Below are 56,577 nucleotides of genomic sequence, written 5' to 3'. Positions count from 1 at the left end.
TTTTTCGGCACCTCCGGCCGATACCCATGTGGATAACCGTCGGGATAACTCTCATTTGGACACGGATTCGTGAGAATTTGCGACAGATATCGGTGATACCGTTTACCAAGACACAGGATATAGTGCACCCACCTGTGGACAAAAACGTCCCACAATTTCCCAAAAAAAGTTCCTTATTGCCCAAATGCGCCCCACCCTCCCCCTTCGGACACACCCCGAAGAGACAAATTTTCGATTCGAATCTGAGAGTTTAGCGGTGAGTCTTCATCAAAATGCCCGAGTCAGCCCAACTCGGCCCATAATTTCCCAAAACGAGACAACAGGACCTGGAAGACGTCCCATAAAATCCCACTACGGGCGGCAAATGCCGGACAAATATGGAACAAAGCCTGAAAACCCCACGCAAGGCGGAGGCGATCTCGACCAATCAGACCGTTCGTTGCGCGAAACTGCGAACGAAACGTTAACAGATGCGAACGCCCTATCACGCGACGCGATAGATTGGGACCGTGTGGGAATGCCCGGCCCTCCGGCCGCAAAAATGGCTCGCAGAGCAGCATCAACCGCAAGGCCTGACGACGCGTTCCGGCCGCGCCCATATATGCCCTATATATAGAGGGCCCAATTTTCCCGCTTACCCGTTACTCACGCGCCATCAGAGTACACCCACGAGCACACCCAAATGATGCAACTGCAGCATTCCGGGCGGCCAGAAGGTAAGGAAAACCGGAATTTAACTCAACGAAGGCAAAGATTTCTGCGCTGCGGCGGCGATTTTCGCGTCACAACCAGAGATAGCTATGCGCTGAACACATACTATCACCCGATGTTCAAAGCACTTTGAGAGCCACATATAACTATTTTGCTGCATTTTTAGGCATAGCGCAAACCGGATGACATATGCGCCAAGCGCATAGCAGCATTGAACCAAAGGCGGATTGTGCATTCGCAGCATTTGCGTACATTTGATCTCAACAGGGCACACCTTTCGGGGGCCCGATGATACGAATGAAGGTTGTAACGATGGCATACGCTACCGATATCCACGCCAACGGCGTTTCGCACAGCTCGCTTGGTCTGATCGAAGGCCTGAAGCAGCGCTTTGCGCACTACCGTCTTGTGCGCCGCACCTACAACGAACTGAACGCGCTGTCGAACCGCGAACTGGCAGACATGGGTCTGCACCGCTCGCAGATCACCAGCCTGGCGATCGAAGCGGCAAACGAGCACTTCAGCGCGAAGTAAGTTCCCGAATTCAGAGAGCTTCTCCTCCCTTTGCTCTCTGGAATCCGGCGATGGTGCTTCTCCTCCTCCCTAGTGCCATCGCCACCCCAATTCGGAATTCAGGGATCTCTCTCCTCCTCCCTGAGATGACTGAATTCCGCGACGATCCGCTCCTCCCTTGGATCGTCGCACCCCAACAACGAGATCAGACGGCTCTCTCCTCCTCCCTGAGCCTTCTGTGATCTGGCGGTGATGCTCTCCTCCTCCCTGCATCACCGCCTCCTAATTCAGAGATCAGACGGTCCTCTCCTCCTCCCTGGACCTTCTGTATTTTAGCGGTGGCACCTCTCCTCCTCCCTGGTGTCACCGCTTTTTCATTTCCGGAACATGCAGACGAAAAAGCCGCCCCTGAGGGCGGCTTTGTTTGAGTATTTATGCAATAAAGAAGCGGGCTTTTTAGAACGGGATATCGTCCGGCGCGGTCACAAAGCGCGCGACAACCTTTTTGGTGCCGGCCTTCTCAAACTCGATTTCCAGTTTGTCGCCTTCAATCGCGATCACCAATCCGTAGCCGAATTTCTGGTGGAACACCCGATCCCCAACCGTGTGGGAACTGATCGCCTGCGCGTCGATTGTCGGTGCGCGGGATTCGCGGGGCTGGGTGGTGGGACGCTGACTGCCTCGCTCTTGCAGGCGGCGCCAACCGGGCGAATTGTAGACATTCGCGCTGGCCGCCGCATTATCAAGACGCGAGGCACCATAATCGCCACCGCCATAGAGGCCGGGCGGCGTCAGAACCTCCACATGATCTTCGGGCAATTCATCAATGAAGCGGGACGGCATCTGGCTTTGCCATTGGCCATAGACCCGCCGGTTACCCGCAAAACTGATCGTCGCCAGTTCTTCGGCGCGGGTGATGCCCACATAGGCCAATCGGCGCTCTTCTTCGAGGCCCTTGAGACCCGTTTCATCCATCGCGCGCTGGGATGGGAAAAGGCCATCCTCCCAGCCGGGCAGGAAGACCACCGGAAACTCCAGCCCTTTGGCCGCGTGCAGGGTCATGATCGAGACCTTTTCCCCTTCGGCGTCGGAATCATTGTCCATCACGAGACTGACGTGTTCGAGGAATCCCTGCAGGTTCTCAAAGGATTCCAGCGCCTTGACCAGTTCTTTGAGGTTTTCCAACCGGCCGGGCGCTTCGGGCGTTTTGTCGTTCTGCCACATGGTTGTGTAGCCGGATTCGTCCAGAATGACTTCGGCCAGTTCGATGTGGGACAACGCGCGCTCTGGCAGGGATTCGTCGATGATCACGTCATCTTCGTCGGCCACATAGCTGGCCGAGGTATGGCTACGGGCGATTTCCGACCAGCGGGCGATGCTATCAACCAGAGTGCGCAGCTCTTTCGCACCTTTGCCGCCGATTCCCTTTTCGTCCAGCAGGATACGCGCGCCTTCCAGCAGCGAAACCCCATGACGGCGGGCCGCGTTCTGGATGTTCTGCTGCGCCTTGTCCCCAAGGCCGCGTTTGGGCGTGTTCACGATCCGCTCAAAGGCCAGATCATCGTCGTTCGAGCAGACCACACGGAAATAGGCCATCGCATCGCGAATCTCGAGCCGCTCATAGAAGCGCGGCCCGCCGATCACGCGGTAGGGCAAGCCAATGGTCAGGAAACGGTCTTCAAAGCCACGCATCTGGTGCGAGGCGCGCACCAGAATCGCCATATCATCCAGCGAATAGGGGCGCAGGCCACGGGTGCCGCGCTGAAGGGATTCGACCTCTTCTCCGATCCAGCGAGCCTCTTCCTCGCCATCCCAATGGCCGATCAGACGGACCTTTTCGCCTTCGTCCTTGGCGGTCCAGAGTTCTTTGCCCAAACGCGCCTCATTCCCGCGGATCACGTTCGAGGCAGCGGCCAGGATATGAGGGGTCGAGCGGTAGTTCTGCTCAAGGCGCACCACATGGGCGCCTTCAAAGTCCTTTTCGAACCGCAGGATGTTGCCCACTTCGGCGCCGCGCCAGCCGTAGATCGACTGGTCGTCATCGCCCACGCAGCAGATATTCCTGTGACCCTGCGCCAGAAGGCGCAACCATAGATATTGGGCGACGTTGGTATCCTGATATTCGTCCACAAGCACGTATTTGAACCAACGCTGGTACTGTTGCAGCACATCCGGATGGCGCTGGAAGATCACCACCATGTGCAGCAAGAGGTCATCGAAATCGACCGCGTTCAATTCGCGCAGGCGGTTCTGATAGGCCGCGTATAGTTCGACCCCGCGATTATTGAAGGCCGCAGCCTCGCCCCCCGGCACCTGATCAGGCGTCCAGCAGCGGTTCTTCCAGTTACCGATAATCCCCGACAGTTGCCGCGCGGGCCAGCGCTTGTCGTCAATATTATAGGCTTGCAGCAATTGCTTCAGCAGGCGGATCTGATCGTCCGTGTCCAAAATGGTGAAGTTCGATTTCAGGTCCACCAGTTCCGCATGACGACGCAGCAGCTTGACGCAGATCGAGTGGAAGGTCCCAAGCCACGGCATCCCCTCAACCGCCTGCCCCATCAAACGGCCCACGCGCTCTTTCATCTCGCGCGCGGCTTTGTTGGTGAACGTCACGGCCAGAATCTCATTCGGTCGTGCACGACCAGTATTCAGCAGATGGGCAATCCGGCAGGTCAGCGCCTTGGTCTTGCCCGTCCCTGCCCCCGCCAGCATCAGCACAGGACCATCCATCGCCTCAACCGCTTCGCGCTGCGCGGGGTTGAGATCGTCCAAATAAGGCGTTGGCCGCGCGGCCATCGCACGGGCGGACAGGGAAGCGCCTTCGAAGGCGTCGAATTCGTCAAAGCTGCTCATGGGGGAAATCTAGCGGGGGTACCACAAAAGGGAAAGAGGTGTTCTCATATTGTTCACGCGACTTTTCGAAGAAAAACCAAAGTTTGCAAATTATCTTTTACATTGCTGTGATCCGCAGAAAACACGCAAATTTGCAAATTTTTCAACTTTAAGAATTTGATATGTATGAGTTTTTGGACAAGTTAGTTAACCAATACGTTATCGCAACCAGCCTTCCACGGGCAAAAGTGTGTGAAATTTCGCACTTGCGAACGGCTGTAAAATCCTCACGCTGCAAGCGCAGCAACTTGCTTGCACTCTGAAATACAACGATTGTTAACGCTATCAGGGGAGATTGGCGTTAGCGATTTCATGTCGTACGTCAATCGTACGCATAACCAGTGGGACTGTCGGGAACCAACTATGACCGAGTTTAAGAAAATTCTCATCGCAAACCGGGGTGAAATCGCCATCCGTGTCATGCGTGCCGCAAACGAGATGGGCAAGAAAACCGTCGCCGTTTACGCGGAAGAAGACAAACTGAGCTTGCACCGTTTCAAGGCGGACGAGGCCTATCGCATCGGCGAAGGCATGGGCCCTGTGGCCGCCTATCTCTCCATCTCCGAAATCATCCGCGTGGCCAAGGAATGTGGCGCGGACGCGATTCACCCGGGCTATGGCCTGCTGTCGGAGAACCCCGATTTCGTTGAGGCCTGCGCCAAGAACGGGATCACCTTTATCGGCCCGAAGGCCGAGACCATGCGCGCCCTTGGTGACAAAGCCAGTGCCCGCCGCGTCGCGATTGAGGCAGGGGTTCCCGTCATTCCCGCGACCGAGGTCCTTGGCACCGACATGGAGGCCATCAAGAAAGAGGCTGCCGAGATCGGCTATCCCCTGATGCTGAAAGCATCGTGGGGCGGCGGTGGTCGCGGCATGCGCCCCATTGAAGCGGAATCGGAACTGGCCACCAAGGTCAGCGAAGGTCGCCGTGAAGCCGAAGCCGCATTCGGCAACGGCGAAGGTTATCTGGAAAAGATGATCATCCGCGCCCGCCACGTCGAGGTACAGATCCTTGGCGACAAGCACGGTGGCATCTATCACCTGTGGGAGCGGGACTGCTCGGTCCAGCGCCGCAACCAGAAGGTCGTGGAACGGGCCCCTGCCCCCTACCTGACCGAAGAACAGCGCACTGAACTGTGTGAACTGGGCAAAAAGATCTGCGCCCATGTGAACTATGAATGTGCCGGTACCGTCGAATTCCTGATGGATATGGAATCGGGCAACTTCTACTTCATCGAGGTGAACCCCCGCGTTCAGGTGGAACACACCGTCACCGAGGAAGTCACTGGCATCGATATTGTCCGCGCGCAGATTCTGATCGCGGAAGGCAAGACGCTGGAAGAGGCAACCGGCAAGGTTTCGCAGGACGATATCCAACTGAACGGTCACGCCCTTCAGTGCCGCGTAACCACCGAAGACCCGCAGAACAATTTTATCCCCGACTACGGCCGCATCACCACCTATCGCTCGGCGACCGGTATGGGCATCCGTCTGGATGGCGGCACGGCGTATTCCGGCGCGGTCATCACCCGCTACTACGATTCGCTGCTGACCAAAGTGACCGCTTGGGCCCCGACCCCCGAAGCGGCCATCGCCCGTATGGACCGTGCCCTGCGTGAATTCCGTATCCGCGGCGTCAGCACCAACATCGCCTTCGTCGAGAACCTGCTGAAGCACCCGACTTTCCTGTCGAACAAGTACACCACCAAGTTCATCGACACGACGCCCGAGCTGTTTGACTTTACCGCCCGCCGTGACCGCGGCACCAAGGTTCTGACCTATCTTGCGGACATCAGTGTCAACGGCCACCCCGAGACCGCAGGCCGTGTCAAACCCCGCATGGACATTCATCCCCGTGCGCCCCAGTTGATGGCCGATGCGCCTGCTGCGGGCAGCAAGACCCTGCTGGATGAAAAAGGTCCGCAGGCGGTGGCAGACTGGATGGCGGCGCAAAAGCAGCTTCTGCTGACCGACACCACCATGCGCGATGGGCATCAGTCGCTGCTGGCGACCCGTATGCGCTCGATCGACATGATCCGCGTGGCGCCTGCCTATGCCCATAACCTGCCGCAGCTGTTCAGCGTTGAATGCTGGGGCGGCGCGACGTTCGATGTGGCCTATCGCTTCTTGCAGGAATGCCCGTGGCAGCGTCTGCGCGATCTGCGCACCCGTATGCCCAACCTGCTGACCCAGATGCTGCTGCGCGGGGCCAATGGTGTGGGCTACACCAACTACCCCGACAACGTGGTCAAGTTCTTCGTCAAACAGGCGGCTGAAACCGGCGTGGATATCTTCCGCGTCTTCGACAGCCTCAACTGGGTCGAGAACATGCGCGTCGCGATGGATGCGGTTCTTGAGACCAACAAGATCCTCGAAGGCACCGTCTGCTACACCGGCGATATCCTGAACCCCGACCGCGCCAAGTACGACCTGAAATACTACGTCGGCATGGCGCAGGAACTGAAGGCGGCTGGCGCCCATATCCTTGGCCTCAAGGACATGGCTGGCCTTCTGAAGCCCGGCGCGGCCCGCGTGCTGGTCAAAGCCCTGAAAGAAGAGGTCGGCCTGCCCGTCCACTTCCATACCCATGACACCAGCGGCATCGCAGGGGCGACCATTCTGGCCGCAGCCGAGGCGGGCGTGGATGCAATTGATGTCGCCATGGATGCCTTCTCGGGTGGCACTTCACAAGCGGCTCTGGGCTCGATCGTCGAGGCTCTGCGCCATTCGGATCGTGACACCGGACTGGACGTAGAAGCCGTGCGCCAGATCAGCGATTACTGGGAACAAGTCCGCGCGCAATATGCAGCGTTCGAAAGCGGCCTCGCGTCGCCCTCGTCCGAGGTCTACCTGCACGAGATGCCCGGCGGCCAGTTCACCAACCTCAAGGCACAGGCCCGCAGCCTTGGCCTTGAAGAAAAGTGGCACGAAGTGGCGCACGCCTATGCGGACGTGAACCAGATGTTCGGCGACATTGTCAAAGTGACCCCCTCATCGAAGGTGGTCGGTGACATGGCCCTGATGATGGTCAGCCAAGGCCTGACCCGCGCCGATGTTGAGGACCCGAACCGCGATATCGCCTTCCCCGACTCGGTCGTGGATATGATGCGCGGCAATCTGGGCCAGCCTCCGGGCGGCTTCCCCGAAGGCATCATCAACAAGGTGCTGAAAGGCGAAAAGCCCAACACCGAGCGTCCGGGCCTGCACGCCAAGCCCATCGACATCGAAGAAACCCGTCTGGCCGCCACCAAAGAGCTGGATTTGGACGAGCCTCTGGATGACGAGGACCTGAACGGCTACCTGATGTACCCCAAGGTCTTCAGCGACTACGTGGCCCGTCACAAGACCTACGGCCCCGTACGGACCCTGCCCACCGGCAGCTTCTTCTACGGGATGGAGCCGGGTGACGAAATCAGCGTCGAGATTGACCCGGGCAAGACCCTTGAAATCCGTATGCAAGCTATGGGCGAAGCAGATGACAAGGGCGAGGTAAAGGTCTTCTTCGAACTGAACGGCCAGCCCCGTGTAATCCGTGTGCCGGATCGCAAGATCAAGGCAACCACCGCCATTCGTCCCAAGGCCGAGGCAGGCAATGCCAGCCACATCGGCGCGCCCATGCCGGGCGTCGTGGCGACGATTAGCGTCTCTGCGGGCCAGAAGGTCAACGAAGGCGATCTGATCCTGACGATCGAAGCCATGAAGATGGAAACCGGCCTGCACGCCGAAAAAGGTGGCGTTGTCAAAGCGGTACACGTCAAGCCGGGCGACCAGATCGACGCGAAAGACCTTTTGGTCGAACTGGAATAACCTGTTCCCGACACCTAAACGAAAAGGCGCATCTTCGGGTGCGCCTTTTTTATTTCGCCCCTCTTCCCACGGCGAATGAGACCCACCATCTAGCAATCTGGCACCTCTTGCGTCCTTGGGAACAATTAATGATCGATCTGCTTTTCGACCCCGCAGCATGGGCGTCCCTTTTGACACTCACCGTGTTGGAGATCATTCTTGGCGTGGACAACGTCATCTTTATCTCTATCGCCACCTCCAAACTGCCAAAAGAACAACGCCCACGGGCGCGGATGATCGGCCTCAGCGGCGCTTTGATCTTGCGGATCGCGCTACTGGCATCGATTGCATGGATTGTCAGCCTGACCGAACCTTTCGCCACGTTCTACGGCTTTGATCTGTCTTGGCGGGATCTTTTGCTACTGGCGGGCGGGATCTTCCTGATCTGGAAAGCCTCGAACGAAATTTTTGCCGAGGTCGAAGGCGCCGGTGCCCCGCCCCATGAAAGCACCACCGCCCTGAAAAGCGCCTGTGGCGCTGTCATCGTCCAGATCATGATTCTGGACATCGTGTTCAGCTTTGACAGCGTGTTGACCGCCGTCGGCATCGCAGATCACCTGCCCGTCATGATCACCGCCGTCGTCATCGCTATTCTGGTGATGATGGTCGCTGCCAACCCCATCGGCCAATTCGTCGAAGATCACCCCAGCACCAAGATGCTGGCACTGGCCTTTCTGGTGATGGTCGGCGTTGCGCTGGTGGCTGACGGGCTGCATCACCACTTCGAACGGTCGATCATTTACGCCGCCATGGCCTTTTCCGGAGCCGTCGAGGCGCTCAACCTATGGCGGAGCAAACGGGCCAGCCGCCACCTGCCCCCCGCAGACAGCCTTTAAAACAAGGCCATTCCGCCCCGCAGAAAATTTCCTGCAAAAAGTCGGGTTTTTCCTCTTGCAGCCTCAGCGGGACGGGATTAAACAGCGCCTCACCTTCAACGGTGCGGGCGTAGCTCAGGGGTAGAGCATAACCTTGCCAAGGTTAGGGTCGGGCGTTCGAATCGCCTCGCCCGCTCCAGAAGAAGGTGCATAGGGATCGGTTTTCCCAAGGAAGCGGGCGTAGCTCAGGGGTAGAGCATAACCTTGCCAAGGTTAGGGTCGGGCGTTCGAATCGCCTCGCCCGCTCCAGAAAACCGATGACTGTATGAGAGTGCGGGCGTAGCTCAGGGGTAGAGCATAACCTTGCCAAGGTTAGGGTCGGGCGTTCGAATCGCCTCGCCCGCTCCATACAGACAGCAATCCAAGACATCGCGAACAGCAAGTTGGCCGCTTGGCCTTCCCGTTTTGCCGCGCTAAAAGCAGCCCGAGTTCTAACGGAGGGCCCCATGCGACGCGCCGAAATCACACGCAACACCACCGAAACCAAGATCAGCGTCAGCGTCGATCTGGACGGCACCGGCAAATACGACGTCAAAACCGGCGTGGGCTTTTTCGATCACATGATGGAGCAGCTGGCCCGCCACTCGATGATCGACATCACCGCCCGTGCAGACGGCGATCTGCACATCGATGACCACCACACTGTGGAAGACACCGGCATCGCGCTGGGTCAGGCGATCAAGCAGGCGGTGGGCGACAAAAAGGGCATCAACCGCTACGGCAGCTGCCTGCTGCCCATGGACGACACGCTGGTGCGTGCGGCGCTCGACCTGTCGAACCGCCCCTTCCTGCACTTCGACGTGGACTTCCCAAGCGAGAAAATCGGCACCTTCGACACCGAACTGGTGCGCGAATTCTTTCAGGCCCTCAGCACCCACGGCGGCATCACCCTGAACATCGCGCGCCTCAGCGGTTTTAACAGCCACCACATCGCCGAAGCCGCGTTCAAAGCGGTCGCCCGTTCGCTCCGCCAAGCGGTCGAGCCCGATCCCCGCGCCGCAGGCGCCCTGCCCTCGACCAAGGGTGCGCTTTGATGACCACGGTGATCGTCGACTACGAAAGCGGCAACCTGCACTCGGCGGAAAAAGCCTTCCAACGGATGGCGCAGGAACAGGGCCATGGCCCTGTTCTGGTCACCGCCGATCCCGATGTGGTGCGCAAAGCTGATCGTGTAGTCCTACCCGGTGATGGGGCTTTCCCCGCCTGCCAACAGGCCCTCTTCGAACACTCGGGCCTCTTCGAGGCAATCGAGGAAGTGGCCATCAAACAGGCCAAACCCTTCCTAGGGATCTGCATCGGCATGCAAATGCTGGCAACCCGCGGTCTGGAGTATACCGAAACCAAAGGCTTTGACTGGATCAAAGGCACGGTGGACAAAATCCGCCCGACCGACAGCAGCCTGAAGGTCCCGCATATGGGCTGGAACGATCTGGTGATCGACACCCCCCACGCGGTCTTTGACGGCATCGAAACCGGCGATCACACCTACTTCGTCCACTCCTACCACTTCACCGTCGACAACGCCGCCGAACGTCTGGCCCATGTGGATTACGGCACCGACGTGACTGCCGTGGTCGGCCGCGACAACCTTCTCGGCTTCCAGTTCCACCCTGAGAAAAGCCAGGACATCGGCCTGCGTCTGATCGCAAACTTCCTGAACTGGAAACCCTAAAGCGATACGCAGGGCTTCTTCTTGATCCAAATACTCACGGCGCGCCCCCAACCAACCGCGCGCCGTTCAAGAGAAAAGCCACCAACTTCTTTATTGCTCAAATACTCACAAAAAACCCCGCCGCGGCAAACACCACGGCGAGGCTCTCTCATTCCGGCAAGCCTCGTGTCAGTTCACGCGGGCCCAATTCTGAGACCGGCAAATCACCCCGCCAAGCACACAGCCCGACACCTTCAGGCCATTGCCCTCCAGCGACATCTTGCTCTTGTAGGTCTTGTCCGTATCCGGCGCCCAGATCTGGCCACCGCCAAAAGCACCGCCGCCCTGATCCGACATATCCCAAATGATGTTCTTTCCGGTGATGCTCTCATCACCGTTCACCACCTTGGCGATCACGCCACACACCTTGTCGCCGCAAGGTCCGATATCCACGTGCAGATATGCACCCTTGTCACTGGTCTCGGTCTGCCATGTGCCATTCACGCCTTCCGCATGCGCAGCACCCGCTGCCAAAGCCAGAGCGGCACCAAGAATAAACTGTTTCATAACCCATCTCCTCCGTCTGAGTTTCCCGCAGCCTGCGGCCAGTCCTTTTACGAATCAAGCCTGACGTGAGGTCCGTTGCATTTGCGGCCCCATCGTGCAATTTGCCCCTGAACAAGACACCAGTGACCGGAGCTGAAGCCATGATCCTTTACCCCGCCATCGACCTCAAAGACGGACAGGCCGTGCGCCTTCTGCGTGGTGACATGGACAAGGCCACCGTGTTCTCGGACAGCCCTGCCACTCAGGCCAAAGCGTTTGAGGATGCGGGCTGCGAATGGCTGCATCTGGTCGATCTGAACGGTGCCTTCGCAGGCGAGCCGGTGAACGGCGCTGCGGTTGAGGCGATCCTTGCCGCAACCAATGTTCCCGCACAGCTTGGCGGCGGCATCCGCGACATGAAAACCATCGCGACTTGGATCGAAAAAGGTCTAGCCCGCGTGATCCTTGGCACTGTCGCCGTGGAAAACCCCGATCTGGTCCGCGAAGCGGCCAAAGAATTCCCCGGCAAGGTCGCGGTGGGCATTGATGCCCGTAATGGCAAAGTCGCCACCAAAGGTTGGGCCGAGGAAACCGACGTGATGGTCACCGATCTGGCGAAATCTTTTGAAGATGCAGGCGTTGCGGCCATCATCTACACAGACATCAACCGTGACGGCGCCATGCAGGGCCCGAACGTTGAGGCGACCGAGGCGCTGGCCCGCGCAGTGAACATCCCTGTGATCGCTTCGGGCGGGGTCTCCAGCCTGACCGACCTGATCAATCTTCGTGACACCGGCGTCATCTCGGGCGCGATTTCGGGCCGTGCGCTGTATGACGGGGCACTGGACCTGAAAGAAGCCATCGCCGCACTCAAATAACAACAAGGGCCGCCCAAGCGCGGCCCTTTTCGCGTCCCGCGCTTGCCGCCCCGTGGCGGACCTCCTAAGAGAAACCCATGCTCAAGACACGTATCATCCCCTGCCTGGACGTTGCTGATGGCCGAGTGGTCAAAGGCGTGAACTTTGTCGATCTGGTTGACGCCGGTGACCCCGTTGAGGCCGCCCGTGCCTATGACGCCGCCGGCGCGGACGAGGTTTGCTTTCTAGACATCCATGCCACCCACGAAAACCGTGGCACCATGTATGATCTGGTGACCCGTACCGCCGAACAGTGCTTTGTTCCACTAACTGTAGGCGGCGGTGTGCGCACCAACGCGGATGTACGCGCCCTGCTGTTGGCGGGTGCGGATAAGGTCAGCTTTAACTCGGCCGCTGTGGCAGATCCCGATGTGATCGCCCGCGCCGCTGACCAGTTTGGCAGCCAGTGCATCATTTGCGCGATTGACGCCAAAACCGTCGAGCCCGGCCGGTGGGAAATTTTCACCCACGGCGGCCGCAAACCCACGGGAATCGATGCGGTGGAATTTGCCCGACTGGTGGCCAAGAAAGGCGCAGGTGAGATCCTGCTGACCTCGATGGACCGTGACGGCACCCGCGCAGGTTTCAACCTGCCCCTGACCCGCGCAATTGCCGATGCAGTGGACATTCCCGTGATCGCATCGGGCGGTGTGGGCAATCTGGATCACCTTGTCGAAGGGGTCACCGAAGGCCACGCCAGCGCCGTGCTGGCCGCCTCGATCTTCCATTTCGGTATCCACACCATCCGCGAGGCCAAAGAACACATGGCCGCCGCAGGCATCCCCATGAGGCTGACATGAGCACGCTACAGCGACTGAATGACACCATCGCCGCCCGTGCTGGCGACAGTCCCGACGCCAGCTGGACCGCCAAGCTGCTGGCCAAAGGTCCCGAAAAATGCGCCGAGAAATTCGGTGAAGAAGCGGTTGAAGCGATCATTGAAGCGGTCAAGAACGACCGTGAAAAGCTGATCGGCGAGGCCGCGGACGTGCTGTATCACATGCTGGTCATGCTGCGCGCCCGCGACATCGACCTCAGCGATGTCGAGGCCGAGCTTGAGCGCCGTGAAGGCACCTCTGGCATCACAGAAAAGGCCAGCCGCAAGTAAGGGGCCTCTCACAGCCCCAAACGCGCGATCTCAATCTTCGGACAGTGGTTTTCAACCACATCAAGGCCCGCCGCGCGGGCCTTTTTTGCGGCCTCTTCATGGGCCACGCCAAGCTGCATCCAGATCGTCTGCACGCCGTCCAGCTTTAGTGCCGCATCCACGATCGCAGGCACCGCGTCAGAGCTGCGGAAAATGTCCACCATATCAATGGGCCCCGCAACGTCTGACAATTCTGCAACTACGGTCTCGCCAAACATCACCTGCCCCGCAAGGCCCGGATTGACCGGAATCACCCGATAGCCCCGATCCACCAAGAACTGGCCGACCACATGGCTGGGGCGGGATGTATTGGCCGAAGCCCCCACCAGCGCAATCGTCTTGGTGCGAGTCAGGATGTTGCGAATATCGTTATCTGTCAGTGTCATAGAGCCAAGTTACCTTAATCCTGCGGACAAAAAAACGCCCGATCAAAAGACCGGGCGCGAGTTCGGAACGAGGGACAGTGAAAAAGCGAAGGGGTTCCGACCCAGCGCTTGACATAAATGTATGATAGACTCTCAAGAGTTGAAGAGCATGTCACATGAAGGTGAACAGGTTGTCTGACCGACCACCTGAATTGACTTTGCGCAATCTGCCCTGCCCTGTTCCGAATCGAATTATCCTCGGCGGCTGGAATACAAAGCCACGGCCGCCGCGTTCGATACGTTCAGCGAACCGAAAGCACCGGCGTAGTCAATCTTGACCAGCGTATCGCAGGTCTCACGGGTCTTTTCGCGCAGACCCGGCCCTTCCGAGCCCAGAACCAGCGCCACAGGGCGATCGTAGTGCCCTTCCAGCGCCTGTTCGATGGTCTGCTCGGCCAGACCGTCCAGCCCCAGCAGCAGGTAGCCCATGTCGCGCAGGCGCTCCATCGCGACCGACAGGTTGCCGACGCGCAGATACGGCTGACGCTCCAACGCGCCGCTGGCGGTTTTCGCCAAAGCGCCGGTCTCGGGGGCGGAATGGCGGGCGGGTGCGATCACAGCACAGGCTCCGAAAACTTCGGCGCTGCGCAGGATGGCCCCCACGTTATGAGGGTCCGACACCCGATCCAACATCACCACTCGAGGCGGCAGATCACCCGTGCCAAGGCAGATGTCTTCTAGCTTGCCCCAATCCAGCGGTTTGACCTCAAGAGCTGCCCCTTGGTGCACCGACTGGGGATCAAGCGGCGCGTTGAATTTGCGGGGGTCGCACACCTCGGGCGTGATTCCCGACGCATCCACTGCATCCTGCAATTTCAACAGCGCATTCTGCGTCACCATCAGGCGCAGTTTCTCACGAGCAGGATTTTCCAGCGCATCGCGCACCGCGTGCAGGCCGAACAGCCAGACGGTTTCTTTCGATGCAGCGCGTTTGGCCTGCTCTTTTTCCACGACCCACTTGGGCTTTTTCATGGCTTGCGCCCCCTATCTTCGTCTGTGCGCCTACGTGCCTAGCATTCTTTTCCGGTGCAAGGTTTTTTCCTGTTGACGCCCCCCGTAGGCAGGGTTAGACACCGCCCCACGTCAGGGCGACGAGCTGCAAGGTGCGGCAGCGGACTGTAACTCCGCCGGGGAGACCCATGCCTGGTTCGATTCCAGGGTCGCCCACCATTCCCCCAAGAATGTGTGGATTATCAAGGCCTTTCGCAGATGCGAAATGCAGGCTTTCTGAATTTATCCAACCTGACTATAGTCCCAGACAGTAACGATTTTTCTTTGATCGCATAACTGTTTCCAGAGGGGCAATGACACAGGATTTCAATATCGTCATCGTCGGCCATGCAGGCCGGTTGCAATACGAAGCGGTTGTTTTCGCGGCCTCGCTCAAAGAGAAAAGCCCCGCCTTCAAGGGCAAGCTTTTCGTGGCAGAGCCCCAGCCCGGTGCCAAGTGGTCATTTGACCCGCGGATCAAATCCGACGCCCGCGAACTGCTCGAATCCCTCGGCGCTGAAATCCTGCCCTTTGAGAGCCGCGTCTTTGGCGAAGCCTATCCTAACGGCAACAAGATCGAATGCCTGTCTCAGGTTCCGAACGATAAGCCTTTCGTGTTCTTTGATTCGGACACATTGATTCTTGATGAGATCACCGACGTCCCCTTTGATTTCGACCGGCCCGCAGCCTCGATGCGGCGCGAGAATACCTGGCCGAATATCGAACTCTACGGTCCGGGCTATGAGGAAATCTGGGGCTCGCTCTACGAGAAATTCGATCTGGATTTCGAAAGCGCCCAAGACATCAGCTATCCCCGCGAATTCTGGCGTCGGTATCCCTATTTCAACGCGGGCTTCTTTTATGGACGCGATGCCCATGCCTTTGGCGCGCGCTATCTGGAGGTTGCCAAAGCGATCATGGATGATCGTCCCAAGGCCTTGGTCTGTCAGGAAATCTGGCCGTGGCTGGACCAGATCGCCCTGCCCTTGGTGCTGCACAGCTTTGGCGGCGGCTTTGGCGCTTTGTCCGAAGGTTGGCTGGACGGGAAAACCACCTGCCACTACCGCGTGCTGCCCTTGATGTATGCCCGCGAAGAGGATCGGGTGATCCAGACGATGGAGGCCGTCACAGCCCCCAATAAGGTCAAAAAGGTACTGAAGAATTACGACCCTTTCAAACGGATGATCTACCAGAATCGCGGCGAGAAGGTCCGCGCTCTGTTCGATCGCAATGACCTGCCCCAGAAAGAACAGGCCATCCGCAACAAGCTGAAGCGTGAAGGCTTCTGGATGCGCTAAGCGGTTATTCGGGATCGCGAATCCCGAAAACCATTCCGACATTCGCGTTGATGGTCATCTCGCCCGCCTCAATCGGGGCGGCTTTGGCCATGGCCATCATCGCGCGACCGTCCATGGCCTCAATGAAGCCGCCGCTGCCGCTTTCGGTGATTTCCTGAACAGGCCCCAACTCGACACCTGCTGCCAGCGCATAAAGCTGCGCCTTGGAAATCGCGTCAGCCACGGCGGCTTTGCGGGCCTGATCGCGCAGGGCTTTGTCGTCTGAAATACCAAAAACCAGACCATCCATCTGGTTGGCCCCTTCGGACAGCACGCGATCGATCACGAACCCAAGGTTTTCAAGGGACGTCACCCGCACCATGACCGTGTTTCCGGCCTCAAAGCCCGCAATCTCGGGGCGGCTGCCCGACTGGCGGTCGGCCCACACGGGATTCACGGTGACAGATCGCGTTTGCACGTCAGCCCCCGAAATCCCTAGCAATTTCAGAGCTTCGATCACCTTGGTTTGGGCCTCGGTGACCTGTTCCATCGCGGCGCCAGCGGTTTTATCCTGAAACCGCGTGCCCACGGTGATTACGGCCATGTCGGGCGCGGCAGTGACCTCACCGATGCCGTCCACGCGGATCACACGCTCGGCCTCGGCGTAAAGGGGCATTGCCGCAGTTGCCAGCGCCAGCGCCAGAATTCCAGTCCTCAGCATCTTGTGTCTCCCTGCTGGTGATCCAACTTAGGTGGGTGCCATGCAAGCGCCGTGCAAGTGCAGCGCGTGCCAGTGCTTTTCCTGCGCGATTTCCTGCTGTACCCTAACGCCAATTTGATGAATGCGGCTACCCGCGCCCGCTTTGGACGTGGTAAGATTTATTATGAAACCGAATTACGCACTGGCGCTCTCGTTTGACGGGATCAGACTTTTAAGACGGACAAAGGACGGATGGCGCCCCTTGGGAGAGGTGGCGCTGGATTCTCCGCGTTTTTCCGAAGAAATGGCCGCGATGGTGGAAAAAGCCCGCGCCCATGCCCCTCATGGTGTGCGCTGTAAGGTTGTCATCCCCGAGGAACAGATCCGTTATCTGACCTTACCGACCAGCCAACCGGGCCGCGATAGAATCAATGCCCGCGCCGCGCTAGAGGGCCAGACCCCCTATCCAGTAGAAGAGCTTAGCTTTGACTGTGCGGGCGCGGCGGATGGCACATTGCGGATTGCTGCCGTCGCCCATGAAACGCTGGACGAGGCCGAGAGCTTCGCGCTGGACCACGGGCTAGAGCCTATGAGTTTCGTGGCGATCCCCTCGGATGAGAGCCTGTTTGAAGGCGAGCCCTATTTGGGCACTGCGCTGCACGCCCGCAAAACCCTGAAAAAGGGCGACAACGTCCGGCGCGATTCCGTCGTGATGCATATTCTTCCCCCAGAAGAGGAAGAGGCAGCGCCCGCCCCTGCCGCCACAACAAGAGACACTGGCGAGAAGGACGATGTGCTGGCCAAGGCCAGCGCGGTGATGGCAAATCCGGTCGCTGCGACTGAGGCTATTCCCGACGCTCCGTTTATCGACATCGAAGAAGCCGATGAATTTACCGACGCGCCCACTGCGTCGCTGACAGCGCGTCGCGATGCACCTGTGCCTCCTGCGCAGCCTAGCGGGCAGACGCTGAAAGCGGAGCGCGAAGCCAAGGGTGGCATCTTCGGCGTGATTGGCGGTCTTCTGTCCGGCTTGCGGCCGCAGGCCGCGAACGGTCGGAAGTCCGGTTTGGGACTTTTGATCGTCAGTGTCGCCGGTGTGTTCGTAACAGGCATCGCCGCCTCGATGCTGCTGCTTGGCGGCGCAGAGGATGACACGGCCGCACTTGATCCTGACGTGGTCAATGTGACCGTCACGCCTGATGTTACAGGCGACAACGACGAAAGCGCAGGCGATCTGGCCGATCTGGACCATGAGCCGCTGGCCCCGACAACGCCCGCCCCTTCCCCCGAAGAGGCCAACACCACCCTTGCCATCTATGGCGCGCCCGAGGATCTGCTACCAGTCCCGCCTGCGGCCACCCCTGAACCGGAAGTCGCCGAAGCGCCTGCCGAGGCACCGCCTGCGCCCACCATCGTTCCGATGACAGAGGCCGAGGCGCTGGCGCTTTATTCGCGCAGCGGCATCTACCCGCTGGCACCGGAACCGCCGCTGGCACTGGGTGAGGTCGGCAACGAAGACCTATATGTTCCGTCCATGGACAACGCCGTTCCTTCACTGGACGCGGTAGCATTGCCTTTGGCGACATCCTACAGCCACGATATTGTGCCGGACCGGCAGGGCCTGCCCCCTGCGGCAGAGCATGTCTTTGCGCTGGATGACAACGGTTTGGTCAAAGCCACCCCTGAAGGGACCTTGGCCCCCGATGGGTACCGCGTCTTTGCGGGCCGCCCCTCTGTCGTGCCGCCAGAGCGTCCCGCTCTGGAAACACCGGAACCCGAGCCCGAAGCGGTTGCTGAAGCTGTGGCAAATGACTGGAAAATTCGCCCCCAGTCCCGCCCCCAAGACCTGATCCAAGAGGTTCAGCGTGCCAATCTTGGTGGCCGGACGCTGGACGAGTTGGCCCAATTCCGTCCCCGCGCCCGTCCTGATGATCTGGTTCCCGCGCCCCTTCTGCCCGATCAGGGCGAGACCGCCGAGGCGGTCATGGCATCCCTTCGCGAAGCCACTGCAGGCGGCAGCACCGTTGATCTGGAGATGCTACAAGGCAACCAGAACGTCGATCACGAAGCCGAAGCTGACGCCATCCCCGATGAGCTGGCCACCGCATCGCTGATGCCAAAAGCCCGCCCGTCGAACTTTGAAAAAACCGTTCGTAAGGCAACACCGGAACCAGAGGCCCCCGCGCCGCAAAAGCGCACGGCCTCTGCGGCGCCTTCGATCCCGTCCAAGGCCTCGGTCCAGAAAGCGGCAACCGAAGATAACGTGCTGAACCTCAAGAAGACCAACCTGATCGGCGTTTACGGCGCCTCCAGCGACCGCCGCGCTTTGGTGCGCCTGTCAAATGGCCGCTACAAAAAGGTTAAGGTCGGAGACTCTCTGGACGGGGGCCGCGTGGCTGCCATCGGGTCGGACGATCTGAAGCTGGTCAAGGGTGGCCGCAACATCGTACTAACCATTCCCCAAAGCTGAATTTTAACGCCTGTCTCTGCACAAAAGAGACAGGCATTTGAAATAGTATCTATCGCCTATTCAAAATAGAATGGCGCGGAACAATAATGGCTTAAGTTAGTTGAGCCAATAAATGCAGAACATCCTTTTCGACATCGCTATCTACTTGCTGGCCGCAGTTGTGGCCGTGCCTATTGCCGCGCGCTTGGGCCTTGGATCCGTCCTAGGCTATATCGCTGCCGGTATCATCATTGGCCCGATCCTTGGAATTGTCGGGGCAGAAACCCAAGACCTACAGCATTTCGCCGAATACGGTGTTGTGGTGATGTTGTTCCTGATCGGGTTAGAGCTTGAACCCCGTGTCCTATGGGACATGAGGCAAAAGCTGCTTGGCATGGGCGGGATGCAAGTTCTGGTGACCGGCGCGTTGATCACCGCGGCGGGCATAGCTCTGGGCTGGCCGTGGGAGACCTCGCTGGCGGCGGGGATGATCTTCTCGCTCTCATCAACGGCGATCGTGCTGCAAACCCTGTCAGAGAAAGGTCTGGTCCAGACCAACGGCGGCCGTGCGACCTTTGCAGTGCTGCTCACGCAGGACATCGCGGTCATTCCCATGCTGGCTCTGATGCCGCTGCTGGCCGCGAACGTGGCGCCGGGATTTGCCCCTGACGGGTCGATTACACGGGCATCGGCAGACGCGGCTGAACATGGCCATAGCCTGCTGGAAGGGTTGCCCGGCTGGGGTGTGACCCTTGTTACCTTGGGTGCGGTGGCCACAGTCATTCTGACCGGCATCTATCTGACCCGTCCGCTGTTCCGATACATCCACTCTGCCAAACTGCGCGAGATGTACACAGCGCTGGCCCTTCTGATGGTGGTCGGCATCGCATCTTTGATGTCTGCCGTTGGCCTCTCGCCCGCGCTTGGCACCTTTTTGGCTGGTGTAGTTCTGGCCAACACCGAGTTCCGCCATGAGCTGGAAACCGACCTTGAGCCCTTCAAGGGCCTGCTGCTTGGCCTCTTTTTCATCACCGTCGGCGCGGGCATCAACTTTGGCCTGCTGTTCAAGAACCCCTTGGGGATCTTTGGCATGGCACTGGCGATCATCCTGATCAAAGCTGCCGTCCTTTACACCATCGCCCGTGTCTTCAAACTGCGGATGCGGGGCCGTTGGCTGTTCACCCTTGGCCTTGCCCAAGCGGGCGAGTTCGGCTTTGTGCTGGTTTCCTTCGCCACCCAGCTTCGGGTACTGGACGGCACGCTCAGCCAGCAGTTCCTGCTGGTGATCGCTTTAACCATGCTGATCACGCCTGCACTGTTCATCCTGTTTGATCTTCAGGCCCGCCGCGCGAAAGAGCGTGACCCCACCGCCCCCGAAGACATCATCGACGACCAAGGCCCGATCATCATCGCTGGCATCGGGCGCTTTGGCCAGATCGTGAACCGCCTTGTGCAGTCCTGTGGCTACAAGACTGTCGTGATCGACCACGACATCAAAACGATCGAGTTGATGCGCAAGTTCGGCTTCAAGGGCTTTTTCGGCGATCCCACCCGTCCCGACCTGCTGCGGGCTGCTGGCCTTGCGGATGCTCGGATTCTGGTTGTTGCACTGGATGATCCGGCCGCCACAACAAAGCTGGTAAAATACGCCCGCAAACAGCATCCCGACCTGCACATCATCGCCCGCGCCGCAGACCGGAACCACGTCTATCACCTCTACGCAGCCGGTGCCGACGACATCGTGCGCGAGATGTTCGACAGCTCGCTACGTGCAGGGCGATATGTGCTGGAGAACATCGGCCTCACCGAATTCGAGGCCGCAGAGGCCGAGCGCGTCTTCTACCAGCACGACCGCTACACCGTGGCCGAGCTTGCCAAGGTCTGGGACCCCAAAGTCCCCGCTGACCAGAACAAGGAATACGTCGCCCGCGCCCGCGAGCTGGAAAAAGAGCTGGAAGCCAACCTGATGGAGCAGCTTGAACAATACAGCCGGGTAAAGAAAAGGCTGTCAGAGTGATCTGACAGCCCCTCAATTCTTCTGATTACTAGCCGGATTAGCCGTCGCTGACACCGGCCTCAGCAAAGGTCGCCATGCCCGAATGGCAGGCGACAGCGCCTTTCAGCACACCGATGGCCAGCGCCGCACCGGACCCTTCACCAAGGCGCAAGCCCAGATCAAGCAGGGGCTTTTTGTCCAGCGCCTCAAGCAGCTTGATGTGACCTGCTTCCTCGCTCTTGTGACCGGCAACTGCGTGATCCAACGCGCCCGCCACCGATTGCGCCAGAATGGATGCGGCCGCACAGCAGATGTAGCCGTCCAGAATCACCGGAATCCCAAGGGTCCGCGCACGGGCAATCGCACCCGCCATCGCCGCAAGTTCGCGCCCACCCACATGGGCCAGCACCGCCATGGGCGAAGTCATCGCCCCTTTGTGCAGAGAAACCGCGCGCTCGATCACATCGGCTTTACGGGCCACGCCTGCATCGTCCAGACCTGTACCGCGACCAGCCCACATGGCCGCATCGCCGCCAAACAGCGCATAGGCGATGGCCGCAGCAGCAGTGGTGTTGCCAATGCCCATCTCGCCCACGACCAGCAGATCCGATCCGGCATCTACCGCATCCCAACCCGCTTGCAACGCGGCATCCAGTTCATCCGCGCTCATAGCAGGCGCCTGCGTGAAATCAGCGGTTGGCCGATCCAACTCCAGCGCAACCACATCCATCTTGGCCCCGTACATCTTGGCCAACTGGTTGATCGCAGCGCCGCCAGCTTCAAAATTCGCCACCATTTGCACGGTCACCTCGGCGGGAAACGCCGAGATCCCCTGTGCCACCACACCATGGTTGCCCGCAAAGATGATCACCTGAGGCGCCAAGACCTGCGGCCTGTCCGTACCACGCCAGCCACCATACCAGATCGCCAGATCCTCAAGACGGCCCAACGCGCCAGGCGGCTTGGTCAGAAGCCCGTTCCGCGCCGCTGCTGCCGCAACCGCCGCTGCGTCCGGTCCCCGCGCCTCTTCCAGCGCTTTGACCACTTCATCCGCAAAGGTTTTCCCGTTCGCCATGATGACCTCCTGTTGATCCCGCCCCTACGGGCATGTTTAACCGTGGCTAGTCCTAGACAAGCGATCTGCCCATGACACAGCGTTCCTTCCACTGGCAAGACCTGCCCGCCGCTTTAGGCCTTTTGTCGCGCCTTCCGGTCCCCGTCGATCCGGCCAGAGCGACCGCCCGCAGCGCAGAGGCGACCTGGGCCTATCCCCTTGCGGGCGCCATCCTTGGCGCTTGTACTGGCACAGCGGCCCTTGCCACGCAATTCATCGGCCTGCCTCCTGTGGCCCAAGCCCTTGCCGCCCTCACCGCCTCCGTGATTCTGACCGGTGCTTTGCACGAAGACGGGCTTGCCGACAGCGCCGACGGCCTCTGGGGCGGCTGGACCAAGGACCGCCGGCTCGAGATCATGAAAGACAGCCGCACCGGAGCCTATGGCGTCATCGCCATCGCTCTCAGCCTCTTGTGGCGCGCAGCCCTGCTCACGACACTCTTCGCATCCACTCCGCAAATGGCCCTCCCGATCTGCGTCGCACTGGGTGCCCTCAGTCGCGCCGGTCTGCCCCTCCTGATGGGACGCATGCCCCAAGCCCGCCAAGGAGGCCTCTCGGCCTCTGTAGGCCGCCCCAAAGCGCTGCCTGCCGTCATCGGCCCGATGATCGGCCTCGCAATCGCCCTGCCCCTCATCGGCCTTATCCCATGCCTCGCTGCCGCCGCCATCCTCGGCCTTTGGGCCGCCATCGCCATGCGCAAGATCGGCGGGCAAACCGGCGATATCCTCGGTGCTTCACAGCAACTGACCGAGATCGCCGCCCTCATCGCCCTTACGGCTTCCTTATTGTAAAAATACTCAAAACCGCCGCGCCCCTAACGCGCAGACGTTCGGGCTTCATCTTGATCCAAATACTCGAAACACGCCCCTAGCCGCCAAGCGAGACACAAAAGAAAAGGGCCGCGTCCCAAGACACGGCCCCTATTCCTGTTGGACTGACGATACTTGTTACGCAGCGCGCGACGTCAGAACATCATCAACTTTCTTGGCAGCAGCGACTTCGTCACCACCGGTCACGGCAGCAACTTCGCGGGTCAGACGCTCCAGAGCCGCTTCATAAAGCTGACGCTCCGAATAGCTCTGCTCGCGCTGGTCATCGGCGCGGTGCAGATCGCGCACCACTTCCGCGATCGAGATCAGATCGCCCGAGTTGATTTTCTGTTCGTATTCCTGAGCGCGACGCGACCACATCGCGCGCTTGACCTTGGCTTTACCCTTCAGGGTTGCCATCGCCTGCGAGATAACGTCCGGCGTCGAGAGCGACCGCAGACCTGCTTCGGTGGCCTTGTTGGTGGGCACACGCAGGGTCATCTTGTCTTTCTCGAACGAGATCACAAACAGTTCCAGTTTCAGACCGGCAATCTCTTGCTCTTCGATCGAAACAATCTGGCCAACCCCGTGGGCGGGGTAGACAACGTAATCATCGGGACGAAACTCGGGGGTCTTAGATTTGCTCATGCAATCCTTCCTCGCACGATACAACAGAGCCGAAAAAACCGTACCGCATCCCATCGGGTTGCGAACGGTGTGTCTACTCTGTCGCTGATTGAATGCCCCCAGACTGCCGTCAAGGAACATTGCAGGTTTCCGCTATAGACCAAATGTATAACATAAAATCGGCCCCGATACAAATCAGGGCCAACATCCCTGAATCCTCAGGGAATCAAAGGGATGTTAAGAAACACCCCTTTAAATCTGCGAATCAGACGTACTTATCCGCCTTCACCCGGCGCTTCCGAGAAGTACTTGTTCAGCTTGTCGGTCTCGCCGTCGCGCTCTTCCGCCTCGGGCAGTTGGTCTTTCTTGGTCACCAGAACCGGCCAAAGCTCAGAGTACTTGCGGTTGAATTCAACCCACTTGTCCATATCCGGCTCGGTATCGGGGCGGATCGCGTCGGCGGGGCATTCCGGTTCACACACACCACAGTCGATGCACTCATCCGGATGGATGACCAGCATGTTTTCACCCTCGTAGAAGCAATCCACGGGGCAAACCTCGACACAGTCGGTATATTTGCAGGCGATGCAGTTATCAGTAACGACGTACGTCATCGGTCTCTCGCTCTTTCACTCGTCGCGGATAGCTAGGACAGCCTGCCAAATCATTCAAGGCTTTCAGACCGCCAAAGATCGAGATTGCGACGATCCTTCCCGGTTGGGCGTCCTTTTCCCTCAAATGACGGATTTTCAGGACGTTTCTCCTGCACCGGAGTCATGTCTTCATAAAGGGCCTGCGCCTCTGGCGCGGGACCACGGCGGGTGCCGGGAGCAATCATCCGCACCACACGGACCAGATTTCCTTGGGGAAAGGTCAGCACATCCCCGCTCGCCACATTATGCGAGGGCTTGGAGATCTTGTTGCTGTTGATTCGCACATGCCCCGCAGACACAACCTGCGCCGCGAGGCTGCGGCTTTTGAAAAACCGCGCGTGCCACAACCATTTGTCCACGCGCAGTTTCTGTTTTTCGTCGCTCAAGAGCCGGATCAGTTCTTGTCGCGCAGACCCATCAGGGCCGCTGCGAAGGGGTTATCCGGATCGATCGGCTTGTCTGCCTTGGGGGGACGGGCCGAGTGGACACGTGCGCCACCCTGCTGACCTTTACCACCCTTGGGGCCACCTTTGCCTTTGGGCTTGCCGCCCTTACCGCGCGGAGCGCCGCCTTCGGCACGCTTGCCGCCGTCCTGACGGGGACCACGGTTACCACCGCCGCGACGTTCGTTGTTGCCACGCGCCTGACGCTGACGACCCCAAGTGAAGGTGTAGAAAACTTCCATCTCGGCGCCAGCGGCACCTGCATCGACAGCTTCACCGGTCTCGACTTCGCCAGCGGCGACTTCGGGGATCTCGGCGGGAACTTCGCCCGCATCGGGTGCATCGGCCGCCACGGGGGCAACGCCTTCGTCCGCGATGGCTTCGACACCTTCGGGCATATCGGCAGCAGCCGGTGCATCGCCCGAGGCCTCCGCCGGAGCAGCCATAACAGCATCAACAGCTTTGACCTTGGCGCGTTCGCCCTTCTCGGCGCGGTAGCCAAGACCCTCCATGAGGGCTGCGAATTGCTCAAGGGTCATGCCGGTGATCGAGAGCATATCCGCCTTAGCTTCAAAGCCGTTGCGGCTGTCTTCGCTGCGCAGCATGTCTGCCAGACGTTCCAGCATGTCGATACGGATGGCACGCTCACCAGCGGCGCGGTAGCCCGCCATGGTGAAGTAACCTTCAGACGCGTCTTCTTGTGCAGGCACGGTCACCAGACCCGGAGGCGGTGCTTCGGGGAAGACGTCCAGACCATTGGCCAGCGACCAAAGAACCAGACGCAGACGGGTCGGCGCGGGCTTCAGCAGCAGTGGCATGAAAATGGTGAACTGACCGAAACGGATACCGTGCTTGCGCAGCGCGCCACGCGCATCCTGATCCAGTGCCTTCACTTCATCGGCGATGGGGCCACGGGGCAGAATCCCCAGACCTTCCGCCATGCGGAATGCAAAACCACGGGCCAGACCGTCCAGCGCTTCGTCGCGCGACAGGTTCAGCAGCGGCTCGAACAGGGTTGCGATCTTGCGGTCGATAAAGTGCTGCAAACGGCGCTGCACCTTCTGGGCCACATCGGCACCCGCTTCTTCGTCGACAAAAGCCACGACCTGCGGCTTCAGCGGATCGGCACCGGCCACCAGTTTACCAACGGCATCGGTGCCCCACATCAGACCGCCTTGTTCCGTAAAGTCGATCTCGGTGTCGGGCGCGTTGTAGAACTTGTCCGCGCGCAGGTGGAAATGGGGCGCCAGAGCCTGAAGGCTTGCCTTGGCGACGGTTTTAGCTTCGTCCGGGCTGCTGCCCTTATCCTGACGGAAACGGAAGCCTTCGAGACGACCAACGAATTCACCTTCGATGGTCACTTCACCCTGTTCGTTTACTTCGGCCAAAAGGGCCTCCTTCTGCTTGAGCCGCCGCAACAAAACTGATGTACGCCGGTCCACAAATCTCTGAGTCAGACGCTCGTGAAGCGCATCCGACAGGCGATCTTCTACCGCCCTTGTCTCGCCACGCCAATGATTTTCGTCATTAACCCAGCCATTCCGCTGAGCAACATAGGTCCAGGTGCGAATATAGGACAGCCTCTTGGAAAGCGTATCAATATCCCCTTGGGTGCGGTCAATGCGCTTGATCTGGCGGGCCATCCAATCGTCGGGAACTGTGCCGGATTGATGCAAAAAGCCGAAAATGACCTCAAGCAAGCCCGCATGTTCCGCATGACTGATTCCCCTGAAGTCAGGGATTCGGCACACATCCCACAGCAGCTTGACTGCATTGGGGCTACTGGCCCGCGCGACGACCTCGGCGCTTTGGGACATGGCCTTGAGGGCCAATAGATCATCAGCTTCACGGGCTTTCACCAGCCGTTCATTCTGGGGCGAGGCCTCAAGCGAGTGGATCAGATTCTCGATCGTGCCAAAGCGCAGATCAGGGCTACGCCAATTCAGTTTTTGCAGCGGCGTAAAGCGGTGTTCCTGAATCGCCTCGACCACCTCTTCGTGCAGCGGCGGCGCCTCGCCGGTGGTGCCGAAGGTGCCGTCCGACATGCCGCGACCCGCACGGCCTGCGATCTGCGCCAGCTCGTTCGGGGCCAATTGCCGCATGCGGCGGCCATCGAACTTGGTGATGCTGGAAAAGGCCACATGGTTGATGTCCAGATTAAGCCCCATACCGATGGCATCGGTGGCCACCAGATAATCCACATCGCCGTTCTGATAGAGTTCGACCTGCGCGTTCCGCGTCCGCGGGCTAAGCGCCCCCATGACCACAGCGGCACCGCCCTTCTGGCGCTTCAAAAGTTCAGCGATGGCATAGACGTTGTCGACCGAGAACCCGACGATCGCGCTGCGCGGCTGCATCCGGCTGATCTTTTTCTGGCCGGAATAGACCAGCTGGCTCATGCGTTCGCGGCGGATGAATTCGCAGTTCGGTACAAGGGCGGCAATTGGACCGCGCATGGTATCGCTGCCCATGAACAGGGTCTCGTTCGTACCGCGCATCCGCATCAGGCGGTCGGTAAAGACATGGCCGCGTTCGGGATCGGCGCACAGCTGGATTTCGTCCACCCCGACGAAATCAGCCCCCAGCCCTTCGGGCATCGCCTCGACGGTGCAAACCCAATATTGGGTGCGGGGCGGCACGATACGCTCTTCTCCGGTGACCAGCGCCACAACAGAGGGACCGCGCACGGCAACAATACGGTCATAGACCTCACGCGCCAGAAGACGCAGAGGCAAACCGATTACCCCTGTCCGGTATCCCAGCATCCGTTCGATTGCATAATGGGTCTTGCCGGTGTTTGTCGGCCCCAGAACAGCCGCGATACGCCCTTGTTGGGACATCCCCACCTCTTGCTCAGAGGTCGGTCCGGCCGGCCTCTTTGTCTATTTCCTGTCGCAGACGAGATAAGTCCTCAAAGTGCGGATGTATAGTCGCCACGGCCGCGAAAAATTGGTCTGCCAGTTCGGGACGGCCTGTTTCATAGGCAATGACCCCTGCCCCGAAGAGCGCCGCGAAATGGTTCGGGTTCAGAGCCAGCGTTTGTCGCAGGTCATGCATGGCCGCGCCATAGTACTCTAACCGATATAGGACCGTCGCACGCGCCATCCAGCCTTCGGCGAAATCGGGGGCGTGATCGGTCAATGCTGTGAAATGGTCCAGCGCCTCTGGCAGCTTGTCAGCGGCCATCGCATCGCGACCCCGTTTCAGCAGCAAATCCATCGAAGGCGATCCCGAGCGGGACCACAGCAAAAGCAAATCTTCGGCAATGATCTGCGAGCCGTTTACGTCTGCACGCTTCAAGCGCTCCAGCAACTCAGCCGTGCGATCTTCCTCTGCCCGAATGGGTAGGGAAAACAAGACTGGAAAAATAGCTGCCGCAACGACAAGTTTGAGTATGTGTTCGCGTGTGACCATATTGATCAGTGTAGACCAATCGCGGCGAAAAGCGAGAGCCGCGCGAAAATGTGAAAGGCACGCTGATGAGCTCGGTAGTGGAAACCGCAGTAAACGAATTGAACGCCAAACTTGACGGCGAAGGCATTGACGGGGTTGCCAAATTCGTCATCGAAAACGAAGGTAGCATTATGATCGACCATAATGGTGCCCGCGCAGCTGATGATGAGGCCGATGTGACCTTGACTGCCGATGCAGAGACTTTCCAAGCGATTCTGGAAGGCGATCTGGATGCAACCGCCGCTTTCATGACCGGCCGGCTATCGCTGGACGGTGACATGGGTCTGGCGATGAAGCTTGGAAGTGTGCTGAGCTAATGTTTGAGAAAGCGCCACTTTTCACCGACATTGCTGAAGGACCGAAAGGTGGCGTTGCCTCTTGGGTAGAAACCGAAGACGGCCTCCGCGTCAGGATCGGCTGCTGGGATGATCCCGCGGCCAAGGGAACCGTACTGCTGTTCCCCGGACGCACCGAATATATCGAAAAATATGGCCGGACCGCCAAAGACTTTGCCGCCTTGGGCCTTAGCACTTTGGCCATCGACTGGCGCGGTCAAGGTCTGGCGGACCGGATATTGCGCGACCGTTTGATCGGCCACGTGGATCACTTCACCGACTATCAACGTGATGTGCGGGCCATGCTGCGTTATGCCGAGGCCCGCCGCCTGCCCAAGCCGTGGTTCATTCTGGGCCACTCGATGGGGGGCTGCATTGCCTTACGCGCAGTGATGGAAGGCGCACCTGTCAGCGGCGTAATGTTCACCGCGCCCATGTGGGGCATACAGTTGACGCCGCTGCTGCGCCCCGTTGCTTGGACCGTGTCCTGGGCTGCCAAGATGGTCTCGCTCGGGCATCTGATCGCCCCCAGCACCAGCCGCAAACCCTATCCTGAGGTCGCGCCGTTTCTGGGCAACCTGCTGACCACGGACGCGGAAACCTACGACTATATGAAAAAACAGACCCGCGTTGAGCCCGATCTGGCTCTGGGCGGTCCTAGCCTGCATTGGCTAAATCAGGCCCTGCGGGAAACCAATGCGCTGGCCTCTATGCCATCGCCCAAGCTGCCGTGCCTGACCTTCCTTGGCACTCTTGAATCAATCGTGGATTCTGATGCGGTCCATCGCCGGATGGGACATTGGGACGACGGCCAGTTGGTGATGCAAGAAGGCGGCCAGCACGAAGTCCTGATGGAGACACCGGAAATCCGCGCAGACGTGATGCGGTTGATCGGCGAGTTTACATCTGAACTCATCCCCGCCTAATTCAGCCCGCTGCGCAAATCCCCTGTGATCCACCCTATGCAGGGCGACCCTCTGCGCTATCTTGCTCTGCATGAGCAGATCTTCGGTCCTGACCTTTACCAACAAGGGCATCTACTGCCCCGCAGGTGATTTCTACCTTGATCCATGGCGACCTGTGGATCGGGCTGTGATCAGCCATGCCCATTCGGATCACGCCCGTTTCGGGCACCGGCACTATCTGGCAACGCCGCAATCGGCCCCCGTTATGCGCCATCGTCTGGGAGACATCGCGCTGGACACCCTGCCCTACGGCGAGACCTGCCAGATCGGATATGCCAAGGTCAGCCTGCATCCCGCGGGCCATGTGCCCGGCTCCGCCCAAATCAGGGTCGAGGTAGATGGCGAGGTCTGGGTTTTCTCTGGCGACTACAAACCCGAACCGGACGGCTTCTGCGAAGCTTTTGAGCCCCAGCGGTGCCACGCCTTCATCTCGGAATGCACCTTCGGCCTGCCGGTCTTCAACTGGCAGCCGCAACAAATGGTCATGGATGAGATCAATTCATGGTGGGCTGCCAACCGCGATGAGGGGCGCTTTAGCCTGCTGGCGGCCTATTCGTTTGGCAAAGCGCAGCGCCTGCTGGCGCAAGTGGACCCGTCCATTGGCCCCATCCTGACACACGGCGCAGTCGAGGCCACAAACGCCGCCCTGCGCCAGATCGGGTACCACCTGCCCAACACGGTCCAAGTCACCGCCGATCTGGACCCGAACGCGTACAAAGGCGCGCTGGTGATCGCACCGCCCTCGGCCATCGGGGCGGCATGGGCGAAACGGTTCAAGCCCGCGCAAACCGCCATGGCCAGCGGCTGGATGCGCCTTCGCGGCATCCGGCGGCGGCGGTCGATGGATCGGGGCTTTGCCCTGTCGGATCACGCGGATTGGCAGGGCCTGAACGACTCCATTCGCGCCACAGGGGCCGAGCGGATTTTTGTCACCCACGGCTACACCGAAGTCTTCAGCCGCTGGCTGACCGAACAAGGCTATGACGCCTCCATCGTCGCGACCGAGTATTCGGACGACAGCCTCGAACAGGCAGAGGTTGCGGAATAGCCAAGATGCAGCAGTTCACCGACCTTTTCAGGCAGATCGACAGCACCACCTCAACCAACGCAAAAGTTGCCGCTTTGGCCACTTTCTTCGGCACCGCCTCGGACGAAGACAAACTGTGGTGCATCGCGCTGTTTTCCGGCAGACGCCCCAAGCGGGCAGTCACCAGCGCCCGCTTGCGGGAATGGGCCGCCGAAGCAGCAGGCGTGCCCTTGTGGCTGCTGGAAGAGGCCTACCCCGTGGTTGGCGATCTGTCCGAGACAATCGCTCTGATCCTACCCCCGAGCGACCGGCAGGATGCGCAACCCCTGAGCGCATGGATGACCTTTGTGCTGATGCTGGCCGACATGCCGGAAGAAGAGCGCAAAGCACAAATCCTGTCTGCATGGGGCGATCTGGATGACACCCAGCGCTTTGTATTCAACAAGCTTCTGACGGGAGGCTTTCGTGTCGGCGTCAGCCAGCGCCTGATGACCCGCGCCCTAGCCCAAGCCACCGATCTGGATGAGGCCGGCATCGCCCACCGCCTGATGGGCAAATGGACGCCGCAGACCACCAGCTTCAATAATCTGATCCTTGCGCCATCTATCCAAGATGACCTGTCGCGCCCCTACCCGTTCCAACTGGCCCACGGGATTGAGGGCGATGTGGCCGACATTGGCCCACCGACGGACTGGTCCGCCGAATGGAAATGGGACGGCATTCGCGGCCAGATGATCCTGCGCGGGGGCGAGATGCACATCTGGTCCCGCGGCGAAGAGCTTATGACCGACCGCTTTCCTGAACTGCGCAAGGCACTGGACTTTCTCCCCCAAGGCATTGTGATGGATGGAGAAATTCTGGCCTATAAAGACGGCACTCCCCTGCCCTTCAATGACCTACAAAAGCGGATTGGTCGCAAAACCGTGCCCTCCAGCCTGCTGAAATCCGCCCCAGTGGTGATGCAGGCCTATGACCTGTTGGAATATGACGGCCAAGACATTCGCGAACGTCCCTTCGCTGCGCGCCGCGCGCTGCTGGACCGGATGATCCAAGACCTACCGCCTGATGCGCCCGTGATCCTCTCGCCCCAAGTGACCTTCAGCGATTGGGCCGAACTTGCCGCGCTGCGCGAAACCTCTCGTGATCGAATGGCCGAAGGGCTGATGCTAAAGCGCAAAGACGGCCCCTATCTGGCAGGCCGCAAGCGCGGAGAATGGTGGAAGTGGAAGATCGACCCGCTGACCATCGATGCGGTAATGATCTACGCCCAATCGGGCCACGGACGCCGCGCCAACCTCTTCACCGATTTCACCTTCGCCGTCTGGAACGGGAATGAACTGGTCCCTTTCACCAAAGCCTATAGCGGCCTGACGGACGCGGAGTTCAACAAGATCACCCGCTGGGTCCGCGCCAACACACAGGAACGCTTTGGCCCTGTCCGTCGCGTGACCCCAGAACTGGTCTTCGAGATCGCCTTCGAGGGCATCGCAGAAAGCAAGCGTCACAAGTCCGGCGTCGCCCTGCGTTTTCCAAGAATGCTACGCTGGCGCCACGACAAACCGGCGCAAGAGGCCAATACCTTAACCGATCTGAAGGCCCTTATGGGGTAATCCGCACGCCAGCCCTTGCACATCGCGCCCCCGCGCCCTTACCTGTCACCCAAGACAGAAGAAAAAGGACTTTTCATGGCTTATTCGACCCTGCGCACCCATGACGCAAACGCCAGCCGCGGCACTGACGGTCTCGGGGATCTGCCCGAGTGGGACCTGACCGATCTTTACACCTCGCAAGAGGCGCCCGAACTGGCCCGCGATCTGGACTGGCTGGAAGAGGCCTGCAGCAGCTTTGCCGCCGACTACGAAGGCAAACTGGACGCGCTGGATGCCGCCGCGATGCTGGACTGCGTGCTGCGCCACGAACGGATCGATATGGTCTCGGGGCGCGTGATGTCCTTTGCCGGTCTGCGCTATTACCAGAACACGATGGATTCAGATCGCGCCAAGTTCATGTCGGACATGCAGGACCGCCTAACGCGCTATTCGACGCCGCTGGTGTTCTTCTCGCTGGAACTGAACCGCCTGCCCGATGACCGTCTGGAAACGCTCTACGCCGCGAACGACGATCTGGCCCGCTACAAACCGGTTTTCGACCGCGTGCGCGCGATGAAACCCTACCAGCTGTCCGATGAGATGGAGAAATTCCTCCATGACATGGGCGTTGTGGGCGACGCGTGGGAACGCCTTTTCGACGAAACCATCGCTGGCTTGACCTTTGATGTGGACGGCGAAGACCTGAGCATTGAAGAGACCCTGAACCTCTTGACAGAACAGGACCGCAGCCAGCGCGAAGCCGCCGCCCGCGCCTTGGGCGAGACCTTCAGCAAGAACATCAAAACCTTCGCCCGTGTCCACAACACGCAAGCCAAGGAAAAAGAGGTCATGGACCGCTGGCGCGGCATGCCCACCCCGCAGACCGGCCGCCACCTGTCGAACCATGTCGAGCCCGAAGTGGTCGAGGCGTTGCGCAACGCCGTGGTCGCCGCCTACCCGCGCCTGTCCCACCGCTATTACGCCCTGAAGGCCAAATGGCTGGGACTGGACACCATGGAGGTCTGGGACCGCAACGCGCCCCTGCCCATGGAAACCCAGCGCAAGATCAACTGGCCCGAGGCCGAAAAGATCGTCATGGACGCCTATGGCAGCTTTGATCAGCGTATGGCCGAACTGGCAGAGCCCTTTTTCAGCAAGGGCTGGATCGACGCAGGCGTGAAACCCGGCAAGGCCCCCGGCGCCTTCGCGCATCCCACCGTAACTGACGCGCACCCCTATGTGCTGCTGAACTATCTGGGCAAACCCCGCGACGTGATGACCTTGGCCCACGAACTCGGCCACGGTGTCCACCAGCGTCTGGCCGCAGGACAAGGCGAAATGCTGTCCTCGACCCCGCTGACCTTGGCCGAAACCGCATCCGTCTTTGGCGAGATGCTGACCTTCCGCAAAATGCTGGAAGGCGCGAAGGACAAGAACGAACGCAAAGTCATGCTGGCCGGCAAGGTCGAGGACATGATCAACACGGTCGTCCGCCAGATCGCCTTCTATGACTTCGAATGCAAACTGCATGACGCCCGCCGCAGCGGCGAGCTGACCCCCGACGACATCAACGCCCTTTGGATGAGCGTTCAGGCCGAAAGCCTTGGCCCTGTCTTCGACTTCATGCCCGGGTATGAGACCTTCTGGGCCTACATCCCGCATTTTGTTCACACGCCCTTCTACGTCTACGCCTACGCCTTCGGCGACGGTCTGGTGAACGCCCTCTATGCGGCCTACCAAGAGCAGCCCGAAGGCTTCCAGGACAAATACTTCGAGATGCTGAAAGCAGGCGGATCAAAGCACCATAAAGAGCTGCTGGCCCCCTTCGGCCTTGATGCCAGCGATCCGGCATTCTGGGACAAGGGCCTGTCGATGATCGAAGGCTTCATCGACGAGTTGGAAGCGATGGAATAACGGCTGCCAGGCAGCGCCAATCTACAAAAAAACAGCAGGCCGCCCATCGGGCGGCCTTCCTTTTGGTAACGATGCGGGGCGGTTTATTTCGCCGCGGCGTAGACCATGTCGATCATGGCTTGCGTGCCCTTTGCGAACTCTAGCGAGCCGGGGTAGTCTACCCGATCCCCACGCACCAACGCCGAGAAATTTTCGACCTGCAGTTTGTACTGCTGCACACCCGCAAACCGCTCTTCGCGGACCACACCGCCGGTGGTCTCAACGGTCAGGCGGGCCTCGCCAAAGACGTTTGCGTTGAAAGGAGCGGTCAACGCCAGAACACCTTTTTCGCCGTGGAATTCCATCCGCTGGCGGTTCGCCATGCGCATGGAATTCAAGAGCGAGAAGGTCACCCCACCGAACTTGCCGGTCACATGGGCATAGCTGTCGATACCGCCGTCATATTCCAGATGGGCGCTGGTGATTTCGGTCGGCTCTGCACCGGTGATAAAGCGGGTCGAGCCATAGGTGTAGACGCCAATATCCGGCAGCGCCCCCCCGCCCGTTTCTGGCCGGTTGCGGATGTTGCCGGTGTCTGCGCGGTTGTCGAAGGTAAAGGTCCCCTGCACATGGCGCAGCGCGCCGATCTCGCCGCTATCCACGATCTCTTGCGCCCGCTGCCACTGGGGGTGGTGCAGGATCATATATGCCTCTTGCACAACCAAACCGCTGTCATCCCGCGCCTTGATCAACGCGTCGATCTGGTCGGCCTTCATTGCGATCGGCTTTTCACACAACACGTGCTTGCCCGCCTTGATCGCTTTCAGCGCCCACTCCACGTGCAGATGGTTGGGCAGCGGGATGTAGACCGCAACAATGCTGTCAGAGGCCAGCATCGCGTCATAATCGGTGAAAACCTCGATATCTGGCGCGAAGGCCTGAAACGGTGCGGCCTTCTCCAGACTGCTGGTCGCCAATGCGGCGAAACGGGCCCCATCCGCCCCATGGATCGCCGGCGCCATATGCTGACGGGCAAAGTTCGCCGCCCCCAGAACACCCCAATTCACCACTTTGGACATTGCTGCCTCCCAAACAAAAATCCCTCGCACCGTAATAGCGCGAAGGATTTGAAGCAACTGTTAGCGATATCGGTCAGTTACACGGCGGGCAACATGCCCTTTTCACGGGCCAGAGTGGTCATCCGCTTTTGCAGCTTTTCAAAGGCGCGCACCTCGATCTGGCGAATGCGCTCACGGCTGACGCTATATTCCGCGCTCAGGTCTTCCAGAGTGATATTCTCTTCACTCAGACGACGCTTCACCAGAATGTCGCGCTCGCGTTCGTTCAGCGCGTCCATGGCTTCAGTCAGCAACTCGCGGCGGGCAGTCATCTCGTCCTGCGCTTCATAGGCGGCAGCTTGGTTGGCGTCTTCGTCTTCCAGCCAATCCTGCCACTGGGCGCCACCATCCTCATCGCTACCAACGGTCGCGTTCAAAGAGGCATCCCCGCCCGACAGACGGCGGTTCATGCTGATCACTTCATCCTGAGTCACACCAAGATCGTTCGCGATCTTCTCCACGTGTTCAGGACGCAGATCACCCTCTTCCAAAGCGCCGATACGCGACTTGGCCTTGCGCAGGTTGAAGAACAGCTTCTTCTGACCCGAGGTCGTACCCAGTTTCACCATCGACCAGCTGCGCAGGATGTATTCCTGAATGCTGGCGCGGATCCACCACATGGCATAGGTCGCAAGACGAAAGCCCTTTTCAGGGTCAAAGCGCTTGACCGCTTGCATCAGGCCCACGTTGGCCTCGGATATGACTTCGGCTTGCGGCAGGCCGTACCCGCGATAACCCATGGCGATTTTTGCGGCCAGACGAAGGTGGCTGGTCACCAGCTTGTGGGCGGATTCAGTGTCCTGATCCTCGACCCAGCGCTTGGCCAGCATGTATTCTTCTTCCGGTTCCAGCAGGGGGAACTTGCGAATCTCCTGCATGTAACGGGTCAGGCCGCCTTCCGGGCTCGGGGCCGGTAGATTTGCGTAATTTGCCATTGTGTCCCTCAAGATGTTACAGGCTTTAACATTCAGCTAGGTAGCCGACTTCAGATATTCAAGTCCTTCGGCCTTGCTTGAGTTCCTTATAAATCGAGAGACACATTGCAGGAAACATGGATTACCGTGCGCTCACGCACACGTGCGCCTATTTCACACCTTCGTGCGCAGCGCTTCGATCAACTGTAACATGTCATCAGGCAGCGGCGCCTCAAAGAGCATTTCTTCATCGGTCACCGGATGGATGAAGCCCAAAATGCGGGCATGCAAGGCCTGACGGGGAAAGTTTGTTGCAGCTTCGATCCCCGCCGCAGACAGCGCCTTGGGGGAAAGCTTGCGGCGCCCCCCATACACAGGGTCTCCGATCAGAGAATGGCCCGCATGGGTCATATGCACGCGAATCTGGTGGGTCCGGCCGGTTTCCAGCCAGCAATCCATCAACGTCGCGGTGGTCGGCGTGCCAAAGGTCTCGACCACCCGCGCACGGGTCACTGCATGACGCCCGTGGGTAAAGCTGACAGCTTGCCGCTGCCGGTCCGTCTTGTGCCGCCCAAGGAACGAGGTGATCTTGATCACATTCCCCGGCTCAAAATTGACCCCGCGCACGCCCTTCAGACGTGGATCGGCGCTATCGGGCATCCCGTAAACGATCGCGGAATAGACCCGTTCAACGCTGTGATCTTCGAACTGAGCCGCCAGCCCGTGGTGGGCACGGTCCGATTTCGCCACAACCAGCAGACCGCTGGTGTCCTTGTCGATGCGATGGACAATGCCCGGACGCTTTTCGCCGCCGACGCCCGAGAGGGTGTCCCCGCAGTGATGAAGTAGCGCGTTCACTAGCGTCCCCGTGGGCGAGCCCGGCGCCGGATGCACCACCATACCCGCAGGCTTGTTCACCACGATCAGGTCTTCATCTTCATAGATGATCTCTAGCGGGATCTCTTCGGCGACGGTGTCCACCTCGGCGGCGGCCTCAACGGTGATGATGATCTCATCCCCTTCGTCCACGGCGATCTTGGGGTTGGTCAGCACCTCGTCACCGCGTTTGACCTTACCGTCCGCGATAAGACGGGCCAGACGGGTGCGCGACAGGGATGCTTCCTCTGGCACATCACGCGCCAAGGCTTTATCCAGACGGGACGGCGGCTCCGCCGAGATGATGACGCTGATGAAGGTCTCGCCCATGTCACTTCCTTCCGACCAGACGCCCCCGGACGCCCGTTTTCTACGCCGCCTTGTGACGGCTCTGACCGTTGTCATGATGGGGGGCCTGCTGGCCATCACGGTCGTGATTGTTTTGCGGTTTCCCGACCCGACTCCCCTATTGCCGGAAGACCTGAGCCTGCCCGAAGGCGTCCGCGTGGCCGCAGTTACACAAGGCAAGGGTTGGTTTGCAATCACCACCGAGGATCAGCGCATCCTGATTTTCGACGCAATCAGCGGCGCATTGGTGCAGGACATCAAAGTTACGCTGCCGAATTCTGGCGCAAATTGATATCCGGACTTTCAAATATTATCCCCTAACGTGAGCGAATTTTCGCCCAATGCGGGAGCACGAAACGCGTATCCCAGAGATCACATCCTGATTAAATTTATTTTTCGAAACTTTACCTAACACGAAAGTTTCGACTCGCCCCCAGAAACACAGCAATCTCAGGTTGATATTGGTTAAATTCGCCTGTTGCCGCACCCCAGCGTTTACTCATGAAACGCTCAAAAAATGGGCAATTTCCTTTAATTATTGACCAGTCCGAGCCTCAGCTTTATCAGCGGAACTGTTGTAATTTAAGATCAGACATCAAGTCGACAAATTATTGCAGACAATGCTGACCAAATTAGGGGTTAAAGTACATGGGTGGCGAACTAGCCAGTTACGATAGAGCGCTAATATTTGGCGTCTATACCGCAATCAACGTCATTGTGTTTATCAGCGGGGTTCTGATTTTCATGATGCAAGCCGGTTTTATGTTACTTGAGACTGGCGCCATGTCGCGTAAAAACGCGATCAACAACATCTTCAAGAACTTCATCGACCTTTGCGTCTGCGGGATCTTTTTCTACTGGTTCGGCTACCCCATCGTTCAAGGTGATTCTATCGTCGTCGACTGGATGCGCGATCTTGGCTTTGCCAACCGCATCGAAAGCAACTCGCCCGGTCCGGTCGTCTCGCTAAACTCGGACATTGCGCTGTTCTTCAACTTTGCCTTCGCCGCGACTTGCGTCACCATCTGCTCTGGCGCGGTGACGGGCCGCATCGCGACCTACGCCTACCTTGTGTTCGGCGCTGTGTTCTCGGCCTTTGTCTACCCGATCGTGGCCTTCACCGTATGGAACGCCGATGGCCTGCTGCACGGGGTTCTTCACGATTTCGCAGGCTCGGTCGTGGTTCACGCTTTGGGCGGCTTTGCAGGCCTTGCAGGCGCGATCATGCTGCGCCCCCGCATCGGCGAGTTCGGCTACGGCAAGGGCCAAGTGGACGCCTTCCGCTTTGCCGGATCTTCGGTCAGCAACGCATCGCACAACATCCCCCTCTCGGCCCTTGGCGTCTTTATGCTGTGGATCGGCTGGTACGGCTTTAACGCTGGCAGCACTTTCGCTGCAGGCTTTGACTTGAGCGGCATCGACCTGAGCGGCGCGATGGTCGCCCCAGAACAGTTTGCCGATGCGGTCTTCAACCAGTTGGTGGACGGCTTTGGCACCGTGATCATCAACACCACCCTCGCCCCTTGTGCTGCGGTCTTTGCAGTGATGGCCTTCTTCATCGTCAAACAGGAAAAGCTGTACATTTCCGACATGCTGAACGGAGCGCTGGCGGGTCTGGTCGGCATCACGGCCAACGCAGACGCAGCCACAGCGGCACAGGCGATGGTGATCGGTGTCATCTCGGGCTTTGTCTACATCCTGACGGTGATGGCCCTCTACAAGGCCAAGATCGACGATCCCGTCGGTGCATTCCCCGTTCACGGCACCACTGGCGTGATGGCTGCTGGCCTTTTTGCCCTGACCACTGGCAGCATGGAAACCGGCCCGACAGTTTTCGGCACACAGATCTTCTATGCTGCGATGATCGCAGCCTTCGGGTTCTTCAGTGCACTGATCACCTTCTGGATCTCCAGCCGCATCATGTATGTGATCAAGGTTTTGGGCAAATCCAAGCACTTTGACTATGGCCTGATGCCCCGCAACCACTTGCGCGTCACCCCCGAGCAAGAGCTTGCAGGAATGGACAAGGAAATCCACGGTCAGGACGCCTACGCGATCCACATCAACGCACCGGGCAAGCTACAAACCGCCCGCGGCAACTAAGCGCAAAACCAACGAAACCTGCAAAAGCCCTCGGAAACGAGGGCTTTTTCCTTTGGGTCAGCCCGTCACTTCTGAGGCTGAACTGTGACCTCATAAGCGAACTCCGTGGCCTCGCCCGGCTGCAACAGAACACTATCGGGCCGATAGGCTATGTCATTACCCGCGCCCTGATAGGCCGCCATCCCGTGCCACGGCTCAATACAGACAAATGGCGCGTCCGGTTTACTCCAGATGCCAAGGTTGGGCGTGTTGGTGAAGGCAAAGTCCAACGCATACCGCGCCCCCTCCGCGCTATAGCGCAGCCCTTGGGCAGTGCCACGCGGAAAGATCATCGCATCCTCATCGAACTGGCTGTGGTCCAGCGTCAGTTGCCCGTCTGCGAAGGGCGATGGATGGGCTTGAGCACTAAACAAGCCACCTTCCAGACGGCATAAATCCGGCGCACCGCCGCCTTTCAGCGTAATCGTATGAGGCCGCCCCTGCGCACCCGGCAAGGGCCAGACAAAGGCGGGATGAAACCCCATCCCGAAGGGCATAACCTGATCTCCGGTGTTCCGCACCGTGACAGTGTTCTTCAGCCGCGTGCCGCTGATCTTGTAGTGGGCATCCAACTGGAACGAGCAAGGATAGACCTCGCGGCTCTCTGCGGTGTCGGCCAAACGCAGCGTAGCCTCGTCCGAATCGTGGAAGATCAGATCAAAGACGCTACGGCGGGCAAATCCGTGCTGTTTCATCGCGCCCACCTGCCCATTGACGGAAACCACATCATCGGGCGCCTTCCCGACAATCGGGAACAACAAAGGCGCACGGCCGGTCCAGAAAGCCTCCTGCCCGTCCCACAGCAACTCATCCCCCTGCGCGGTCGTGAGGCGCTGCAACTCTGCCCCCAGCGCTGAGACTTCGACGGTCAGATCGGCATTGGATAGGATGATGGACATGGGGGCCTCCTGCAGGGAACACCGCTTCAATGAAGCGCATGACGGCAAGAGGGTAAAGGGACCGATCCCACTAACAGGCGGAATAGCCGGCAGAAGGCGCCGGGCGCACCGCGCAACATCAATGTGAGGAAGATGGTACCACCTCCCCGGCTCGAACGGGGGACCTCCTGATCCACAATCAGGCGCTCTAACCAACTGAGCTAAGGCGGCACTGGCGCCGATTTAGCCCTCTCGGACGGGGATTGCAAGCGGGGTTGTCACAAAAAATTCGACAAATCTTGCCAAGCCTCCGGGCACGGGGTACCCGTCAGCATCCACGCTAGGAAGGACACCGCCATGGGTATTGATACCGAACGCGATATCGAAGCGAATATGCAGATCGGCCCCACAGATCAGGGCATGGTCCGTATCTACATCGAGGCAAACGGTCTGGAAATTCCGATGGATTTCGAGCCCGACGAGGCTGAAGAGATTGCTGAAGAGATCCGCGCAGCCGCACAGACGGCGCTGAATATCAGCAAACGCCGCAAGTAATCAGATGCGTGGATCGCGCAGGCCTTGCAAACGCAGGGCCGCGGTCCGGGCAAAATCCCGCGTTAACATTTTACGACGCGCCGCAGCCATCGCTTGCGGCGACGGCATGCGAATGATCTCGGCCTCATAGGCATCTGCGATGATCAGACCGCTGTCCTCGGGCAGCAGATCGGTGGGAAAATCCTCCGAGACCGCCCAGAAAAACCGCTCGCAATACGGCAGGTAGTTTTCCCATTTGGAATCGCTCTGGTAGTCGGCGCGGCTGGACTTGCATTCGACGATCCAGATTTCCCCTTTCGCCCCCAGTGCCATCACGTCCACGCGTAGACCGCGGGCGGGGACAAATTCTTCCAGACATGCGAAGTTATGCTGGAGCAGATGCCGCGAAACCCCGCGCGCCAGAAGCTGGCCGGGCTTGGGATCGACAGGGCTGGGGGTCGGAATGATTTGCATGGGCCAAGTATGAACGAAAAGAGAACAAACTCAAGCACCCTTCCCCCTTGCCGAGCGGCCATTGGCGCATTAGGTGATGGGATGTGGCGGGTGCTGCCCCTCTCGTATGACGGTTTCATTCCGGTGGCCTTAAGCAAATCCGAGGGAGCTGGCTCTGTCCTGGCCCTGGCCTGGTTACCTGGCGCCCACCTGTAAAAACAGGTCCTCGGGAATGCGCAAACCAAGACGGTCGCGTGCGGGCCCGCCACACCTTTTCCTTTGATTAATCTTCTTTGAGTGAACCACCCTTGGCTCGGGCATGAAAAAAGCCGCGACGGTCGCGGCTTGTGGTCATTGGGTGTGGGGGCTCTGCCCCCGGCCTTACGGCCTCCCCCGAGGTATTTTCGCCAAGATGAAATCAGATCCGGCGCGTGCGGCGCACCTCATCGGTGCGGACGGGGATCGGAACGAGATCATGCTGCATGCGGTGCTGGCGATTGCCGCCTGCAGGGGTGTTGTCATCAGCCAGACGCATGATCGCAATGGAGAACTGGACGCCCGCGAAAACGATGCCGTTGAAGACCCAGAGCATCAGCACGGCCAGAACACCGACCGGGCTGGAGCTGACCAGATGCCAGAGATTTGCCACGTTGAGGGACAGTAGTGCAGCGACAAAGATCGCCGACAGGCCGAAACCGATCAGGGTTTGGATGATATAAAGGCGCACGAGTCGGGGCATGCCGTAATCTCCTCTTTCCTACTGGTAAAGGTAGTATGCGCCCCTGCCTCTGTCTAGGTCACGGGGGGAAGATTGGCCGAATGGCGCTTATGCCGCATCAAAAGATATTCGACCCGCCCCGTTTGGGAGGCAGGCCGATGAGATAAATGCGGTTTTCTTGAGCAGATGCGGGGGGACGTCTTAGAACGACTCAGGGCGCGCTTCGCGGGCCATGTGGTCCAGAACCCCGTTCACGAAGCCTGCCTCTTTGCCTTCGGGGAAGAAAGCGCGAGCTACGTCTACATATTCCGAGATGATCACCTTGAAGGGGGTGTCGGTCTGGGTCAGTTCCGCACCGGCGGCGCGGAAGAGCGCGCGCAGGGTGGTGTCGATCCGTCCCAGCGGCCATTTAGCCACCAAAGCGCGGTCGGTCATCTGGTCGATCCGCGCCTGCCAGTTCACGGCATCTTCAAGTATCTGGCTGAAAAGGTCGATGTCCCCATCGATCATCTCGTCGCCGTCGATCTCTTCGCCGAAGCGGAAGTTCAGAAACTCGACCTTGACCTTGTCCAGAGACTGGCCGGCCAGTTCCATCTGGTAGAGCGCCTGAACAGCGTAAAGACGGGAGGCCGAGCGCATTTTACGCTTCTGGTTGCCGGACAGGGGCGCGGGAGTGCTGGTCATCGGATCACGGAGCCTTTGAGAGGTTATGCCAGGCGGTAACTGTCGCCGGAGGGCATAAATCCAACGCCCTCTTTTGAGCCGCCCCACTTACGCGCCAATGCGATCAAATGCAAGGCCGCAGCCGCAGCGCCGCCACCTTTGTTTTGACCCGCGGGTTCGGCACGGACTTCGGCCTGTTCGCGGTTCTCGACCGTGAGGATGCCGTTGCCGACGCAAAGACCTTGCAAGCCAAGCAGAGTGATCCCGCGAGAGCTGTCATTGCAGACAGTGTCATAGTGGGTGGTTTCCCCGCGAATGACGCAGCCCAGGGCCACGTAGCCGTCAAAATTCGACATGCGTTCAGCGATCCCGATGGCGGTGGGGATTTCCAGCGCGCCGGGCACTTCGGCAATCTCATAGGTGCCGCCAGCGGCCTCAATCTCGGCGCAGGCGCCGGACAGTAGGTTGTCGACGATGTCCTTGTAGTAAGGCGCGACGACGATCAGCAGTTTGACCGGCTTGTCGAATGTGGGGCGGTCCAGAGTGTAGTGCTGTTCATTGGCAGCCATTATTCGGCCTCCGAGATTTTGCGGGTTCCGGTGATTTCTAGTCCGTAGGCATCAAGACCGATCACTTTGGGCGTGGGCGAGTTGGTTAGCAGCGTCAGCTTTTGCAGGCCCAGTTGAGTCAAGATTTGCGCCCCGAGACCGTATTGGCGCAGGGTTTGGGGCGAGACTTCGGCTGCCAGTTTCATTTGCAGATCGCGCAAGAGGACCACAACGCCCCTGCCCTCGGCGGCGACGTCTTTCATTGCCTGACTGAATTCGAAGGCGCGGCCTTTGGGTCCGGTGCCGACCATGTCCAGCATGGGATCAAGGCCGTGCATGCGCACCAGTACGGGCTCATCGCCGGAAATATCCCCTTTGATCAAGGCGACATGCTGCGCCCCTTGGGTGGTGTCGGTGTAAACACGCATGGTCCAGTCACCGCCGAATTCCGAGGTGATCTGGCTTTCGCTTTCCAATTTCACAAGGTTGTCGTAGCGGCGGCGGTAGGCGATCAAATCGCTGATGGTGCCGATCTTCAGGCCATGACGCTGTGCGAAGGCCACCAGATCCGGCAGACGTGCCATGGTGCCATCGTCATTCATAATCTCGCAGATCACGCCCGAGGGATTCAGCCCTGCCAGACGCGCCACGTCGGTGGCCGCCTCGGTGTGGCCCGCGCGGACCAGCACACCGCCGTCGCGGGCACGTAAGGGAAAGATGTGGCCGGGGGTGGCAATGTCTGCGCCGGTCTTTCCGGCATCAATCGCCACCGCAACAGTGCGGGCGCGATCATGGGCCGAGATGCCGGTACTGACGCCTTCACGGGCCTCGATCGAGACGGTGAAGGCGGTGGTATGACGGGAGCTGTTCTGCGAGGCCATCAGGGGAAGGTCCAGCGCCTCGATCCGTTCGCCGGTCAGGGTCAGACAGATCAGACCACGGCCATAGGTGGCCATAAAGTTGATCGCCTCGGGGGTACACATCTGGGCAGGAATGCAAAGATCGCCTTCGTTTTCGCGATCCTCGTGGTCCACCAGAATATACATCCGGCCATTGCGGGCGTCCTCAATCACCTCTTCGATGGGTGAGATTGCATCCCGAAGATTTTCTTCGACGGGGCCCGGGGTCTCATAGCTGGCGTCTTCAGACATCATGGCTCTCCTTAGTCACTGACTTTGGGATACCCCAGCCGCCGAGGCAAAACTAGCAAGAACGGGGCAGACAGACTGTGCCCAAATGCAGCATCTCAGGGATCGGCGCTGTCTGCTTCGGGATCGTTATCCTCGGACGGGATCCAGCTGGTCAGCGCCAATGCCAGATGCTTTTCCAACCAACGCACATCCTTTGCGACTCCCGTGCGGAAATCAGCACGCAGCCCCCCTATCCGCCAGTCAGCCAGCGCACGGGTAAAGCGATCTTCCAGACGCTGGCTTTGCCATTCCATTCCTAGAACGGCCCCTTCCGGGGGCGGGCTGATCCCGAGGAATTCACACATATCCCGCAGCGCCTTACCGACCGGCACATACGTGGTGTCCGCGATCAAGATATGCACGTTTTCGCGCCCAAACGCCGCAGTATACGCCTCGACCAAGCGGCGATAGCGGCTGCCGACCGTGTACTGAAGAAAAGGCGAGGCATTGGTGCGCAGACGAGCAGGCTCAAGCGACAGCGCCTCATGAAAGCTGCGGGCCTTTTCGATGCCGCGGGTGCGATTGAACTGATAGGCCATATAGGCTCGTAGAATGGGCGGCTCTAAAGTGATGACCACCTTGGCCTGCGGGACGTCTGCAGCGATGGTGGCGGCCAGTTCCGGCATCAAGCCGTTGATCGTGCTGGCATCGCCCGTCAATCGCGATCTGCCAATCTGGAACGCAAAGGAATATTCGTCCGAGCGGGTGACCACATCCCCTAAAATCGGGTCCATCTGGGCTAGCGTATTCAGATCCATGCCTTTGAAGGCATGGAACCCAAGCTCGCGCCGTGCAGTCATGAATACATCCCGATGCGCCCCCAGCCAGCGCCACAGCAAACTTGCGGAACGGCTGGGAGGCCCGATCAGGAAAAACGCTGGGTTTCCCAAGCTTTCCTCCGATTTAGCCTGAACACTTTGCCAGTCCTCAAAGTAAAATCGGAGGCGTCAAAAAGGATGTTTTGACCTAACCTTTGAAACGCCAAAGTGCTGGGATGAAGCGATATGCCTCGCCTTCACGCATCACGTGGCCGACACCGGGGAACGGGAAATGGTAGGCCATGACGGTGATCCGGTCTTCAGCAGCCCGATCCAATAGCCCTTTGCGCGTGGCCACCGTTTGCGCCCCGTCCATATCAAAGCCATTGTACCAATCGGGGTGGGCAAAGTTCATGTAGGCATGGTTCATCGCATCCCCCAGCGCGATCAGCTGCTGGCCGTTGCTTTCGATGTGAACCGCCATGTGGCCCGCCGTGTGCCCGGGGGTTGCGATCAAGCGCACGCCCGGAACAACCTCGTCCCCATCTGCGGCCAGCGTCCAGTCCGCACCATCCACCTGAAGCGAGTTAACCGCCCCCACGACGAACTGCTGCATCTCTGCCGGCGAAGATGCCGCCAAGCCGTCTTGCAGCCAGAAATCATGTTCTACCTGACCGATGATGTATTCGGCGTCGGGAAAGATCGCCTCATCGAAATCATCGCGGATGCCCCAGATGTGGTCGGGGTGTGCGTGGGTGATGATCACATGGGTGATGCCCGCCGGATCAATGCCCGCCGCATCCAGATTGGCCATCAGGCGCCCAGTGGTCGGCATAAAGCGATTGCCCGAGCCCACATCGACCAAAATACGCGCGTCACCGATCTCGATATACAGGTGGTTGGTGTGCGAGATGCTCTCCGTCGTGGACAGGAAATAGCTGTCCATAAACGCCTGCACCTCTTCGGGGGCAACGTTGATGCCAAGACCGCTGACCGGCGTGGTCATGAAGCCGTCCGAAATCACCGTCAGCTGCGCATCGCCGATGGCAAAGCTGAAATGGCTGGGGTTGTCGCCAGCGACGGGCCCTGCAAGCTGCGCACGGGGCGCGGTTGCGGTCAGTGCCAAGGCGGGAGCCATCGCGGAAACCTTTAGCAGGTCGCGGCGGCTGGGTTTGAATTGAGTCATGTGATCCTCCCTCACTTGGCGCCAGAATAGCGCAGCAAGGCAGGATCACTCAATAAGATATGAATATATCTTTATGACCACTCTTGCAGGCGCGCCACGTAGCGGGCCAGCGTGTCGATCTCTAGGTTGATCTTCTGGCCTACGGCCACCTCCCCCCACGTAGTCACTTGCTTGGTGTGCGGGATAAAGTTGATGCCGAAATCACAGCCGTTCACCTCATTCACGGTCAACGAGGTGCCGTTCAGCGCGACCGAGCCCTTGGGCGCGATGAACTTTGCCAAGCCTTCGGGGGCACGCAGGGTCACGCGGGTGCTGTCGCCTTCGTCGCGCACTTCGATCACCTCGGCCACGCCATCCACATGGCCCGACACGATGTGACCGCCAAGTTCATCCCCGACCTTCAAGGCCCGCTCAAGGTTCAGGCGCTTGCCCTGCACCCACGCGCCGATGTTGGTCTTGGAGATGCTCTCGGCGCTGATCTCGACGTCAAAGAAGTTCTGGCCCTTGTGGATCACGGTCAGGCAGCAACCATCGCACGCGATCGAGGCCCCCAGATCGACGGTATCCATGTCGTAGACAGTCTCAATCCGCGCCCGCAGATCGCCGCGCTGTTCCAATTCGATAATTTTTCCGATGTCGGTGATGATGCCGGTGAACATGGCTGTCTCCCTTGATTTGCATTGCAGGTAGCCTTTCAGCGCGATTGCAACAAGACTTAGCCCATAAGGTGACTTAATTTGCCCGAAATAATTGCTTAGATTTACCGCGATTGTTGTCGTTTATTGGTACTATGAGTCGTTCTCCCGCACCCCAGCGTCATTTCCTGTTTTTGCAGGGACCGCACGGACCTTTTTTCACGCGTCTGGCCACCATGTTGCAGCATGCGGGCGTTCAGACCTCTCGCATCGGGTTTAACGCGGGCGATGCCTTCTTTTGGCCGGATCGCGAAAGCTACATTCCCTTTCAGCAACCGCTGGAGACGTGGAAAGGGTTTTTCACCCAAATCCTCAAGACGCGCCGGATCACCGACATCGTGCTTTACGGGGACGTTCGCCAGATCCACGCCGATGCCATCAAGATCGCCAAAGCCAAAGGCATCATGGTGCATGTCTTTGAAGAGGGCTATCTTCGCCCCTACTGGATCACCTATGAGCGCGGCGGGGCCAACGGCCATTCGCGCCTGATGGACATGACGGTCGAGCAGATGCGCAAGGCGCTGGCCGGCGCCGATCTGGATGCGCCCCTGCCCCCCGCCAAATGGGGCGACATGCGCCAGCACGTTTTCTATGGGGCCCTCTACCATTGGCAGGTGATGTTCCGGAACCGCGCCTATGCCAGCTTCAAGCCGCACCGAGATTTGGCGGTTGCCGAAGAATTCCGACTATACCTTCGCCGCCTATTGTTAATGCCCTATCAATGGGGCGAGCGTTTACTGGCCACCTCCCGCGTCCGTCGCGGAGGCTTTCCCTACCATCTGGTGCTGCTGCAACTGGCCCATGACAGCAGTTTTGTCGCCCATTCGCCGTTCGATTCGATGCACGAATTCCTTGAGGCCGTGATCGAGGGCTTTGCCAATGGCGCCCCCCGCCACCACCATCTGGTGTTCAAAGCCCACCCGCTGGAAGACGGCCGCGCCCCGATCCGCGAGTCGATCAGCGATCTGTCCGCCAAACACGGCGTCAGCAGCCGCGTGCACTTCCTACGGGGTGGCAAGCTGGCCGCCCTGCTGAATGATGCCCGCAGTGCTGTGACTGTGAACTCGACCGCCGCGCAGCAGGTTCTGTGGCGGGGCATGGCGCTGAAAGTCTTTGGCCGCGCCGTTTACGACAAGCCGGAATTCGTCAGCACCCAAAGTTTGACTGACTTTTTCAGCCAGCCGACCCGCCCTGATTTGAAAGCTTATAAAGACTATCGGCGGTATCTTCTTGAGACTTCTCAGATCGGCGGAGGTTTTTATTCAGCCCGCGGACGGCGGCAATTATTACGTCAATTGGTGGATATGATGCTTCTTGCGGAGGACCCATATGACGCTTTGGAACACGGAACCGCGGCACCAAGGCAACATTTGCGAGTTGTTCGCTGAAAATTGCAATCTGTAGTGCTAGCTTTTTCACAGCCTTTACGGTAGTTTCAGTAAAAAAACTGAGGCAGTAATCAGGTCGAGGAGACCTAGGCAGTGAAAAAAACGACTTCGCACATTCTGCGGGGCGCCCTTGTGCTTAGCGTGGCATTCGGCCTTGCTAGCTGTGGACTTCCCCGCTCTGGCCCCTCCAAGAAAGAGATTTATCAAGGCTCTGTTCTGAGAGAAGGCGATGCTTTCATCGTATCGGTGAACCCGCGCGTGACGCAGGCAACTGCCGTTACCCCTGCCCTTGGCTTTTCGGAATCTTTCCTGAATGCAGGCGTGGTTGGTTCTGACGTGATCCGCCCCGGTGACACGCTGGGTCTGACAATTTGGGAAAACGTGGACGACGGCCTGCTGTCTGGTAGCGAAGGCGCCGCGACCTCTCTGTCCGAAGTGCAGGTAGACGGCGACGGCTTTATCTTTGTGCCCTATGCGGGCCGGATCAAAGCTGCGGGCAACACCCCCGAGGCCATCCGCCGCATCATCACCAACAAGCTGGAAGAGCAGACACCCGATCCGCAGGTCGAAGTGCGCCGCCAAGCTGGCGACGGCGCGTCTGTGTCGGTCATGGGGTCGGTTGGCAGCCAAGGCTTGCAGCCGATTGAGCGTCCGAACCGCCGCCTGTCCTCGATGCTGGCCCGCGCGGGCGGTATCACCATTGAGCCCGAAATCGCCCAGATCACCGTGGTCCGCGGCGGTCAGCAGGGTCAGGTCTGGTTCCAAGACATCTTTGACGACCAGCGTCTGGATATTGCCCTGCGCAACGGCGACACCATTCTGGTCGAGCAAGACACCCGCACCTTCACCGCCCTTGGCGCGACCGGTCAGCAGACCCGTGTGCCCTTCGAAAGCCAGACCATCTCGGCGATCGAGGCGATTGCTCAGGTTGGCGGCTTGCAAACCGGCTCGGCGGATCCGACCGGCGTGTTTGTGTTCCGGAACGAGCCCGCAGAGATTGCCAATGCCGTCCTAGGCCGTGGCGATCTGGTGGGCGACCAGCGTATGGTCTACGTCCTGAACCTGACCGAACCCACTGGCATGTTCGAAGCGCGTGATTTCGCGATCCGCGATCAGGACACCCTCTACGTCACCGAAGCGCCCTTCGTGCGCTGGAACAAGACCATTAGCGCCCTGCTTGGCGGCCTGAACTCGGCCAACTCGATCGCAGGGGCGGCTAGTGGCCTTGGCGGCTAAGGTTGACGCTGGATAACACCCCATTTCACACCGCCGGAGACATGCGTCCCCGGCGGTGTTTTGCATCTAGCATCACCCTTTTGCGCGATAAAAGACTGCGCCGCATTCTTGCATTGGCAGGCTACAAACCACGCATTGGCCTTGCAGGAAAGGACGATAGCGTCCTGATCTGGGGCGACGCGAACACCGCCGCCCGTGGACACAAGATGGCCGCGCGCAAGGGTGCCCAGAAGATCTACCTTGAGGATGCCTTCCTGCGCTCGGTCCATACGGGGCGGCAGGGCGATGCGCCGCTGGGGCTGCTGATTGACCGGCAGGGTCTGCATTTTGACGGCAACCATCCCAGCGATCTGGAAGACCTGCTGAACCGCTCGGCGCTGGATGACACCGCGCTGCTGGACCGCGCCCGCGATTGCATCGCCCGCATCCGCGCCCTACATCTTTCCAAATACAACGCCTTTGATCCGCAAACCCCGCCGCCCGCGCCGGGCTATGTGTTGGTGATCGACCAGACCCAAGGGGATGCCTCGGTCCGCGCCTCGAACGGAGACATCCAGACCTTCCGCGAGATGCTGATTGACGCGCAGGCCGATAATCCCGGCCAGCGGGTTCTGATCCGCACCCACCCCGAAACGGCAGCAGGTCTACGCAAGGGACATTACAGCGATGCGGACCTGTCTGATCGCGTGTCCTTCTGTGATGCGGCCATCAGCCCGTGGCACCTGCTGGAAGGGGCTACGGCGGTCTACACCCTGTCCTCTCAGTTGGGGTTCGAGGCGATCCTTGCCGGTCACAAACCCCACGTCTACGGCCAGCCCTTCTATGCAGGCTGGGGCCTGACGCAGGACCGCGCCGCGCCTTCCCGCCGCAGGCGGGCCCTGACACGGGCACAGCTGTTTGCAGGGGCCATGATCCTTTATCCGGTGTGGTACGATCCCTACCGCGACCGCCTGTGCCAGATCGAGACTGTCATCGACGCGCTGCACGCCCAAGCCCGCGCATGGCGCGAGGATCACGCAGGCTGGGTGGCCACCGGCGTGCGCCTCTGGAAACGGGGCACCTTCGCGCGGTTCTTCACCAGAAACATCCGCTTTCAGAACGATCCCGGCGCGGCGCTTGAGTTGGCGAAAACCCGTAAGTCCCGCTGGATGGTCTGGGCCGGAAAAGCCCACGACGATTGGGACTGTGTGCGGGTCGAGGATGGCTTTTTGCGCTCCAAAGGTCTGGGGGCGGAACTGGTGCCGCCTTTGTCGCTGGTTTGCGACCGGCAGGGCATTTATTACGATCCGACCCGCCCCAGCGATCTTGAGACCCTGCTGAACAAGGCCGCCCCTTTGCGCCGCGACCAGTTGGAGCGGGCCGAGTTCCTGATCTCTCGCCTCCGCAATGATCGCCTCAGCAAGTATAACTTGGGCGGCGCGGTGCCTGACTTACCGCCCGGCTTACGCCTCTTGGTGCCTGGTCAGGTGGAAGACGATGCCTCGATCCGCAAGGGCGCTGGAGCCGAGACCACCAACCTTGCCCTGCTGCAGCGCGTGCGGGCCGAGAACCCTGATGCGACGCTGCTGTATAAGCCCCACCCCGATGTGGAGGCAGGCCTGCGTGCCGGCGCCATCCCGCCCGAGGCGCTAGAGGGGCTAGTGGATATGGTTCTGCCCAACACCGACCCGATTGCTATTCTGGATCAGGTGGACGGGGTATGGACCATGACCTCGACCCTCGGGTTTGAGGCATTGCTGCGCGGCGTTCCCGTGACCACCTTGGGCGCACCCTTCTATGCCGGTTGGGGACTGACCCATGATCTGGGGCCAGTGCCCAACCGCCGCACAGCGCGGCTGGAGTTGGAAACGCTGGTCCACGGCGCATTGATCGCGTACCCGCGCTATGTGGACCCCGTGACCGGTCTGCCCTGCCCTGTTGAGGTTGCTGTGGATCGCCTTAGCCAAGGGGACCTGCCGAGCGGCGATCCCGCCCTACGGCTGCTATCAAAACTGCAAGGTTTGCTGGCCAGTTACGCCTATCTGTGGCGGTAAGCCTCAGGCGCGGCGACGCCATCGGTGCAGCAGGTCCGGCCCAATCCGCCGATGCTCGACCAGATCAAAACGCGGCGCTTCGCTTAACGCGCCAAGCCCCAGCGGACCCAAGGACGGTTGCCCTTCAGAGCCGATGGCAAGACCCGCCGTGTAGCCCACCAGATCATCCACCATATCCGCCGCCAATAGGGACGCGGCCAGACTGCCACCGCCTTCGCAGAAGACCCGCGTCAGCCCCTTAGCCCCAAGCGCCTGCATCACGCCCGCAACACTGATCCCGCCGCCCTCAAGGTGGCATTCGATCAGTTCGGCCCCTTGGGCCTGCCATGCCTCGGCCACTTCTTCGCTGACATCAGGACCGTGGCAGAGCCACACGGGAACGTCTTTTGCGGTGTTCCAGAGGTTGCCCCCAAGCGGCATGCTCAGACGGCGCGAGACGACAACGCGCACCGGCTGCCGCACCACGCCAAAGCCCCTAACAGTCAGCGACGGATCATCGGCGCGGGCAGTCCCGCCGCCAACCATCACCGCGTCATGGGAATGGCGCAGCCCGTGGACGTGGTGCCGTGCAGCAGGTCCGGTGATCCACTGGCTTTCACCGCTGGCAGTCGCGATTTTACCGTCAAAACTGCTGGCAAGTTTCAGGGTCAGCATCGGGCGCCCTTCAGCCAGACGCAGGAAGAAACCTTTAAGATCCTGAAGCGCTTCAGCCTCACAGACGCCGGTCAGCACCTCGATCCCCGCATCGCGCAGTCGGGCGATACCCTGCCCTGCGACACGTGGATCAGTGTCTGTGGCTGCAATGACCATACGGGCCACGCCTGCAGAAATTAACGCATCCGCACAGGGCGGTGTTTTGCCGAAATGGGCGCAAGGCTCCAGCGTGACATAGGCCGTCGCCCCAGCCGCCGCACGGCCCGCTTGAGCCAAAGCTGTGGGTTCCGCATGGGGCCGTCCGCCGGGCTGGGTCCAGCCGCGCCCGACGATCACATCCCCTTGGGTTAGCACACAACCAACCGCCGGATTGGGCCAGCAATTACCCATTCCGCGACGGCCCAAAGACAGGGCCAGCCGCATAAAGCGTTCGTCTGTTTCCTTGCGGGTCACTTAGCCCTGTTCAACGTCGGGGCGCAGTTCGCTGACAAACTTGTCAAAGTCGTCTGCGGCCTGGAAGTTCTTGTAAACACTGGCAAAACGTACGTAGGCGACCGTATCGATACGGGCCAGCGCCTCCATAACGATCTCACCGATGGTCTTGGAGGGAATGTCGGTCTCGCCCATGCTTTCCAGACGGCGCACGATACCCGAAATCATCTGGTCCAGACGCTCGGGCTCGATGGGGCGTTTCTGGGCTGCGATGCGGATCGAGCGCTCTAGCTTGTCGCGGTCGAAATCCTCACGGCGACCGCTGGATTTGATCACCACCAAATCACGCAGCTGCACCCGTTCATAGGTGGTGAACCGGCCCCCGCAAGACGGGCAGAACCGGCGACGCCGGATCGAGACGTGATCCTCGGCAGGGCGAGAATCCTTAACCTGAGTGTCGATATTTCCGCAGAAAGGACAGCGCATGGAAAGTCATCCCTCACTTAGTTCCACCAGCCGTAGAGGGAGCCCCTACTTTTCCACAGACGACTATAGGCACACCGCTACAATTTGGGTAGGGGGTTAATTCCCTCGCTAAATCAGGGATACAGGCTGTGGCTTTTCCGACTCACTCTTACGATAGCAGTTGCGCGGCCACCTGACGGCTGTGGGGACGATCGCGATGCTCAAAAAGGTAAATCCCTTGCCATGTCCCCAAGACCATCCGCCCCTGAACCACTGGAATAGTTAAGGAAACCGGCAGGATGGCGGCCTTGATATGGGCGGGCATATCGTCGGGCCCTTCATAGGTGTGAGTCAGATAGGACATGGACGGATCAGTGGTCGGCGGCACCAGCCGGCGAAAATAATTCAACAGGTCCACCTGCACTTCGGGATCGGCATTCTCTTGGATCAACAAACTGGCCGAGGTGTGCCGGATGAACAAGGTCAGCAGCCCGTCACCCTGCACCCAGTCCGCTACATCGCGGGTGAACTCATAAAGTCCCTGACCGCGGGTCGAAATGGTAAAGACTGTGTTCATAGGCCGCTCCTAGGGTCTGGCATTCGCCCCGATGGTATCGCGCAAATTTCGGCGCGTCACGCCTCAACCCTATGATTTAAAACAAAATCCCGATGCCAGCTTACGTATGGCAAACGTATGGCTTTTGGCATGACATCCACAGCGCCCCAAGGCCCGAACAAAAGGCACCCGCCGCCGCAGGCGCAAGCCAGCGGCCAGACCTGCAAAGGGCGCCCCAAGGCGCCCTTTTCCGTTTAGTAGACCTTTTTCAGGCGCACAGGCTCGTTCAGCTTGGCCCCGTTGCCGTAGCGGCCCACCATCACGTAGGGATACTTGGCGTTGTCTGACGGCAGAATACGGAAACACGCGCCGGACCACGGCTTTTGAGTGGTCGTACACAGGGTGCCATTCTCATAGCTTTTGATCTGCACCTGCTGGTTCAGGGTCGAGCCTGCCACCACCCCAAGCGCCCACCAGCGCACATCATCTGACGCAGTGGAGATCACCGGCCCTTTGCTCCGGCGGTTGGCGAAGTGGATCGCCTTGGCCCCTTCGGCCTGCGCCGAGGCGCGCAGGGCCATAATATCCACGGGGGTCGCGTCGGGGGCAACCGACGCCATACAGCCGCTCAGCGCAAGAGCGGCAACTGCTGCCAAAATCTTCAAAAATACCTCCACTCGCATGCGCGCCACACATCGGCACGCCTGTAGTGGAGTGCGTAAGCCACTGATAAATGTCAACTATGACTTACATGACCATCGCCACCCGGCCCCGCCTAGCCTGCGGCGCGTATCAGGGCTTCTTCGGCCTCCATATCGGTCTTCATCTTGGCTCTTGCTGCCGGAGAGATCTCGGCCGCATCAGAGGCCCGTTCCGCCGGTGTACGAAACTCCGGCTGCTGGTTCGGATCCGGTGTCCCAGGCATGCCCGGATAGCCCGCAATCACGCTTTTGGTCGATCCAACGTCCATGATGTCTCCTGAAAAAAGGCCCGCCTTGCGCGGCCAAAAGGGGATGACCCGACGCGGGTCAGAAGTTGTCTGCGGCGTCTGCGGCAAGTTTGGCCCGCGCGGCAGGGGAAAGAGAGATCATATCGGCCGCGCGTTCCGCAGGGGTTTTGCGCGGCGCTTCCATTTGCTGATCGTCTTGCTTGCTGACGGGCTGGATATAGCCAGACGTCGCCGAACCTGCAGAGTTTACGTCCATCACACTAACCTCCGAAGCGATTGCACGGGCGGAAGACATGCGACGGCCTGTTGCAGCAGGCTTGAAAGGGAACGGTGGCGCGCATCTCTTCCTGATAAAGGCTACGACCCCGCAGAGGTCCGATTTATGGCGGGCGCTTTGTATCTTTCTAGCGTGGCTTTTTCGGAAGGGCCCACCGAATGAACAGGGCCAGCACGATCAGGATCACCAGATAGATCAACAGCGGGATGCCCGCCAAGAAGGACGCAAGCAGCAGAAACCCATAAAGAATTTCGGCCCAATCCCGCAGGGCCGGCGTATCGACAATGCAGGTCGCAACCTGCATCGAGCCTTCGTTCCAGCCGCTACAATTGAAAAGCGCGAGGACCGGTAACCCGATCCCCGCGCCAAACACGATTGCAAAGGCGATAAGCGTCCTCACTGATCGAGGAAGCTCCGCAGTTTGCGCGAGCGTGACGGATGCTTGAGCTTGCGCAGGGCTTTCGCCTCGATCTGACGGATACGTTCGCGGGTCACGCTGAACTGCTGACCGACCTCTTCCAGAGTGTGATCGGTATTCATGCCGATGCCAAAACGCATCCGCAGGACACGTTCTTCACGCGGCGTGAGCGAGGCCAGAACGCGGGTGGTGGTTTCCCGCAGGTTGTCCTGAATGGCCGAATCCAGCGGCAGGATCGCGTTCTTGTCTTCGATGAAATCGCCAAGCTGCGAATCTTCCTCGTCCCCGATGGGGGTTTCGAGCGAGATCGGCTCTTTCGCGATCTTCATGACCTTGCGGACCTTCTCCAGAGGCATCTGGAGCTTTTCTGCCAGTTCTTCCGGGGTCGGCTCGCGGCCGATCTCGTGCAGCATCTGACGGCCGGTACGGACCAGTTTGTTGATCGTCTCGATCATGTGGACAGGGATACGGATGGTCCGTGCCTGATCCGCGATCGAGCGGGTGATCGCCTGACGGATCCACCAAGTCGCGTAGGTCGAGAACTTGTAACCGCGGCGGTACTCGAACTTGTCCACGGCCTTCATCAGACCGATGTTGCCTTCCTGAATAAGATCAAGGAATTGCAGGCCACGGTTAGTGTATTTCTTGGCGATCGAGATCACCAGACGCAGGTTCGCCTCGACCATTTCTTTCTTGGCCTGACGGGCTTCTTTTTCGCCCTTCTGGACCTGCTGGACGATGCGTCGGAATTCGCTGATGTCCAGACCCACGTATTGACCGACCTGCGCCATGTCGTTGCGCAGTTCTTCGATCTTGTCCGCCGAGCGTTCGATCAGCGCCTGCCAGCCACGACCGGGCTTTTCGCCCATACGGTCCAGCCAGTTGGGGTCCAGTTCGTTGCCACGGTATTCATCGATGAATTCACGGCGGTTGATGCGCGCCTGATCCGCCAGTTTGACCATGGCACTGTCCAGCGCCATGACGCGGCGGTTGATGCCGTAGAGCTGGTCAATCAGCGCCTCGATACGGTTGTTGTGCAGGTGAAGCTGGTTCACCAGTTCAACGATTTCCGAACGCAGCTTCTGGTACATGCCTTCGTCCGCATCCGAGAACGAGCCATCCTCGTTCAGGGTGGCCGAGATACGCAGGTCCTGCATTTCCGACAGGGCGACGAAGTCTTCGGCGATGCGGTCCAGAGTTTCCAGAACGCGCGGCTTCAGCGCCGCTTCCATCGCGGCCAGCGACATGTTGGCCTGTTCGTCTTCGTCGTCATCGTCATCGCTGCGGATCGGGTTGCCGTCCGCA

The 56,577-nt window shown here is 59.6% G+C and carries 54 protein-coding genes and 5 tRNA genes (1 of these 59 cut by a window edge); 27 read left to right on the top strand and 32 right to left on the bottom strand.

All coding sequences use genetic code 11. From position 1 onward, the window contains the following. The first annotated feature begins 1,023 nt into the window (after positions 1–1,023). A complete protein-coding gene (locus CLV74_RS08055) occupies positions 1,024–1,245 on the top strand; it encodes a DUF1127 domain-containing protein (RefSeq protein WP_106263718.1) in 222 nt (73 codons plus the stop codon). 435 nt (positions 1,246–1,680) lie between these two features. Here CLV74_RS08055 and CLV74_RS08050 read toward each other — a convergent pair whose 3' ends face one another. Beyond that, positions 1,681–4,077 carry an ATP-dependent helicase gene (locus CLV74_RS08050; RefSeq protein ID WP_106263717.1) on the bottom strand — a complete coding sequence of 799 codons (2,397 nt, stop codon included), beginning with the start codon at positions 4,075–4,077 and terminating at the stop codon, positions 1,681–1,683. Positions 4,078–4,479: 402 nt separating this feature from the next. On the opposite strand from CLV74_RS08050, the gene CLV74_RS08045 reads away from it, so the two are divergent. From CLV74_RS08045 to hisH, 7 genes are all read left to right on the top strand, one after another. Beyond that, the gene (locus tag CLV74_RS08045) at positions 4,480–7,923 is read left to right on the top strand and encodes a pyruvate carboxylase (RefSeq protein ID WP_106263716.1); all 3,444 of its coding nucleotides are present in this window, start codon (positions 4,480–4,482) and stop codon (positions 7,921–7,923) included. Between the two features lie 128 nt (positions 7,924–8,051). Continuing rightward, positions 8,052–8,798: a TerC family protein gene (locus CLV74_RS08040; RefSeq protein WP_106263715.1), complete on the top strand. Its 747-nt coding sequence runs from the start codon at positions 8,052–8,054 to the stop codon at positions 8,796–8,798. Between the two features lie 103 nt (positions 8,799–8,901). Then, positions 8,902–8,976, top strand: a tRNA-Gly gene (locus tag CLV74_RS08035). A gap of 35 nt (positions 8,977–9,011) precedes the next feature. Then, positions 9,012–9,086, top strand: a tRNA-Gly gene (locus CLV74_RS08030). A gap of 24 nt (positions 9,087–9,110) precedes the next feature. Continuing rightward, positions 9,111–9,185, top strand: a tRNA-Gly gene (locus CLV74_RS08025). 98 nt (positions 9,186–9,283) lie between these two features. Continuing rightward, positions 9,284–9,871, top strand: a complete 588-nt coding sequence (gene hisB, locus CLV74_RS08020; protein ID WP_106263714.1) for an imidazoleglycerol-phosphate dehydratase HisB — start codon at positions 9,284–9,286, stop codon at positions 9,869–9,871. After that, the gene (gene hisH, locus CLV74_RS08015) at positions 9,871–10,509 is read left to right on the top strand and encodes an imidazole glycerol phosphate synthase subunit HisH (RefSeq protein ID WP_106263713.1); all 639 of its coding nucleotides are present in this window, start codon (positions 9,871–9,873) and stop codon (positions 10,507–10,509) included. Before hisB ends, hisH begins: the two co-directional genes overlap by 1 nt. Positions 10,510–10,677: 168 nt before the next feature. Here hisH and CLV74_RS08010 read toward each other — a convergent pair whose 3' ends face one another. Further along, positions 10,678–11,055 (bottom strand): DUF2147 domain-containing protein, encoded by a 378-nt coding sequence (locus CLV74_RS08010; protein ID WP_106263712.1) that lies wholly within the window; start codon positions 11,053–11,055, stop codon positions 10,678–10,680. A 140-nt stretch (positions 11,056–11,195) separates the two neighbouring features. On the opposite strand from CLV74_RS08010, the gene hisA reads away from it, so the two are divergent. The 3 genes from hisA (at position 11,196) to CLV74_RS07995 (ending at position 13,059) form a co-directional block, all read left to right on the top strand. Next, positions 11,196–11,912 carry a 1-(5-phosphoribosyl)-5-[(5-phosphoribosylamino)methylideneamino]imidazole-4-carboxamide isomerase gene (gene hisA / locus CLV74_RS08005; protein WP_106263711.1) on the top strand — a complete coding sequence of 239 codons (717 nt, stop codon included), beginning with the start codon at positions 11,196–11,198 and terminating at the stop codon, positions 11,910–11,912. A gap of 77 nt (positions 11,913–11,989) precedes the next feature. Further along, complete coding sequence (gene hisF / locus CLV74_RS08000; protein WP_106263710.1) at positions 11,990–12,751, top strand: imidazole glycerol phosphate synthase subunit HisF; 762 nt, start codon at positions 11,990–11,992, stop codon at positions 12,749–12,751. Beyond that, the gene (locus CLV74_RS07995; protein WP_106263709.1) at positions 12,748–13,059 is read left to right on the top strand and encodes a phosphoribosyl-ATP diphosphatase; all 312 of its coding nucleotides are present in this window, start codon (positions 12,748–12,750) and stop codon (positions 13,057–13,059) included. The genes hisF and CLV74_RS07995 overlap by 4 nt, the downstream gene beginning before the upstream one ends. Positions 13,060–13,067: 8 nt before the next feature. Here the strand turns inward: CLV74_RS07995 and CLV74_RS07990 are convergent, their stop codons facing one another. Beyond that, positions 13,068–13,484 (bottom strand): CoA-binding protein, encoded by a 417-nt coding sequence (locus CLV74_RS07990; RefSeq protein ID WP_106263708.1) that lies wholly within the window; start codon positions 13,482–13,484, stop codon positions 13,068–13,070. Positions 13,485–13,715: 231 nt separating this feature from the next. Then, positions 13,716–14,495, bottom strand: a complete 780-nt coding sequence (gene rlmB / locus CLV74_RS07985; protein WP_106263707.1) for a 23S rRNA (guanosine(2251)-2'-O)-methyltransferase RlmB — start codon at positions 14,493–14,495, stop codon at positions 13,716–13,718. A 114-nt stretch (positions 14,496–14,609) separates the two neighbouring features. Between rlmB and CLV74_RS22775 the strand changes: the two genes are divergently transcribed. Together CLV74_RS22775 and CLV74_RS07980 are read left to right on the top strand one after the other, a co-directional pair. Further along, positions 14,610–14,693 (top strand) — tRNA-Tyr (locus CLV74_RS22775). 134 nt (positions 14,694–14,827) lie between these two features. Continuing rightward, positions 14,828–15,811, top strand: a complete 984-nt coding sequence (locus CLV74_RS07980) for a hypothetical protein (RefSeq protein ID WP_106263706.1) — start codon at positions 14,828–14,830, stop codon at positions 15,809–15,811. A 4-nt stretch (positions 15,812–15,815) separates the two neighbouring features. On the opposite strand, the gene CLV74_RS07975 is transcribed toward CLV74_RS07980, so the two are convergent. Then, positions 15,816–16,511, bottom strand: a complete 696-nt coding sequence (locus CLV74_RS07975; protein ID WP_106263705.1) for an SIMPL domain-containing protein — start codon at positions 16,509–16,511, stop codon at positions 15,816–15,818. Between the two features lie 163 nt (positions 16,512–16,674). Here CLV74_RS07975 and CLV74_RS07970 point away from each other — a divergent pair, with 163 nt between their 5' ends. After that, the gene (locus tag CLV74_RS07970; RefSeq protein ID WP_146134918.1) at positions 16,675–18,960 is read left to right on the top strand and encodes a hypothetical protein; all 2,286 of its coding nucleotides are present in this window, start codon (positions 16,675–16,677) and stop codon (positions 18,958–18,960) included. Positions 18,961–19,072: 112 nt separating this feature from the next. Beyond that, a complete protein-coding gene (locus tag CLV74_RS07965) occupies positions 19,073–20,956 on the top strand; it encodes a monovalent cation:proton antiporter-2 (CPA2) family protein (RefSeq protein WP_106263703.1) in 1,884 nt (627 codons plus the stop codon). 37 nt (positions 20,957–20,993) lie between these two features. Here CLV74_RS07965 and cobT read toward each other — a convergent pair whose 3' ends face one another. Continuing rightward, a complete protein-coding gene (gene cobT, locus CLV74_RS07960; protein ID WP_106263702.1) occupies positions 20,994–22,010 on the bottom strand; it encodes a nicotinate-nucleotide--dimethylbenzimidazole phosphoribosyltransferase in 1,017 nt (338 codons plus the stop codon). 71 nt (positions 22,011–22,081) lie between these two features. On the opposite strand from cobT, the gene cobS reads away from it, so the two are divergent. Then, positions 22,082–22,840 carry an adenosylcobinamide-GDP ribazoletransferase gene (cobS, locus tag CLV74_RS07955; protein ID WP_106263701.1) on the top strand — a complete coding sequence of 253 codons (759 nt, stop codon included), beginning with the start codon at positions 22,082–22,084 and terminating at the stop codon, positions 22,838–22,840. Positions 22,841–22,996: 156 nt separating this feature from the next. Here the strand turns inward: cobS and CLV74_RS07950 are convergent, their stop codons facing one another. From CLV74_RS07950 to CLV74_RS07930, 5 genes are all read right to left on the bottom strand, one after another. Beyond that, entirely contained in the window at positions 22,997–23,506 is a 510-nt protein-coding gene (locus CLV74_RS07950) for a CarD family transcriptional regulator (RefSeq protein ID WP_106263700.1), read from the bottom strand. 254 nt (positions 23,507–23,760) lie between these two features. Further along, a complete protein-coding gene (gene fdxA, locus CLV74_RS07945) occupies positions 23,761–24,099 on the bottom strand; it encodes a ferredoxin FdxA (RefSeq protein WP_106263699.1) in 339 nt (112 codons plus the stop codon). Positions 24,100–24,149: 50 nt separating this feature from the next. After that, on the bottom strand, positions 24,150–24,524 hold the full coding sequence (locus tag CLV74_RS07940; RefSeq protein ID WP_106263698.1) for an RNA-binding S4 domain-containing protein: 375 nt from the start codon (positions 24,522–24,524) through the stop codon (positions 24,150–24,152). Positions 24,525–24,532: 8 nt separating this feature from the next. After that, positions 24,533–27,421 carry a helicase-related protein gene (locus CLV74_RS07935; protein ID WP_106263697.1) on the bottom strand — a complete coding sequence of 963 codons (2,889 nt, stop codon included), beginning with the start codon at positions 27,419–27,421 and terminating at the stop codon, positions 24,533–24,535. 13 nt (positions 27,422–27,434) lie between these two features. Further along, entirely contained in the window at positions 27,435–27,893 is a 459-nt protein-coding gene (locus tag CLV74_RS07930; protein ID WP_170108006.1) for a tetratricopeptide repeat protein, read from the bottom strand. Positions 27,894–28,060: 167 nt separating this feature from the next. Here CLV74_RS07930 and CLV74_RS07925 point away from each other — a divergent pair, with 167 nt between their 5' ends. From CLV74_RS07925 to CLV74_RS07905, 5 genes are all read left to right on the top strand, one after another. Continuing rightward, complete coding sequence (locus CLV74_RS07925; RefSeq protein WP_106263695.1) at positions 28,061–28,351, top strand: SCP2 sterol-binding domain-containing protein; 291 nt, start codon at positions 28,061–28,063, stop codon at positions 28,349–28,351. After that, positions 28,351–29,295: an alpha/beta fold hydrolase gene (locus CLV74_RS07920; RefSeq protein WP_106263694.1), complete on the top strand. Its 945-nt coding sequence runs from the start codon at positions 28,351–28,353 to the stop codon at positions 29,293–29,295. The genes CLV74_RS07925 and CLV74_RS07920 overlap by 1 nt, the downstream gene beginning before the upstream one ends. Positions 29,296–29,365: 70 nt before the next feature. Next, entirely contained in the window at positions 29,366–30,382 is a 1,017-nt protein-coding gene (locus tag CLV74_RS07915; protein WP_106263693.1) for a ligase-associated DNA damage response exonuclease, read from the top strand. A 5-nt stretch (positions 30,383–30,387) separates the two neighbouring features. Further along, on the top strand, positions 30,388–31,971 hold the full coding sequence (locus CLV74_RS07910) for an ATP-dependent DNA ligase (protein WP_106263692.1): 1,584 nt from the start codon (positions 30,388–30,390) through the stop codon (positions 31,969–31,971). Between the two features lie 75 nt (positions 31,972–32,046). After that, entirely contained in the window at positions 32,047–33,864 is a 1,818-nt protein-coding gene (locus CLV74_RS07905) for a M3 family oligoendopeptidase (RefSeq protein ID WP_106263691.1), read from the top strand. Between the two features lie 83 nt (positions 33,865–33,947). On the opposite strand, the gene CLV74_RS07900 is transcribed toward CLV74_RS07905, so the two are convergent. From CLV74_RS07900 to CLV74_RS07890, 3 genes are all read right to left on the bottom strand, one after another. Next, on the bottom strand, positions 33,948–34,922 hold the full coding sequence (locus CLV74_RS07900; RefSeq protein ID WP_106263690.1) for a Gfo/Idh/MocA family protein: 975 nt from the start codon (positions 34,920–34,922) through the stop codon (positions 33,948–33,950). A gap of 77 nt (positions 34,923–34,999) precedes the next feature. Then, positions 35,000–35,896: an RNA polymerase sigma factor RpoH gene (gene rpoH, locus CLV74_RS07895; protein ID WP_106263689.1), complete on the bottom strand. Its 897-nt coding sequence runs from the start codon at positions 35,894–35,896 to the stop codon at positions 35,000–35,002. A 153-nt stretch (positions 35,897–36,049) separates the two neighbouring features. Further along, positions 36,050–37,081: an RluA family pseudouridine synthase gene (locus CLV74_RS07890; protein ID WP_106263688.1), complete on the bottom strand. Its 1,032-nt coding sequence runs from the start codon at positions 37,079–37,081 to the stop codon at positions 36,050–36,052. Here CLV74_RS07890 and CLV74_RS07885 point away from each other — a divergent pair. Then, complete coding sequence (locus tag CLV74_RS07885; protein ID WP_106263841.1) at positions 37,080–37,391, top strand: DUF6476 family protein; 312 nt, start codon at positions 37,080–37,082, stop codon at positions 37,389–37,391. The genes CLV74_RS07890 and CLV74_RS07885 overlap by 2 nt on opposite strands. A gap of 356 nt (positions 37,392–37,747) precedes the next feature. Further along, a complete protein-coding gene (locus CLV74_RS07880; RefSeq protein ID WP_106263687.1) occupies positions 37,748–39,202 on the top strand; it encodes an ammonium transporter in 1,455 nt (484 codons plus the stop codon). A gap of 65 nt (positions 39,203–39,267) precedes the next feature. On the opposite strand, the gene CLV74_RS07875 is transcribed toward CLV74_RS07880, so the two are convergent. Together CLV74_RS07875 and CLV74_RS07870 are read right to left on the bottom strand one after the other, a co-directional pair. After that, positions 39,268–40,140: an aldose 1-epimerase family protein gene (locus CLV74_RS07875; protein ID WP_106263686.1), complete on the bottom strand. Its 873-nt coding sequence runs from the start codon at positions 40,138–40,140 to the stop codon at positions 39,268–39,270. 133 nt (positions 40,141–40,273) lie between these two features. Continuing rightward, positions 40,274–40,350 (bottom strand) — tRNA-His (locus tag CLV74_RS07870). Between the two features lie 126 nt (positions 40,351–40,476). On the opposite strand from CLV74_RS07870, the gene CLV74_RS07865 reads away from it, so the two are divergent. Next, complete coding sequence (locus CLV74_RS07865; RefSeq protein ID WP_106263685.1) at positions 40,477–40,674, top strand: DUF6324 family protein; 198 nt, start codon at positions 40,477–40,479, stop codon at positions 40,672–40,674. Here the strand turns inward: CLV74_RS07865 and CLV74_RS07860 are convergent, their stop codons facing one another. The 8 genes from CLV74_RS07860 to CLV74_RS07825 all read right to left on the bottom strand — a co-directional run bounded on the left by CLV74_RS07860 (position 40,675) and on the right by CLV74_RS07825 (position 46,828). Continuing rightward, positions 40,675–41,127 (bottom strand): MmcB family DNA repair protein, encoded by a 453-nt coding sequence (locus tag CLV74_RS07860; RefSeq protein WP_106263684.1) that lies wholly within the window; start codon positions 41,125–41,127, stop codon positions 40,675–40,677. It lies immediately after the preceding gene. Positions 41,128–41,524: 397 nt separating this feature from the next. Then, positions 41,525–41,845: a hypothetical protein gene (locus CLV74_RS07855; RefSeq protein ID WP_106263683.1), complete on the bottom strand. Its 321-nt coding sequence runs from the start codon at positions 41,843–41,845 to the stop codon at positions 41,525–41,527. Between the two features lie 180 nt (positions 41,846–42,025). Then, positions 42,026–42,508 carry a transcription antitermination factor NusB gene (gene nusB / locus CLV74_RS07850; protein WP_106263682.1) on the bottom strand — a complete coding sequence of 161 codons (483 nt, stop codon included), beginning with the start codon at positions 42,506–42,508 and terminating at the stop codon, positions 42,026–42,028. A gap of 23 nt (positions 42,509–42,531) precedes the next feature. Then, a complete protein-coding gene (locus CLV74_RS07845; protein ID WP_106263681.1) occupies positions 42,532–43,056 on the bottom strand; it encodes a 6,7-dimethyl-8-ribityllumazine synthase in 525 nt (174 codons plus the stop codon). Further along, a complete protein-coding gene (gene ribB, locus CLV74_RS07840; RefSeq protein ID WP_106263840.1) occupies positions 43,056–44,186 on the bottom strand; it encodes a 3,4-dihydroxy-2-butanone-4-phosphate synthase in 1,131 nt (376 codons plus the stop codon). Before ribB ends, CLV74_RS07845 begins: the two co-directional genes overlap by 1 nt. Positions 44,187–44,281: 95 nt before the next feature. Next, positions 44,282–45,025, bottom strand: coding sequence for a hypothetical protein (locus tag CLV74_RS07835; protein WP_106263680.1), 744 nt, complete (start codon positions 45,023–45,025; stop codon positions 44,282–44,284). A gap of 166 nt (positions 45,026–45,191) precedes the next feature. Continuing rightward, on the bottom strand, positions 45,192–46,169 hold the full coding sequence (locus tag CLV74_RS07830) for an MBL fold metallo-hydrolase (RefSeq protein ID WP_106263679.1): 978 nt from the start codon (positions 46,167–46,169) through the stop codon (positions 45,192–45,194). A gap of 71 nt (positions 46,170–46,240) precedes the next feature. After that, positions 46,241–46,828 carry a riboflavin synthase gene (locus CLV74_RS07825; protein ID WP_106263678.1) on the bottom strand — a complete coding sequence of 196 codons (588 nt, stop codon included), beginning with the start codon at positions 46,826–46,828 and terminating at the stop codon, positions 46,241–46,243. Positions 46,829–46,959: 131 nt separating this feature from the next. On the opposite strand from CLV74_RS07825, the gene CLV74_RS07820 reads away from it, so the two are divergent. From CLV74_RS07820 to CLV74_RS07810, 3 genes are all read left to right on the top strand, one after another. After that, positions 46,960–48,252, top strand: coding sequence for a capsule biosynthesis protein (locus CLV74_RS07820; protein ID WP_106263677.1), 1,293 nt, complete (start codon positions 46,960–46,962; stop codon positions 48,250–48,252). A gap of 93 nt (positions 48,253–48,345) precedes the next feature. Beyond that, the gene (locus tag CLV74_RS07815; RefSeq protein WP_106263676.1) at positions 48,346–49,488 is read left to right on the top strand and encodes a polysaccharide biosynthesis/export family protein; all 1,143 of its coding nucleotides are present in this window, start codon (positions 48,346–48,348) and stop codon (positions 49,486–49,488) included. 41 nt (positions 49,489–49,529) lie between these two features. Further along, positions 49,530–51,521, top strand: a complete 1,992-nt coding sequence (locus CLV74_RS07810; protein WP_106263839.1) for a capsular polysaccharide biosynthesis protein — start codon at positions 49,530–49,532, stop codon at positions 51,519–51,521. A gap of 3 nt (positions 51,522–51,524) precedes the next feature. On the opposite strand, the gene ribD is transcribed toward CLV74_RS07810, so the two are convergent. The 8 genes from ribD to rpoD form a co-directional block, all read right to left on the bottom strand. Beyond that, positions 51,525–52,628 (bottom strand): bifunctional diaminohydroxyphosphoribosylaminopyrimidine deaminase/5-amino-6-(5-phosphoribosylamino)uracil reductase RibD, encoded by a 1,104-nt coding sequence (gene ribD, locus CLV74_RS07805; RefSeq protein ID WP_281260650.1) that lies wholly within the window; start codon positions 52,626–52,628, stop codon positions 51,525–51,527. Beyond that, positions 52,629–53,093, bottom strand: a complete 465-nt coding sequence (nrdR, locus tag CLV74_RS07800; RefSeq protein ID WP_106263675.1) for a transcriptional regulator NrdR — start codon at positions 53,091–53,093, stop codon at positions 52,629–52,631. 148 nt (positions 53,094–53,241) lie between these two features. Next, positions 53,242–53,649, bottom strand: coding sequence for a secondary thiamine-phosphate synthase enzyme YjbQ (locus CLV74_RS07795; RefSeq protein ID WP_106263674.1), 408 nt, complete (start codon positions 53,647–53,649; stop codon positions 53,242–53,244). A 233-nt stretch (positions 53,650–53,882) separates the two neighbouring features. Further along, positions 53,883–54,293 carry a hypothetical protein gene (locus CLV74_RS07790; RefSeq protein WP_146134917.1) on the bottom strand — a complete coding sequence of 137 codons (411 nt, stop codon included), beginning with the start codon at positions 54,291–54,293 and terminating at the stop codon, positions 53,883–53,885. Between the two features lie 110 nt (positions 54,294–54,403). Beyond that, a complete protein-coding gene (locus CLV74_RS07785; protein ID WP_106263672.1) occupies positions 54,404–54,598 on the bottom strand; it encodes a hypothetical protein in 195 nt (64 codons plus the stop codon). A 58-nt stretch (positions 54,599–54,656) separates the two neighbouring features. Then, positions 54,657–54,833, bottom strand: coding sequence for a hypothetical protein (locus CLV74_RS22770; protein ID WP_170108005.1), 177 nt, complete (start codon positions 54,831–54,833; stop codon positions 54,657–54,659). A 148-nt stretch (positions 54,834–54,981) separates the two neighbouring features. After that, positions 54,982–55,254 (bottom strand): hypothetical protein, encoded by a 273-nt coding sequence (locus CLV74_RS07775; RefSeq protein WP_106263670.1) that lies wholly within the window; start codon positions 55,252–55,254, stop codon positions 54,982–54,984. Next, positions 55,251–56,577, bottom strand: the 3' portion of a protein-coding gene (rpoD, locus tag CLV74_RS07770; RefSeq protein ID WP_106263669.1) for an RNA polymerase sigma factor RpoD. It continues 659 nt past the right edge of the window; 1,327 of the gene's 1,986 nt are visible here — the last part of the coding sequence; the start codon falls outside the window, past its right edge — the gene reads right to left on this strand; the stop codon is at positions 55,251–55,253. The genes CLV74_RS07775 and rpoD overlap by 4 nt, the downstream gene beginning before the upstream one ends.

The organism is Donghicola tyrosinivorans, from assembly GCF_003003355.1.
Lineage (GTDB): Bacteria > Pseudomonadota > Alphaproteobacteria > Rhodobacterales > Rhodobacteraceae > Donghicola > Donghicola tyrosinivorans.
Note: the sequence above shows the minus strand (reverse complement) of the source record. Positions and strands in the feature narration are given on the sequence as shown.

Coding starts and splice junctions, on each gene's coding strand:
- CLV74_RS08040 (WP_106263715.1), top strand. CDS start 8,052: ATGATCGATCTGCTTTTCGACCCCGCAGCATGGGCGTCCCTTTTGACA.
- CLV74_RS07910 (WP_106263692.1), top strand. CDS start 30,388: ATGCAGCAGTTCACCGACCTTTTCAGGCAGATCGACAGCACCACCTCA.
- CLV74_RS07950 (WP_106263700.1), bottom strand. CDS start 23,506: ATGAGCAAATCTAAGACCCCCGAGTTTCGTCCCGATGATTACGTTGTC.
- CLV74_RS07905 (WP_106263691.1), top strand. CDS start 32,047: ATGGCTTATTCGACCCTGCGCACCCATGACGCAAACGCCAGCCGCGGC.
- CLV74_RS07885 (WP_106263841.1), top strand. CDS start 37,080: ATGTCACTTCCTTCCGACCAGACGCCCCCGGACGCCCGTTTTCTACGC.
- CLV74_RS07990 (WP_106263708.1), bottom strand. CDS start 13,484: ATGACACTGACAGATAACGATATTCGCAACATCCTGACTCGCACCAAG.
- CLV74_RS07980 (WP_106263706.1), top strand. CDS start 14,828: ATGACACAGGATTTCAATATCGTCATCGTCGGCCATGCAGGCCGGTTG.
- rlmB (WP_106263707.1), bottom strand. CDS start 14,495: ATGAAAAAGCCCAAGTGGGTCGTGGAAAAAGAGCAGGCCAAACGCGCT.
- CLV74_RS07920 (WP_106263694.1), top strand. CDS start 28,351: ATGTTTGAGAAAGCGCCACTTTTCACCGACATTGCTGAAGGACCGAAA.
- cobT (WP_106263702.1), bottom strand. CDS start 22,010: ATGGCGAACGGGAAAACCTTTGCGGATGAAGTGGTCAAAGCGCTGGAA.
- CLV74_RS07785 (WP_106263672.1), bottom strand. CDS start 54,598: ATGGACGTTGGATCGACCAAAAGCGTGATTGCGGGCTATCCGGGCATG.
- CLV74_RS07860 (WP_106263684.1), bottom strand. CDS start 41,127: ATGCAAATCATTCCGACCCCCAGCCCTGTCGATCCCAAGCCCGGCCAG.
- hisF (WP_106263710.1), top strand. CDS start 11,990: ATGCTCAAGACACGTATCATCCCCTGCCTGGACGTTGCTGATGGCCGA.
- CLV74_RS07880 (WP_106263687.1), top strand. CDS start 37,748: ATGGGTGGCGAACTAGCCAGTTACGATAGAGCGCTAATATTTGGCGTC.
- CLV74_RS07890 (WP_106263688.1), bottom strand. CDS start 37,081: ATGGGCGAGACCTTCATCAGCGTCATCATCTCGGCGGAGCCGCCGTCC.
- hisB (WP_106263714.1), top strand. CDS start 9,284: ATGCGACGCGCCGAAATCACACGCAACACCACCGAAACCAAGATCAGC.
- CLV74_RS07820 (WP_106263677.1), top strand. CDS start 46,960: ATGAGTCGTTCTCCCGCACCCCAGCGTCATTTCCTGTTTTTGCAGGGA.
- hisH (WP_106263713.1), top strand. CDS start 9,871: ATGACCACGGTGATCGTCGACTACGAAAGCGGCAACCTGCACTCGGCG.
- CLV74_RS08045 (WP_106263716.1), top strand. CDS start 4,480: ATGACCGAGTTTAAGAAAATTCTCATCGCAAACCGGGGTGAAATCGCC.
- rpoH (WP_106263689.1), bottom strand. CDS start 35,896: ATGGCAAATTACGCAAATCTACCGGCCCCGAGCCCGGAAGGCGGCCTG.
- CLV74_RS07835 (WP_106263680.1), bottom strand. CDS start 45,025: ATGACTGCACGGCGCGAGCTTGGGTTCCATGCCTTCAAAGGCATGGAT.
- ribB (WP_106263840.1), bottom strand. CDS start 44,186: ATGTCTGAAGACGCCAGCTATGAGACCCCGGGCCCCGTCGAAGAAAAT.
- hisA (WP_106263711.1), top strand. CDS start 11,196: ATGATCCTTTACCCCGCCATCGACCTCAAAGACGGACAGGCCGTGCGC.
- CLV74_RS07900 (WP_106263690.1), bottom strand. CDS start 34,922: ATGTCCAAAGTGGTGAATTGGGGTGTTCTGGGGGCGGCGAACTTTGCC.
- nrdR (WP_106263675.1), bottom strand. CDS start 53,093: ATGCGCTGTCCTTTCTGCGGAAATATCGACACTCAGGTTAAGGATTCT.
- CLV74_RS07865 (WP_106263685.1), top strand. CDS start 40,477: ATGGGTATTGATACCGAACGCGATATCGAAGCGAATATGCAGATCGGC.
- CLV74_RS07875 (WP_106263686.1), bottom strand. CDS start 40,140: ATGTCCATCATCCTATCCAATGCCGATCTGACCGTCGAAGTCTCAGCG.
- CLV74_RS07825 (WP_106263678.1), bottom strand. CDS start 46,828: ATGTTCACCGGCATCATCACCGACATCGGAAAAATTATCGAATTGGAA.
- CLV74_RS07965 (WP_106263703.1), top strand. CDS start 19,073: ATGCAGAACATCCTTTTCGACATCGCTATCTACTTGCTGGCCGCAGTT.
- CLV74_RS07925 (WP_106263695.1), top strand. CDS start 28,061: ATGAGCTCGGTAGTGGAAACCGCAGTAAACGAATTGAACGCCAAACTT.
- fdxA (WP_106263699.1), bottom strand. CDS start 24,099: ATGACGTACGTCGTTACTGATAACTGCATCGCCTGCAAATATACCGAC.
- CLV74_RS07810 (WP_106263839.1), top strand. CDS start 49,530: ATGCGTCCCCGGCGGTGTTTTGCATCTAGCATCACCCTTTTGCGCGAT.
- CLV74_RS07995 (WP_106263709.1), top strand. CDS start 12,748: ATGAGCACGCTACAGCGACTGAATGACACCATCGCCGCCCGTGCTGGC.
- CLV74_RS07970 (WP_146134918.1), top strand. CDS start 16,675: ATGAAACCGAATTACGCACTGGCGCTCTCGTTTGACGGGATCAGACTT.
- CLV74_RS22770 (WP_170108005.1), bottom strand. CDS start 54,833: ATGGACGTAAACTCTGCAGGTTCGGCGACGTCTGGCTATATCCAGCCC.
- CLV74_RS07935 (WP_106263697.1), bottom strand. CDS start 27,421: ATGTCCCAACAAGGGCGTATCGCGGCTGTTCTGGGGCCGACAAACACC.
- CLV74_RS07855 (WP_106263683.1), bottom strand. CDS start 41,845: ATGCCCCGACTCGTGCGCCTTTATATCATCCAAACCCTGATCGGTTTC.
- CLV74_RS07795 (WP_106263674.1), bottom strand. CDS start 53,649: ATGAACACAGTCTTTACCATTTCGACCCGCGGTCAGGGACTTTATGAG.
- CLV74_RS07975 (WP_106263705.1), bottom strand. CDS start 16,511: ATGCTGAGGACTGGAATTCTGGCGCTGGCGCTGGCAACTGCGGCAATG.
- CLV74_RS07830 (WP_106263679.1), bottom strand. CDS start 46,169: ATGACTCAATTCAAACCCAGCCGCCGCGACCTGCTAAAGGTTTCCGCG.
- cobS (WP_106263701.1), top strand. CDS start 22,082: ATGACACAGCGTTCCTTCCACTGGCAAGACCTGCCCGCCGCTTTAGGC.
- CLV74_RS08010 (WP_106263712.1), bottom strand. CDS start 11,055: ATGAAACAGTTTATTCTTGGTGCCGCTCTGGCTTTGGCAGCGGGTGCT.
- CLV74_RS07845 (WP_106263681.1), bottom strand. CDS start 43,056: ATGGCTGCCAATGAACAGCACTACACTCTGGACCGCCCCACATTCGAC.
- nusB (WP_106263682.1), bottom strand. CDS start 42,508: ATGACCAGCACTCCCGCGCCCCTGTCCGGCAACCAGAAGCGTAAAATG.
- CLV74_RS08055 (WP_106263718.1), top strand. CDS start 1,024: ATGGCATACGCTACCGATATCCACGCCAACGGCGTTTCGCACAGCTCG.
- CLV74_RS08050 (WP_106263717.1), bottom strand. CDS start 4,077: ATGAGCAGCTTTGACGAATTCGACGCCTTCGAAGGCGCTTCCCTGTCC.
- CLV74_RS07915 (WP_106263693.1), top strand. CDS start 29,366: ATGAGCAGATCTTCGGTCCTGACCTTTACCAACAAGGGCATCTACTGC.